This is a genomic window from Parviterribacter multiflagellatus, assembly GCF_056863265.1.
Window position 1 is genome coordinate 54,761 of sequence record NZ_JBXPIZ010000006.1, and the last position, 57,114, is coordinate 111,874.

General features: G+C 73.4%; 50 protein-coding genes (2 of these 50 only partly in view). 25 read left to right on the forward strand and 25 right to left on the reverse strand.

All coding sequences use genetic code 11. The features are described from left to right. From infA to AC1UE5_RS13905, 9 genes are all read left to right on the forward strand, one after another. Positions 1 to 9, forward strand: the 3' end of a protein-coding gene (gene infA, locus AC1UE5_RS13865; protein WP_482925044.1) for a translation initiation factor IF-1. 210 nt of this gene lie to the left of the window's left edge; only the last 9 of its 219 coding nucleotides appear in the window; its start codon lies beyond the left edge, outside the window; the stop codon is at positions 7 to 9. Between the two features lie 318 nt (positions 10 to 327). After that, complete coding sequence (locus AC1UE5_RS13870; RefSeq protein WP_482924362.1) at positions 328 to 1,608, forward strand: MlaD family protein; 1,281 nt, start codon at positions 328 to 330, stop codon at positions 1,606 to 1,608. Next, positions 1,605 to 3,104, forward strand: coding sequence for an MlaD family protein (locus tag AC1UE5_RS13875; RefSeq protein WP_482924364.1), 1,500 nt, complete (start codon positions 1,605 to 1,607; stop codon positions 3,102 to 3,104). The genes AC1UE5_RS13870 and AC1UE5_RS13875 overlap by 4 nt, the downstream gene beginning before the upstream one ends. Positions 3,105 to 3,108: 4 nt before the next feature. Then, positions 3,109 to 4,479: an MlaD family protein gene (locus tag AC1UE5_RS13880; RefSeq protein ID WP_482924366.1), complete on the forward strand. Its 1,371-nt coding sequence runs from the start codon at positions 3,109 to 3,111 to the stop codon at positions 4,477 to 4,479. Further along, positions 4,476 to 5,993, forward strand: a complete 1,518-nt coding sequence (locus AC1UE5_RS13885) for an MlaD family protein (protein WP_482924368.1) — start codon at positions 4,476 to 4,478, stop codon at positions 5,991 to 5,993. The genes AC1UE5_RS13880 and AC1UE5_RS13885 overlap by 4 nt, the downstream gene beginning before the upstream one ends. Beyond that, entirely contained in the window at positions 5,990 to 7,291 is a 1,302-nt protein-coding gene (locus tag AC1UE5_RS13890; protein WP_482924370.1) for an MCE family protein, read from the forward strand. The genes AC1UE5_RS13885 and AC1UE5_RS13890 overlap by 4 nt, the downstream gene beginning before the upstream one ends. After that, positions 7,288 to 8,694 carry an MlaD family protein gene (locus tag AC1UE5_RS13895; protein WP_482924372.1) on the forward strand — a complete coding sequence of 469 codons (1,407 nt, stop codon included), beginning with the start codon at positions 7,288 to 7,290 and terminating at the stop codon, positions 8,692 to 8,694. Before AC1UE5_RS13890 ends, AC1UE5_RS13895 begins: the two co-directional genes overlap by 4 nt. Positions 8,695 to 8,724: 30 nt before the next feature. After that, positions 8,725 to 9,804: a UDP-N-acetylmuramate dehydrogenase gene (locus AC1UE5_RS13900; protein ID WP_482924374.1), complete on the forward strand. Its 1,080-nt coding sequence runs from the start codon at positions 8,725 to 8,727 to the stop codon at positions 9,802 to 9,804. Positions 9,805 to 9,814: 10 nt separating this feature from the next. Continuing rightward, positions 9,815 to 12,445, forward strand: a complete 2,631-nt coding sequence (locus AC1UE5_RS13905; protein WP_482924376.1) for a sensor domain-containing protein — start codon at positions 9,815 to 9,817, stop codon at positions 12,443 to 12,445. Here AC1UE5_RS13905 and AC1UE5_RS13910 read toward each other — a convergent pair. The 12 genes from AC1UE5_RS13910 to AC1UE5_RS13965 form a co-directional block, all read right to left on the reverse strand. Further along, positions 12,442 to 13,017, reverse strand: coding sequence for an ATPase (locus tag AC1UE5_RS13910; RefSeq protein WP_482924378.1), 576 nt, complete (start codon positions 13,015 to 13,017; stop codon positions 12,442 to 12,444). The genes AC1UE5_RS13905 and AC1UE5_RS13910 overlap by 4 nt on opposite strands. Further along, positions 13,014 to 13,367 carry a TA system antitoxin ParD family protein gene (locus AC1UE5_RS13915; RefSeq protein ID WP_482924380.1) on the reverse strand — a complete coding sequence of 118 codons (354 nt, stop codon included), beginning with the start codon at positions 13,365 to 13,367 and terminating at the stop codon, positions 13,014 to 13,016. Before AC1UE5_RS13915 ends, AC1UE5_RS13910 begins: the two co-directional genes overlap by 4 nt. 20 nt (positions 13,368 to 13,387) lie before the next feature. Next, positions 13,388 to 14,170 (reverse strand): DeoR/GlpR family DNA-binding transcription regulator, encoded by a 783-nt coding sequence (locus tag AC1UE5_RS13920; protein WP_482924383.1) that lies wholly within the window; start codon positions 14,168 to 14,170, stop codon positions 13,388 to 13,390. 121 nt (positions 14,171 to 14,291) lie between these two features. Then, on the reverse strand, positions 14,292 to 18,050 hold the full coding sequence (locus AC1UE5_RS13925; RefSeq protein WP_482924385.1) for a PIG-L family deacetylase: 3,759 nt from the start codon (positions 18,048 to 18,050) through the stop codon (positions 14,292 to 14,294). 313 nt (positions 18,051 to 18,363) lie between these two features. Continuing rightward, positions 18,364 to 19,416: an SIS domain-containing protein gene (locus tag AC1UE5_RS13930; RefSeq protein WP_482924387.1), complete on the reverse strand. Its 1,053-nt coding sequence runs from the start codon at positions 19,414 to 19,416 to the stop codon at positions 18,364 to 18,366. After that, positions 19,413 to 20,501: an ABC transporter ATP-binding protein gene (locus tag AC1UE5_RS13935; RefSeq protein ID WP_482924390.1), complete on the reverse strand. Its 1,089-nt coding sequence runs from the start codon at positions 20,499 to 20,501 to the stop codon at positions 19,413 to 19,415. The genes AC1UE5_RS13930 and AC1UE5_RS13935 overlap by 4 nt, the downstream gene beginning before the upstream one ends. A gap of 7 nt (positions 20,502 to 20,508) precedes the next feature. Continuing rightward, positions 20,509 to 21,327, reverse strand: coding sequence for a carbohydrate ABC transporter permease (locus tag AC1UE5_RS13940; protein WP_482924392.1), 819 nt, complete (start codon positions 21,325 to 21,327; stop codon positions 20,509 to 20,511). Beyond that, on the reverse strand, positions 21,324 to 22,271 hold the full coding sequence (locus AC1UE5_RS13945; protein WP_482924394.1) for a carbohydrate ABC transporter permease: 948 nt from the start codon (positions 22,269 to 22,271) through the stop codon (positions 21,324 to 21,326). Before AC1UE5_RS13945 ends, AC1UE5_RS13940 begins: the two co-directional genes overlap by 4 nt. Continuing rightward, on the reverse strand, positions 22,272 to 23,618 hold the full coding sequence (locus AC1UE5_RS13950; protein WP_482924396.1) for an extracellular solute-binding protein: 1,347 nt from the start codon (positions 23,616 to 23,618) through the stop codon (positions 22,272 to 22,274). Next, positions 23,615 to 24,535: a carbohydrate kinase family protein gene (locus AC1UE5_RS13955; RefSeq protein WP_482924398.1), complete on the reverse strand. Its 921-nt coding sequence runs from the start codon at positions 24,533 to 24,535 to the stop codon at positions 23,615 to 23,617. The genes AC1UE5_RS13950 and AC1UE5_RS13955 overlap by 4 nt, the downstream gene beginning before the upstream one ends. Further along, entirely contained in the window at positions 24,532 to 25,875 is a 1,344-nt protein-coding gene (locus tag AC1UE5_RS13960) for a family 4 glycosyl hydrolase (protein WP_482924401.1), read from the reverse strand. The genes AC1UE5_RS13955 and AC1UE5_RS13960 overlap by 4 nt, the downstream gene beginning before the upstream one ends. Beyond that, complete coding sequence (locus AC1UE5_RS13965; RefSeq protein WP_482924403.1) at positions 25,872 to 26,639, reverse strand: DeoR/GlpR family DNA-binding transcription regulator; 768 nt, start codon at positions 26,637 to 26,639, stop codon at positions 25,872 to 25,874. Before AC1UE5_RS13965 ends, AC1UE5_RS13960 begins: the two co-directional genes overlap by 4 nt. Before the next feature lie 168 nt (positions 26,640 to 26,807). On the opposite strand from AC1UE5_RS13965, the gene AC1UE5_RS13970 reads away from it, so the two are divergent. The 8 genes from AC1UE5_RS13970 to AC1UE5_RS14005 are packed head-to-tail and all read left to right on the forward strand — an operon-like array spanning position 26,808 to position 35,107. After that, positions 26,808 to 27,698 carry a sugar phosphate isomerase/epimerase family protein gene (locus tag AC1UE5_RS13970; RefSeq protein ID WP_482924405.1) on the forward strand — a complete coding sequence of 297 codons (891 nt, stop codon included), beginning with the start codon at positions 26,808 to 26,810 and terminating at the stop codon, positions 27,696 to 27,698. Continuing rightward, the gene (gene iolG, locus AC1UE5_RS13975; RefSeq protein ID WP_482924408.1) at positions 27,695 to 28,720 is read left to right on the forward strand and encodes an inositol 2-dehydrogenase; all 1,026 of its coding nucleotides are present in this window, start codon (positions 27,695 to 27,697) and stop codon (positions 28,718 to 28,720) included. Before AC1UE5_RS13970 ends, iolG begins: the two co-directional genes overlap by 4 nt. Beyond that, positions 28,717 to 29,682: a 5-dehydro-2-deoxygluconokinase gene (gene iolC, locus AC1UE5_RS13980; protein ID WP_482924410.1), complete on the forward strand. Its 966-nt coding sequence runs from the start codon at positions 28,717 to 28,719 to the stop codon at positions 29,680 to 29,682. Before iolG ends, iolC begins: the two co-directional genes overlap by 4 nt. Then, positions 29,679 to 31,613 carry a 3D-(3,5/4)-trihydroxycyclohexane-1,2-dione acylhydrolase (decyclizing) gene (gene iolD / locus AC1UE5_RS13985; RefSeq protein ID WP_482924412.1) on the forward strand — a complete coding sequence of 645 codons (1,935 nt, stop codon included), beginning with the start codon at positions 29,679 to 29,681 and terminating at the stop codon, positions 31,611 to 31,613. Before iolC ends, iolD begins: the two co-directional genes overlap by 4 nt. Continuing rightward, entirely contained in the window at positions 31,610 to 32,464 is an 855-nt protein-coding gene (gene iolB / locus AC1UE5_RS13990; protein WP_482924414.1) for a 5-deoxy-glucuronate isomerase, read from the forward strand. The genes iolD and iolB overlap by 4 nt, the downstream gene beginning before the upstream one ends. Continuing rightward, positions 32,461 to 33,957, forward strand: coding sequence for a CoA-acylating methylmalonate-semialdehyde dehydrogenase (locus AC1UE5_RS13995; RefSeq protein WP_482924416.1), 1,497 nt, complete (start codon positions 32,461 to 32,463; stop codon positions 33,955 to 33,957). Before iolB ends, AC1UE5_RS13995 begins: the two co-directional genes overlap by 4 nt. A gap of 17 nt (positions 33,958 to 33,974) precedes the next feature. Beyond that, entirely contained in the window at positions 33,975 to 34,907 is a 933-nt protein-coding gene (locus tag AC1UE5_RS14000; RefSeq protein WP_482924418.1) for a 2-deoxy-5-keto-D-gluconate 6-phosphate aldolase domain-containing protein, read from the forward strand. Continuing rightward, positions 34,904 to 35,107, forward strand: a complete 204-nt coding sequence (locus AC1UE5_RS14005) for a hypothetical protein (protein WP_482924420.1) — start codon at positions 34,904 to 34,906, stop codon at positions 35,105 to 35,107. The genes AC1UE5_RS14000 and AC1UE5_RS14005 overlap by 4 nt, the downstream gene beginning before the upstream one ends. Before the next feature lie 20 nt (positions 35,108 to 35,127). Here the strand turns inward: AC1UE5_RS14005 and AC1UE5_RS14010 are convergent, their stop codons facing one another. Then, positions 35,128 to 35,376, reverse strand: a complete 249-nt coding sequence (locus AC1UE5_RS14010) for a hypothetical protein (protein ID WP_482924422.1) — start codon at positions 35,374 to 35,376, stop codon at positions 35,128 to 35,130. A 78-nt stretch (positions 35,377 to 35,454) separates the two neighbouring features. Between AC1UE5_RS14010 and AC1UE5_RS14015 the strand changes: the two genes are divergently transcribed. Further along, positions 35,455 to 36,396: a hypothetical protein gene (locus AC1UE5_RS14015; protein ID WP_482924424.1), complete on the forward strand. Its 942-nt coding sequence runs from the start codon at positions 35,455 to 35,457 to the stop codon at positions 36,394 to 36,396. Between the two features lie 76 nt (positions 36,397 to 36,472). Next, positions 36,473 to 36,598 carry a hypothetical protein gene (locus AC1UE5_RS14020; protein ID WP_482924426.1) on the forward strand — a complete coding sequence of 42 codons (126 nt, stop codon included), beginning with the start codon at positions 36,473 to 36,475 and terminating at the stop codon, positions 36,596 to 36,598. 278 nt (positions 36,599 to 36,876) lie between these two features. Here AC1UE5_RS14020 and AC1UE5_RS14025 read toward each other — a convergent pair whose 3' ends face one another. Further along, positions 36,877 to 37,107: a hypothetical protein gene (locus tag AC1UE5_RS14025; protein WP_482924428.1), complete on the reverse strand. Its 231-nt coding sequence runs from the start codon at positions 37,105 to 37,107 to the stop codon at positions 36,877 to 36,879. A 107-nt stretch (positions 37,108 to 37,214) separates the two neighbouring features. Here AC1UE5_RS14025 and AC1UE5_RS14030 point away from each other — a divergent pair, with 107 nt between their 5' ends. Next, a complete protein-coding gene (locus AC1UE5_RS14030) occupies positions 37,215 to 37,877 on the forward strand; it encodes a hypothetical protein (protein ID WP_482924430.1) in 663 nt (220 codons plus the stop codon). A gap of 21 nt (positions 37,878 to 37,898) precedes the next feature. Here AC1UE5_RS14030 and AC1UE5_RS14035 read toward each other — a convergent pair whose 3' ends face one another. The 8 genes from AC1UE5_RS14035 to AC1UE5_RS14070 all read right to left on the reverse strand — a co-directional run bounded on the left by AC1UE5_RS14035 (position 37,899) and on the right by AC1UE5_RS14070 (position 45,641). Beyond that, positions 37,899 to 38,501 (reverse strand): TetR/AcrR family transcriptional regulator, encoded by a 603-nt coding sequence (locus AC1UE5_RS14035; RefSeq protein WP_482924432.1) that lies wholly within the window; start codon positions 38,499 to 38,501, stop codon positions 37,899 to 37,901. 4 nt (positions 38,502 to 38,505) lie between these two features. Next, entirely contained in the window at positions 38,506 to 39,786 is a 1,281-nt protein-coding gene (locus AC1UE5_RS14040) for an ABC transporter substrate-binding protein (protein WP_482924434.1), read from the reverse strand. Positions 39,787 to 39,828: 42 nt separating this feature from the next. Further along, the gene (locus AC1UE5_RS14045) at positions 39,829 to 40,926 is read right to left on the reverse strand and encodes a branched-chain amino acid ABC transporter permease (protein WP_482924436.1); all 1,098 of its coding nucleotides are present in this window, start codon (positions 40,924 to 40,926) and stop codon (positions 39,829 to 39,831) included. Next, a complete protein-coding gene (locus tag AC1UE5_RS14050) occupies positions 40,926 to 41,822 on the reverse strand; it encodes a branched-chain amino acid ABC transporter permease (RefSeq protein WP_482924438.1) in 897 nt (298 codons plus the stop codon). The genes AC1UE5_RS14045 and AC1UE5_RS14050 overlap by 1 nt, the downstream gene beginning before the upstream one ends. Beyond that, on the reverse strand, positions 41,819 to 43,555 hold the full coding sequence (locus AC1UE5_RS14055; protein ID WP_482924440.1) for an AMP-dependent synthetase/ligase: 1,737 nt from the start codon (positions 43,553 to 43,555) through the stop codon (positions 41,819 to 41,821). Before AC1UE5_RS14055 ends, AC1UE5_RS14050 begins: the two co-directional genes overlap by 4 nt. Then, on the reverse strand, positions 43,552 to 44,319 hold the full coding sequence (locus AC1UE5_RS14060; protein WP_482924442.1) for an ABC transporter ATP-binding protein: 768 nt from the start codon (positions 44,317 to 44,319) through the stop codon (positions 43,552 to 43,554). The genes AC1UE5_RS14055 and AC1UE5_RS14060 overlap by 4 nt, the downstream gene beginning before the upstream one ends. Further along, entirely contained in the window at positions 44,307 to 45,095 is a 789-nt protein-coding gene (locus AC1UE5_RS14065) for an ABC transporter ATP-binding protein (RefSeq protein ID WP_482925046.1), read from the reverse strand. The genes AC1UE5_RS14060 and AC1UE5_RS14065 overlap by 13 nt, the downstream gene beginning before the upstream one ends. 189 nt (positions 45,096 to 45,284) lie before the next feature. After that, positions 45,285 to 45,641 (reverse strand): TraR/DksA family transcriptional regulator, encoded by a 357-nt coding sequence (locus tag AC1UE5_RS14070; protein WP_482924444.1) that lies wholly within the window; start codon positions 45,639 to 45,641, stop codon positions 45,285 to 45,287. A 114-nt stretch (positions 45,642 to 45,755) separates the two neighbouring features. Between AC1UE5_RS14070 and AC1UE5_RS14075 the strand changes: the two genes are divergently transcribed. The 3 genes from AC1UE5_RS14075 (at position 45,756) to AC1UE5_RS14085 (ending at position 52,049) form a co-directional block, all read left to right on the forward strand. Beyond that, entirely contained in the window at positions 45,756 to 48,893 is a 3,138-nt protein-coding gene (locus AC1UE5_RS14075) for a glucan 1,4-alpha-glucosidase (protein ID WP_482924446.1), read from the forward strand. Between the two features lie 104 nt (positions 48,894 to 48,997). After that, complete coding sequence (gene lon, locus AC1UE5_RS14080) at positions 48,998 to 51,277, forward strand: endopeptidase La (protein WP_482924448.1); 2,280 nt, start codon at positions 48,998 to 49,000, stop codon at positions 51,275 to 51,277. Between the two features lie 70 nt (positions 51,278 to 51,347). Beyond that, positions 51,348 to 52,049, forward strand: coding sequence for a hypothetical protein (locus tag AC1UE5_RS14085; RefSeq protein WP_482924450.1), 702 nt, complete (start codon positions 51,348 to 51,350; stop codon positions 52,047 to 52,049). On the opposite strand, the gene AC1UE5_RS14090 is transcribed toward AC1UE5_RS14085, so the two are convergent. Continuing rightward, entirely contained in the window at positions 52,046 to 52,747 is a 702-nt protein-coding gene (locus AC1UE5_RS14090) for a lysophospholipid acyltransferase family protein (RefSeq protein WP_482924452.1), read from the reverse strand. The genes AC1UE5_RS14085 and AC1UE5_RS14090 overlap by 4 nt on opposite strands. A 107-nt stretch (positions 52,748 to 52,854) precedes the next feature. Between AC1UE5_RS14090 and AC1UE5_RS14095 the strand changes: the two genes are divergently transcribed. Both AC1UE5_RS14095 and AC1UE5_RS14100 read left to right on the forward strand, forming a co-directional pair. Then, entirely contained in the window at positions 52,855 to 54,588 is a 1,734-nt protein-coding gene (locus AC1UE5_RS14095; RefSeq protein ID WP_482924454.1) for an FAD-binding oxidoreductase, read from the forward strand. A gap of 8 nt (positions 54,589 to 54,596) precedes the next feature. After that, positions 54,597 to 55,403, forward strand: coding sequence for a lysyl oxidase family protein (locus AC1UE5_RS14100; RefSeq protein ID WP_482924456.1), 807 nt, complete (start codon positions 54,597 to 54,599; stop codon positions 55,401 to 55,403). Here AC1UE5_RS14100 and AC1UE5_RS14105 read toward each other — a convergent pair. Next, complete coding sequence (locus AC1UE5_RS14105; RefSeq protein ID WP_482924458.1) at positions 55,355 to 55,846, reverse strand: DsbA family protein; 492 nt, start codon at positions 55,844 to 55,846, stop codon at positions 55,355 to 55,357. The genes AC1UE5_RS14100 and AC1UE5_RS14105 overlap by 49 nt on opposite strands. After that, positions 55,843 to 57,114 carry the 3' portion of a Na+/H+ antiporter gene (locus tag AC1UE5_RS14110; protein ID WP_482924460.1) on the reverse strand. 309 nt of this gene lie beyond the right edge of the window, so 1,272 of the gene's 1,581 nt are visible here — the last part of the coding sequence; its start codon lies beyond the right edge, outside the window — the gene reads right to left on this strand; it ends in the stop codon at positions 55,843 to 55,845. The genes AC1UE5_RS14105 and AC1UE5_RS14110 overlap by 4 nt, the downstream gene beginning before the upstream one ends.

Sequence of the window (57,114 nt, forward strand, 5' to 3'; positions counted from 1 at the left end):
CACAAGTAGGCGTCCACCCCACCCCCGATCGCGGGGGCGGCGCGGGTCTGTCCCTGAGCCGCGCCGCTAGGCCGCCGCGACCGCCGAACGTGCGGCCCGCGGCGTCAGCCGCTGCTGCGGCCCCTTGAGCGCGCCGGCGCGGCGAAGGAGTCGCGCATGTCGCCCACGCCTCGGCGACACGTCCGCCGGGTCGTTCTCCACCGGCCATCGCGCCAGAACGCACGCGTTCAGGGAACCGGCGCACGAGTGGGACACCGTCGGTACAACTCGTACCACGGAGAGCTCCTGGTGGGGGGAAGGGTCCGAGCTGTCGCGCTGTGCGCGCTCGTGGCCGCGATCGTGGCGGCGGGCTGGATGCTGCTCACGTCCGGGTCGCATCCGTACCGCATCACGGCGGTCGCGCAGGACGCCGGCCAGCTCGTGAAGGGCAACCTCGTGAAGATCGGCGGCGTCGAGGTCGGCACCGTCGAGTCGATCGAGCTGGGCGACCGCAGCGAGGCGCTCATCACGATGAAGATCGAGGAGGAGCGCTTCAAGCCGCTGCACCGCGGCACGAAGGCGACGATCCGCTCCACGTCGCTGTCCAGCGTCGCCGGCCGCACGGTCGCGCTCCAGCCCGGCCCGAACGACGCGCCGGAGATCCCGGACGGCGGCACGATCCCGCCGCAGGACGTCGAGCCGATCGTCGACCTCGACCAGGTCATCAACACGCTCGACGCGTCGACCCGCGCCGCGTTGCAGGACCTCACGCACGGCGGCGCCGAGGCGCTCGGCGGCCGCGGCAGGGAGACCCGCGCCGCGCTGAGGTCGCTCAGCCCCGCGCTGCAGGAGGCCACCGCGACCGCGGGCGAGCTGCTGCGCGACCAGCGGGCGTTCGAGCAGGCGCTCGTCACGTCGGCGGGCGTGATGGACGCGGTCGCCGGCGAGCGTGCGGCGCTCGAGCGCAGCCTGGGCAACGGCGCCGCGACGATGAACGCGCTCGCGCGCGAGCGCCGGGCGCTCGACGACACGCTGCGGCGCGCGCCCGACACGCTCCGCGCCTCGAACTCGATGCTGGCGGAGCTGCGCACGGTGCTGAAGGAGCTGCGCCCCGCGCTCCGCGAGGCGCAGCCAGTCGCCACGCGGCTCGTGCCGGTGATGCAGGACGTCCGCCCGGTCGTCCAGCAGGCCCGGCCGGTCGCGCGCGACCTGCGCGCGCTCCTCCCCGACGTCAGCGGCGTCCTGACGCGGCTCCCGCAGACCGAGAGGTCGGCCACGCCCGCGCTGAAGTCCGCCACCAGCGCGCTGAAGGCCGCCGACCCCGTCGTCGGCGCCGCGCGCGTGTACACGCCGGACCTCGTCGCCGGCCTGCTCAACGGCTTCGGCGGCACGACCGGCGGCTACTACGACGCCAACGGCCACTACGTGCGGATCGCGCTGGCGGGCAACACGGCCTCGCTGCAGGGCGTGCTGTCGAACGTGCAGCTCCCGACGCTCGACCCGGTCGTCTCCTGGCGGCGGGACCGCGTGGCGCGCTGCCCGGGCGCGGCCACGCAGGCGCGCGACGGCAAGGGCAACCCCTGGCACGCGCCCGAGGCCAAGTGCGACCCGGAGGACGACCTGAAGTGAGGCGGCTCGGCGCGCTCCTGCTCGTCCTCCTCGGCGGCGCGGCCGTGTTCCTCGCGCTGGGCGCGGGCGGCGACGACGGCCCGGGCGGCGGTGGGACGTACCGGTTCGCCGCGATCTTCGACAACGCGAGCTTCCTCATCGACGGCAACGAGGTCCGCATCGCGGGCGCGCCGGTCGGCACCGTCACGCGCGTCAGCCTCACCGAGCACCGCAAGGCGCGGATCGAGATGGAGATCGACGGGCGGTTCGGGCCGTTCCGCGCGGACGCGGACTGCACGATCCAGCCGCAGTCGCTGATCGGCGAGAAGTTCATCCAGTGCGCGCCCGGCTCGGAGCGCGCCGCGCCGCTGAAGGGCGACCCTCCGGTGCTCGGCCTGGAGGGCACGCACGCGCCGGTCGACATCGACCTCGCGTTCGCCGCGCTGCGCGAGCCCGCGCCGGAGCGGCTGCGCATCCTCATCAACGAGCTGGGCTCCGGCCTGGCCGGCCGCGGCCGCGAGCTGACCGCCGTCATCCGCCGCGCGAACCCCGCGCTGGAGCAGTCACGGCGCGTGCTCGACGTCCTGGGCGACGACCGCGACCGCCTGAAGGCGCTGGCCGACGAGGCCGACCGCGTCGTCGGCAGCCTCGCGCGCGAGCGGGACACGGTGGGCAAGGCGATCGACCGCACCGCCGAGGTGACCGGGACACTGGCGACGCACCGCGGCGACCTGGGCAAGACGCTGGACCGCCTTCCCGGGCTGCTCGCGGAGGCCAAGCCGTCGCTGCAGAAGCTCGAGACGCTCACCCGCGACGGCCGCCCGATCCTCGCCGACCTCGAGCGGGCCGCGCCCGCGATCACGCGCCTGAGCCGCGACGTCGGCCCGCTCGCCGACGCCGCCCGGCCCGCGCTCGACCGGCTCGGGAAGGCCGCGAAGACGGGCGAGCCCATCCTCCGCAAGGCCGCGCCGCTCGTCGACCAGCTCCAGGCGTTCGCGGCCCGGGCCCTGCCGACGGGCGACCTGCTCGCCCCGCTGCTGGAGAGCCTGCGCTCCACCGGCACGATCGAGGGCCTGCAGGACTTCGCGTACTACGCCGCGCAGGCGACCGCGCGGTACGACCGCTACTCGCACATCCTGCCGGCGCACCTGATGCTGAGCGAGTGCGCCCTGTACGCGGTCAAGCCGGTGCCGGAGTGCGACGCGAACTTCACCGGCCGCGGCGCGGAGCGACGGGAGGAGCGCAAGCGGAAGGACCGCGAGAAGGACCCGGCCTCCACATCAAGCGGCGGCGGGAGCTCCGAGGAGCCCGCCCCGCAGCAGCAGGCGACCGAGGAGCAGCAGGTCGACCCCGCGCCCGCGCAGCCCGCGCCGGTCCCGCAGGCCACCGAGGAGCAGCAGGCCGCGCCGCAGCAGCAGACGCCGGCGCCCGAGCAGGCCCAGCCGCAGCAGCCCGCCCAGCAGGACCCGGCCGACGAGGGCCCGGTCAAGGACCTCCTCGACTACCTCCTCGGATGACGCGATGAACCGGCGCGGCCAGCACTCGATCCAGGCGAACCCGATGCTCATCGGGGCGGCGACCGTGCTCATCGTGCTCGTCGGCGTCTTCCTCGCCTACAACGCCAACAGCGGGCTGCCGCTCGTCCCCTCGTACAAGCTCACCGTCGAGGTCCCGGACGCCGCGCGGATGAACAAGGGCAACGAGGTGCGCCTGCTCGGCCGCCGCGTCGGCGTCGTGGAGAGGATCACCGCGCGCGCCAAGCCCGACGGCTCCACCTACGCCCGCGTGGCCGTGAAGCTCGACAAGGCCGCCGGGCCGCTCGCCGCGGACACGACCGCGCGCGTGCGACCGCGCTCGACGCTCGGGGCCAAGTACCTGGAGCTGACGCCGGGCGACGCCCGGCGCACGATCCCCGACGGCGGCACGCTGCCGCTCAAGCAGTCCAAGCCGGTCGTGGAGATCGATCAGGCGCTGGCGATGTTCGACGCCGAGACGCGGCGCGGCCTGCGCGGGACGCTGATCGGCGTCAGCGACGGCCTCGCCGGGCGCGGGCAGGACTTCAACCAGGCGCTGGTGGCGCTCGAGCCGCTGCTCGGCCGGCTCTCGCCCGTCGCGCGCAACCTCGCCGACCCGGACACCGGCCTGCGCGAGGCGATCGGCGGGCTGACGTCCGCGATGCAGGCCATCGCGCCGGTCAGCGACGAGCTCAACGGCGTGCTGCGCGGGGCGGTCACGACGTTCGAGGCGGTCGACGAGGCCGAGCCCGACCTGGTCGAGGCCCTGGAGATCGCGCCCGAGACCGCGACCGCCTCGGCCCGCTCGCTGCGCGCGATCCGCCCGGTGCTGACCGACGCCGCGCAGCTCGCGGTCGACCTGCGGCCCGGCGCGAGGCTCCTGCCCGGCGCGCTCGACGGCGTCGCCGACCTGAGCCGCCAGGGCGCGCCGGTGCTCGACCGCGCCGTCGACCTCGGGCCGCAGCTGCAGGAGACGCTGGAGTCGGTCGGGCGGCTCACCGACGAGCCCGCGACGTCCGGCGCGGTGGTCGGCCTGACGAAGGTCGTCGGCTCGCTGGAGCCGACGCTGCGCGAGCTGACGCCGTTCCAGGTCCAGTGCAACTACCTGGGCCTGTGGACGCGCAACGCGTCGTCGACGATCAGCGAGGGCGACGCGCTCGGCACGTGGTTCCGGTTCACCCCGGTGCTGCGACCGGCCGAGTTCCTCCAGCGCGCCAAGCCCGCTCAGGACCTCCACGTCAACCCGTACGGGTCGTTCGACGGCGAGTGCGAGACGGGCAACGAGCCGTACCTGCCCGGCACGCGGATCGGCAGCGTGCCGGGCAAGCAGGCCAACCGCACCGAGGCCACCGCGCCCCCGAAGGCGGTGGGCCGGTGAGCGTCCGCCCGCGCCGGCGCCGCGCGTTCTCGCGCCGCTCCTATGAGGAGCGACGCCGCACCTACGTGCTGTGGGGGCTCGGGACGGTCGCGCTCGTCTCGGTCGGGCTCTTCTTCGCGTTCGGCGGCCGCCCGCCGCTGGTCGACGACGGCTACCAGGTGCAGGCCGTCATGCGCAACGCGAGCGAGCTGCGGCCCGAGGCGCCGGTGCGCATCGCCGGCGTCAACGTCGGCAAGGTCAAGCGGATCGAGCGCGGCCCCGGCACGACCGCGATCGTGCACCTGCAGATCGACGAGTCGGCGCGGCCCCTGCACGAGGACGCGTCGCTGAAGGTCCGCCCGCGGCTCTTCCTGGAGGGCAACTTCTTCGTCGACCTCAAGCCGGGCAGCCCGAGCGCGCCGGAGCTGCGCGACGACGGGACGATCCCGCTCGGGCGCACCTCCACGCCGGTGCAGCTCGACGAGGTGCTGAGCACGCTCGACGCCGACGGGCGGGGCCAGCTCCAGGTGCTCCTGCGCGAGACCGGCCGGGCGCTCGACGAGGGCGGCGCGGAGGACCTCGGGGCGGCCCTCGACGCGACCGCGCCCGCGCTCCAGCCCACCGCGGAGGTGCTCAGCGCGCTGCGCGGGCTGGAGGACCGCGACCTGTCCGAGACGGTCGTGTCGGTCGCGCAGGTGACGACGAAGCTCGACGCGCGGCGCAAGGAGCTCGCGGGCCTGATCGACGGGCTCGACCGCACGGCCGGCGCGCTCGCCGCCGAGGACGAGTCGCTGTCGGCGACGATCCGCGGGCTGTCGAGCACGCTGCGGGAGGCGCGCCCTGCCCTCCGCGCGATCCGCTCCGCGATGCCGGAGGCGCGCACGTTCACCGCCGACGTCCGGCCGCTGCTGCGCCGCGCGCCCGCGACGCTCGACCTGCTCCGCCCGCTGCTGAACGAGGCCGAGCCGCTGCTGCGGCCCGAGGCGCTGCCGACCCTGACGCGCACGCTGCGCCCGCCGGTGCAGAAGGTGTCGGCGCTCCAGCCGCAGCTGGAGACGCTGCTGGACAAGGTCACGCCGGTCACCGACTGCGTGCGCGACCAGGTCGTGCCGACGATCTCGACGCCGGTCGAGGACGGCGAGCACACGACCGGGCGCGAGCCGTACCTGGAGCTGATGAGCGCGCTCGTGGGGCTGGCCAGCGCGTCGTCGAACTTCGACGGCAACGGCCACTCCGTGCGCTACCTCGCCGGCTTCGGCGAGCAGCTGATCTCGACCGGCCGGCTGCCCGGCCTCGGCGCGCTCAGCGGCCTGTCGCCGCTTCCGCTCGAGGCCGCCCGCCCGGCGCCGCCGAAGCGCAAGCCGCCGTTCCAGACCGCGGAGGCGTGCCGCGACCAGCAGCGGATCGATCTCTCCGCGAAGACCGCGCCGGCGCCGGCCACGCGGGACGCGCCGGGGCTCTCGCGGCAGGACAAGAGCCTGCTGCGCCAGGCGCTCGACGCGACGCTCGCCCCGAAGAAGGGCGGTGGGAAGTGAGCCGCAGGCCGCTGCAGCGCCTCCTCCCCCGCTGGGAGCTGCTCGCCATCGCCGGCATCGTCACGGCGGGCCTCGTCGTCGCCGCGTACGTGCTCTCCAACCAGCGGCTGAAGTTCCCGTGGGAGGACACGTACACGATCAGCGCCGAGCTCTCGACCGCGCAGGCCGTCGCGCCGGGGCAGGGCCAGATGATCGCGGTGGCGGGCGTGCAGGTCGGCGAGGTCGGCGAGGTGCGGCTGCGCGACGGGCGCGCGCTGGTGAAGATGGACATCGACCGCGACAAGCTCCCGGCCGTCCACGCCGACGCGACCGTGCTCGTCCGTCCGAAGACGGGCCTGCAGGACATGGCGCTCCAGCTCGACCCGGGCTCGCCGCGCGCCCGCAGGCTCGACGAGGGCGCCGTGATCCCGGTCTCGCGGACGCGGCCGAACGTCAACCTCGACGAGGTGCTCGCCGCGCTCGACACCGACGCACGCGACTACCTGCGCATCATGCTGAGCGCGAGCGCGGACGGCCTCGACGGGCAGGGCGCACGGCTGCGGCGGCTGCTGTCGGCGGGCGCGCCGACCCTGAAGCAGACACGGCGGGTCACGGCCGCGATGGCCGAGCGCGACAAGGAGCTGCGACGGCTGGTCAGCAGCCTGCGCCGGCTGGGCGGGACGGCGGCGGCGCACGACGACCAGCTCGCGGCGCACGTCGAGGCGGGCGACGCGACGCTGCGGACGGTCGCCGACCACGACCGCGCGCTGCGTACGACGCTCCGCGAGCTGCCCTCGACGCTGAGCGCCGCCCGCGGTGCGCTGAGCCAGGCCACGCCGTTCGCGCAGGAGCTCGAGCCCGCGCTGCGCGAGCTCGGCCCGGCGGCCGGCCGGCTGACCGAGGCGCTCCCGCGCGTCGACCCGCTCCTGCGCGACGCCAAGCCGGCGGTCACGCAGATCCGCGGGCTGACCAAGGAGGCCATCCCGGTCGCGCGGAAGCTCGACCCGGCCGTGCGCGACCTGAGCGCGGTGACGCCGGCGCTGACCCGCTCGTTCGACGTCCTCACGCGCGTGGTCGACCAGCTCGGCTACAACCCGCCGGGCGAGGAGGAGGGCTACCTGTACTGGCTCACGTGGTTCCTCCACAACGGCGCGTCGGTGTTCTCGGTCGACGACGCGCAGGGCGCGGTGTGGCGCGGCGCGCTGATGATGTCGTGCTCGTCGTACGGCGCGCTGCAGGACGTCGCGCCGCTGCTGTCGGCGATCACCGCGCTGCCGCTCTGCCCGGACGACCCGACCGCGCAGGAGCACACCCGATGACGACGCAGGCGCCGACGCTCGGGAAGATCGCCACGATGGTCGTGTTCGCGCTGTCGTGCTTCGGCCTGCTGCTGTACCTGTGGACGTCGTTCGGCGGCTCGGTGCCGATGGGCCCGCAGGGCTACCGGTTCAGCGCGGACTTCGACGGCGCGACGCAGCTGCCCGAGCAGTCGGACGTGCGGATCTCCGGCGTCGGCGTCGGGAAGGTCGTGAAGATCACCGACAGCCCGCGCGGCGGCATCCGCGCGGTGATCGAGCTCGAGGAGAAGTACGCGCCGCTGCCGCGCAACGCGCGGGCGGTGCTGCGGCAGAAGACGCTGCTGGGCGAGACGTTCGTGGAGCTGTCGCCGGGCGACAAGCGGCGCGGGATGCTGCGCGACGGCGGCGTGCTGCCGGCGTCGCAGGTGCGCCAGACGGTCGAGCTCGACGAGGTGCTGCGGGCGTTCGACGCGCCAACCCGGCGGGATCTCAAGGTCTTCCTGACGGGGCTCGCGGACGGCCTGGATGGCCGGGGGCAGGAGCCGAGCGACGCGACCGGCTCGCTGGAGCCCGCCGTGAGCGAGGCCGACGACCTGCTGCGCGTGCTGGACGCGCAGCAGCGCGCCGTGACCTCGCTGATCCAGGACACCGGCACGACGTTCGGGGCGCTCGGGCGGCGGAGCGCCTCGGTGCAGGGGCTCGTGCGCGCGACCGACACGCTCCTGGCGACGACGTCCGCGCGCGACGAGGAGCTGAAGCGGACGCTGAAGGTGCTGCCGACGTTCCTGCGCGAGACGCGCCAGACCCTGCGTGCAGCCGAGTCGGCGAGCGCGGACGCGGCGCCGCTCCTGCGGACGCTGAAGCCGGTCGCGCCGCTCGTGCCGCCGACGCTGCGCGACACGACCGCGCTCCTGCCCGACGCGAAGGCGCTGCTGGCGGAGCTGCCTGCCGCGTTGGACGCCGCCGACCGTGGTCTGCCCGCGGCGTCGCGGACCGTCGACGCCGCACGTGAGGCGATGCCGCAGCTCCACACCGCGGCCCGCGACCTGCGGCCCGTCGCGGACTACCTGGGGAAGTACCGGGCCGAGCTGATGGGCACGTTCGCCAACGTCGCCGCGGCGACCAACGACACGTTCAAGCACCCCGGCGCGAAGGACGCGCTCCACTACCTGCGCGTGATGATCCCGATCACCACCGAGGCGTTCGTCATCAACAAGAAGCGCATGGGCACGAACCGCACCAACGCCTACCGCGCGCCCCGCGGTCTCGACCGGCTCGGCGCCCCCGGCGGCCTGGAGTCCTTCGACTGCTCGCACACCGGCAACACCCAGCTCCTCCCCGTCCTCGGCACCTCCCCGCAGGGCTGCAAGGAGCAGGCGGAGGGCTTCAGCCGGCTGGAGCGCGACCCGCCCTACGCCCGCTGACCCGCCGCGCGCGCTCGTAGCCTCTGGCGGGTGCCCGAGCCTGTCCGCCTCGCCGACCTGACCACGCTGCGCCTCGGCGGCCCGGCCGCGCGGTACGTCCGCGCCGACACGGAGGCCGCGCTGGTGGCCGCGGTGCGGGAGGCGGATGACGCGGGCGAGCCGGCGCTCGTGCTCGGGGGCGGCAGCAACGTCGTCGTCGCCGACGAGGGGTTCGACGGGACGGTGATCCACGTGCGCACGCGCGGGATCGAGCGCGACGGGGACGCGATCACCGTCGCGGCCGGGGAGCCGTGGGACGACGTCGTCGCGCACGCGGTGGCGGAGGGGCTCGCGGGGATCGAGGCGCTGTCCGGCATCCCGGGCGCGACCGGCGCGACGCCGATCCAGAACGTCGGCGCGTACGGGCAGGAGGTCGCGGACACGATCGTCGCCGTGCGCGTGCTCGACCGCACCGACCACGCGATCCGCACGCTCGCGCCCGAGGAGTGCGGGTTCGCGTACCGCTCCTCGACCTTCAAGCGCACGCCCGGCCGCTACGTGGTGCTGGCGGTGACGTTCGCGCTGACGGCGGACGGCGGCGCGTCGCGGCCGGTCAGGTACGCCGAGCTGGCGCGCGCGCTGGGCGTCGAGGTCGGCGCCACAGCCGCGCTGGAGCGCGTGCGCGAGGAGGTCCTGGAGCTCCGCCGCGGCAAGGGCATGGTGCTCGACGCGCAGGACCCCGACAGCGTCTCGGCCGGCTCGTTCTTCACGAACCCGATCCTCACGCCCGCGGAGTTCGACGCGCTCGCCGAGCGCGTGCACGCGATCCAGGGCCCGAGCGTCCGCCCGCCGAGCTGGCCCGAGACCGACGGCCGCGTCAAGACGTCGGCGGCGTGGCTGATCGAGCGGGCCGGCTTCGCGAAGGGCCACGGCGACCCCGCCACGGTGGCGATCTCCAGCAAGCACACGCTGGCGTTGACCAACCGCGGTGGGGGCACGACGGGGCAGCTCGTGGCCCTTGCGCGTGAGGTCGCTGATGGCGTGTACACGACCTTCGGTGTACATCTCCACCCAGAGCCCGTCTTCGTCGGCGTTGGTTGGATTCAAGCCGGGACCGCTCAAGGTCGATGACGCGGGAAGCGTGTCCGCGCTTCCCCCACACCTGGATCCTGCCGCGCTCCTGAGCCTGGAAGCCGGCACGGGTCTCGACGAGATCGCCCGCGCGCTGATGCGACCGTTGCCGGGTGTCGGCGTCGCGGTGTTCGACCGGGAGCTGCGCACGCTGCTGGCTGAGGGCCCGCTGCTCACCTCCGGCGGCTACAGCTCCCAGCTCGTCCGCGGCCGCACCTTCGAGGACTTCATCCCGGCGCCGGTCGCGTCCCAGATCGTCCCGCACCTGCGCGACGTCATCGCCACGGGCGAGCGCCGCACGTTCGAGCTCGCGAGCGTCGCCGGGCGCCACGACGGCCGGGGCGGGCGCACGTACGCGCTCGTCGCCGGGCCCGTGCTCGACGAAGAAGGCCGCGTCACCGGCGGCGTCACGCTCGCGTTCGACGTCACCGATCGCGCCCGCGCCGGGCGCACGCTCGCGGAGGCCGAGGCGCACTACCGGCTGCTCGCCGAGACGGCCACCGACGTCGTGAGCCTCCACAGCCTCGACGGCAGCTACCACTACGTCTCGCCGTCGGTCGAGACCGTCCTCGGCTTCACCCCGCAGGACATGCTCGGCCGCCGCGCCCGCGACTTCGTGCACCCGGACGACCTGGAGGGGCTCGGCCGCTTCACCAGACGCCTCGCCGAACGCGGGGCCGCGGGGAGCTGGACCTACCGCCACCTCACGGGGGAGGGCACGTACGTGTGGATGGAGAGCTCGCTGAACGTGATCCGCGAGCCGGTCAGCGGCCGCGTGCGCGAGCTGCGCGTCTCCTCCCGCGACGTCTCCGCCCGCGTCGAGCAGGAGGAGCGCGTCGCCGCCGCCACCGAGGAGCTGCGCCGCCGCCTCGCCCAGACCAGCGCGCTCGCGCGGCTCGGCGAGCAAGCGCTCGAGGATCCCGACCTCACCACCCTGCTGGAGGCGTCCGTCGTCGCCGTCGCCGAGACGCTCGAGGTGCCGCTGACCGCCGCGACCGAGATCCGCGGCCCCGGCGAGCTGCCGCTCGTGCGCGCCGGCGTGGGCTGGGACGCGGGCGTCGTCGGCAACCTCGTCGAGGTCGCCGACCGCAACGACGACGTCGCCCTGGGCCTGCTCGCGGACGGGCCGGTCGAGGAGGTCTCGCCGCACCTGCGCTCGACGCAGATGGAGGCACACGGCGTCCGCGCGTCGGTCTTCGTCCTGGTGGGCGAGCACGACGCGCCGTGGGGCGTGCTCAGCGCGCACGACCGGACCGACCGCGCGTTCGACGACCACGACCGCGACTTCCTCCAGGCCGTCGGCCACATCATCGGCGACGCCGTGCGGCGCCGCCGCTCGGAGGAGGCCGCGCGCCACGACGCGCTGCACGACCGGCTCACCGGCCTCCCCAACCGCACGCTGCTCGTCGACCGCATGCGCCACGGGCTGCGCCGGCGCAGCGAGGGCCGCATCGCGGTGCTGCTGCTCGACCTCGACGACCTGAAGATGATCAACGAGTCGCTCGGCCACGGCGCGGGCGACCAGGTGCTGTGCGAGGTCGGCCCGCGGCTGACGTCGGCGCTGCGGCCGGGCGACACGATCGCGCGGTTCGCGGGCGACACGTTCGCGGTCGTCTGCGAGGACATCGTCGACGAGACGCACGCGCAGCGGCTGGCCGAGCGGGTCGCTGGCGCCTTCGGGCGGCCGTTCGTGATCGGCGAGGAGCAGCTCTTCGTCACCGCGCGCGTCGGCGTCGTGCTGTCGTCGGGCACCGAGGCGCCCGAGGACCTGCTCCGGGACGCGGACGCCGCGCTGTACCGCGCGAAGGAGTCCGGGCACCGCTACGAGCTGTTCGACCCGCGCCTGCGCGAGCGCGCGATCGCCCGCCTGCGCACCGAGTCCGACCTGCGCCGCGCCCTCGGCCGCGACGAGCTTCTGCTCCAGTACCAGCCGTACTGGAGCCTCCCCGGCCGCACGCTCGCCGGTGTCGAGGCGCTCGTGCGCTGGCAGCACCCCGAGCGCGGCCTGATCCCGCCCGGCGAGTTCATCCCGATCGCCGAGGAGAGCGGGCTGGTCGTGCCGCTTGGGACGTGGGTCCTGCGCGAGGCGTGCCGCCAGCTGGCGGTGTGGCGGCGCGACCATCCGGAGGCGGCGGCCGGGCTGCGCCTGCGCGTGAACCTCTCCGCCCGTCAGGTGTCGCAGCCGGGCCTCGTCGACCTCGTCGCGCGGGCGCTGGTCGACCACGGCATCCCGGCGGACGCACTCGGGTTGGAGATCACCGAGGGGCTGCTGATGCAGGACTCCGAGGCGGTCGCCGCCACGCTGCGCGGGCTGAAGGAGCTGGGCGTGCGCCTGGTGCTCGACGACTTCGGCACCGGCTACTCGTCTCTGAGCTACCTGCAGCGCTTCCCGATCGACCAGCTCAAGATCGACCGCTCGTTCGTCTTCGCGCTGGAGGAGCGCGAGGAGAGCCGCGCCATCGTCCGCGCGATCGTCGGGATGGCGCACGCGCTCGGCCTCGGCGTCGTGCCCGAGGGCGTGGAGACCGAGGCGCAGCTCACCACGCTCGTCGAGCTGGGCTGCGAGTTCGCCCAGGGCTTCCTGCTCGCGCGGCCGCTCGACCCGGCCGACGTCGCCGCGCTGCTCGCGCCGGCGCGCTAGAGGGCGGCGACCAGCTCCGGCGGGGTCCAGACGGGCCACGACGGAGCGACGACGGGTCGCCCGCGCTGGTAGACGGCCACCGGCCGGAACGGCGTGGTCCGCGTGTTGTCGTAGAACGTCGTCCGGTGCGCCACCCGCTGCGCCTCGCCGACGAGCCCCCACAGGCGCCGGTAGCGCTCGCGGATCTTCTGCTCGGGCACCGCATGCCCACCATGCTCGACGCGGTAGACCACACGGTGGACCGCCAGCTCCTCCGGCACGAGCATCACGTGCAGCTCCACGAGGTACCCGGCGCCGACGGCACGGCCGATCAGCTCGACCTTGCTGCGGTGGCTGAAGACCGTCTCGGTGATGAACGAGGCGCGGGCCGCGATCGCGGAATCGCGGCGTGCCGCGGCGGCCTCCGCGGCCTCGTACGCGTGGCCGAGCTCGTCGCCTGGCCACCGCTCCGCAGCGATCTCGTCCGCGTTGATGAACGGCAGGTGCGTGACCGGCTCGAGCACCTCCGCGACGAACGTCGACCTCCCCGAACCGTTCGGTCCGGCGAGGACGTGCAGGACGGGGGTCTTCACTCGGCGGGATCGCGGACGACGAGGGCGCCGTCGTCATCCGCCTCTGCCCAGCGTGAGCCTGCCTGGCGCAGGCGCTCTTCGAAGTCCAGCCCGGAGATCCGCGCGGCGATCCGGTCGTCCCACTCGACGCGTGCCAGCGCCTGCTCGGCGCCGTTGAGCGCGTCGTACGGGACCTCGCCGGACAGGACGCGCTCGATCGCGTCGTGCGTGACCGCCGGCGACGCCTCGAGCGCTCTGCCCAGGCGCGCCCAGTGGTCCAGCTGCTGCGCCGCGCTGCGGCTGTGCAGCTCGCCCGCCGACCGTGCCGCGTCGAACAGGCCCCGGTCGATCCGCGTCGGCATCGTCGCCATGCCGCGACTGTAGCAGTCTGCTACACGGTGCTGCTACCCGCGACGATGACGTCGATCGCGTGGTCGTCGACCGCGGGCCGGCACGCCTCGGGCAGCGGCTCGTCGGTGACGATCTGGTCGATCGCGTCGGCGTCGCAGACCTTGATGAAGCCGGCCATGGAGAGCTTGTCGGCGTCGGCGAGCAGCGTGACGCTCTCGGCCGACTCGATCATCGCGCGCTTGATCGGGACCTCGACCATCGTGGAGTCCCACACCCCGAGCTGCGCGTCGACCGCGCTCGTGCCGAGGAAGAGCACGTTCGCGTTGAGCTGCCGCAGCGAGCCCTCCGCCAGCATCCCGACGAGCGAGCGGTAGTTCCGCCGCACGACGCCGCCGGGGAGGATCAGCTCGATCGCCTCGTCGTCCCGCAGCTCCTCGTACACCGCGAGGCTCGTCGTCACGACCGTGATCGGCCGCCCGCGCAGGTGGCGCGCCGCCTGCAACGTCGTGGTGCCGATGTCGATCATCACCGTCTGGCCGTCCTCGACCAGCGCGGCGGCCGCGGCGCCGATGCGGTCCTTGGCGTCGAAGCGCTCCACCGCGATCTCGTCGAACGGCCGCTCGCTGGAGGCGTTGACGGCGCCGCCGCGGACGCGCTCGAGCTTGCCGTCCCGGGCCAGCTCGCGCAGGTCGCGCCGGACGGTCATCTCGGAGACGCCGAAGCGGCGTGCGAGGTCGGCGACGTGCGTCGACCCGGTCCGCACCGCGCGGAGGATCTCCTGCCGTCGTTGGGCCGGGATGGTGTGCCGCGGCCTCGCGCTCACCTGGGCATCCTGCCCGCGCGCACGAGCTCGATCATCTTCGATCATTCGTATCAAAGACGGAGGACCCGACCGGGGGGAGATCGGGTCCTCCGCCTGTCTGCTCGGTGTGGGAGGAGGGGACCTACCGAGTCAGCTTCTTGCGGCCGTCATCGGCCTTGAGCGTGATCCGCTTGGTCGTCTTGCCGCTCGTGACGGTCACGACGACCTTCTGGGACGCCTTCAGGCGCTTGCCGGCCCGCACCGTCACCGCGAGCGTGCCCTTGCCGCTGCGCGACACGGACTTGCGCGCGCCCTGCAGCCGCACCGACATGCGGTACGCCTTGCGGCTCGACGCCTTCGCGTTGTCACTGCTGGTGCAGCGGACGGCCCGCGACTTCGACACCAGCTCGCAGCGGAGCAGGAGCACCGTCGCGGCGTCCTTGCCCGGGCGGCCCGCCGGACCCTGCGGCCCCGTCGGACCGGTCGGGCCTGCCGGACCCGCCGGGCCACCCGGACCCTGCGGCCCCGCGGGACCCTGCGGCCCGGCCGGGCCGGGCTCGGCCGGCGCGCTCACGGTCACCGTGCGCGGCTGGTAGTCGCCGTCGCCGGAGTAGACCGCCGTGACGCGCTTGCCCTCGACCCCGCTCACCGCGGTGGTCGTGAGCGAGGCGCGGCCGGCGCGGAGCTCGACCGGCCCGCCGACGTCCTGGCCGTCGACCTGGAACCGCACCTCGCCCGTCGGCGTGCCGGGCCACGGGTCGGTGCCCTCGACGCGCGCGGTCAGCAGGGCGGCGCCGCCGTCGGCGTCGTCCTGGGCGTCGCCGGCGATCGCCACACGGGCGAGCGGCAGGTCGAGCGCCTGCACGGCGCCGCCCGCGGTCTCGTACGCGACGAGCGCCGAGCCGTCGCGGGCGAGCCGCTCACGCTGCTGCGGCGTCAGCGGGATCGTCACCGTGTGGGTGCCCGGCGTGACCGCGACCTCGCGCTTCTCCACGACGCGGCCGCTCATGTCGGTCCCCCACGCCGGGACGGTCCCGTCGGTCGGGGCGCACGCCGTCAGGCCGTAGCTCGGCGGCGGGTCGTCCTTGGGCGAGCACGTCGTGTTCCACACCGGGATGTAGCCCTCGACGCCCGACCACAGGAACACCTGCGCGGTGCCGCTGCCGTTCGCGGTGAGCTGGAGCTCGGCTCCGGTCGCCGTCAGCGTCGACTTCGTGACCGTGACCCGGTTGCCCGCCGGAGCCGGCTCACGCCCGGCGATCGGCACCCCGTCGTAGGCGGACTGCGCGATCGTCTGCGGCGAGAGGACGCCGTTGAGGTTCGGGTTGGACACGTTCGGCGGGGGCGCCGTGGTCGGGCGGCCCACCGGCGGCGTGTAGCCCGGCAGCGTGGCCTTCCCCCACCGGTACGGGTCGGACTGGACGCTGCCGAACGTCGACCACCCGAGCCGGCTCTGGCCCTGGTCGATGTGCCGCAGGGTGTCGCCCGCGCCCGAGTTGTCGTCGTTGTCGTACGGGGTGATGTTGAGCCCCATGCGGTCGGGGTCGACCGCCGCCGGCAGCACCGACATGGGGATCTTCACCTCGAGGTTGTAGCCGCCACCCGCGTACGCGTGGCCGACCGTCGTCTCGTTGGAGCCGACCCACGTCGCGCTCGACGCGACCTGCACGCCGGGGGCGTTCGGGGCGCTGTCGACCGTGTCCTTGAGCGGACCGGTCGAGTAGCCCTGGTGGTTGTCGGCGTCACGCGACCAGCACGGGCCGTTGGCGCCGTTGCCGTTCGTGTTCTGCGGGTCGTTGGTGAACGGGAAGACGCCGAGCTTGAACGTCGACGCGGTGTCCTTGTTCTTCTCGGCGCTGTCGCCGCGCGGGTCGATCAGGATCTCGACCGAGTCGGCGAGCCAGTGCGCGACGCACTCCGACGGCTTCACCGCGTAGGACTGGAAGTCGTCCCGGACGCGGATGAAGAAGTACAGGTCGTCGCCGTGGCGGGCGACCTTGGCGTAGGTGCTGGTCGGGTCGCCCGGCGTGCCGGTCGAGCCGCAGTCGGTGCCGTTCGGGTCACACGCGGTGCCCTCCCAGACGCGACCGAGGTCGAGCGCGGGGCCGGTGTACTCGCCGGCGCCCTCCTGGGCGTTCAGCGTCGGCGCGGCGCTCTCCGCGGCGATGCTCGTCTTCGGGAGCAGCGACAGGCCGAGCGTCTCGGTGCCCGAGCCGCCGCTGTACGTGGTCTCGATCGTCGCGTTGGACGATTGGTTCGCGGGCAGCGTCGTGTGGTCGCTGGTGAGGGTGAAGGTGACCTTCGTGCTCTCGCCCGGGTCCACCGGGCCGTACGGCTTCGTCGCCTGGTCGACCGAGTAGCCGGAGGGGACCGTGAGCGTCACGTTCCCCGACTGCGCGGTCGTCGACCAGTTCTTGACGTCGACCGGGACCTGCACCGACTCACCCATCGGGATGGGCTTGAGCGCCGACGACAGGCCGACCTTCAGCGCGCGCGGCGCCGTGTTCGTGAGCCAGTCGTCGTACTCCTTCCACTTGCCCCAGCGCTCGAAGCGGCCCTCGACCGGCGAGACGACGCGGACGACCGTGTCGCTGTAGCCGGTGGCGCTGCCGGTGAGGAAGCGCGCGGCGATGCGGTAGTTCGTGTTGACCGTCGCGTTCGCGGCCGGCGTGACGGTGAACGTGACCGACGTCGTGCTGTCAGGGGCGACCGCGCCGATGTTCTTCGTGGTCTGGTCCGCCGTCCAGCCGGCAGGCAGCGTGAGCTGCACGCGGTTGTTGCTGTTGAGCGTGCCGACACCCGACTTGAGCTTCACCGTCACGTCGAACGGCGCGCCCGGCGCGTGGAAGAACCCGTCGTCGAGCTCGACGTACTGCAGCGTGCCGAGCGGCAGGCCGCCCGGGTCGGGGAGCGTCGCGCCGTAGAGGATCGCGTCGTCCGCGCCGGCGTCCTGGTTCGGCGTGCCGTCCGCGTTGAGGTTCGGCTGGAACGGGACGTACGCGTCGGTCTGGCCGAAGCGCGAGCAACCGCGCGGGGCCACGTCCTGGTACATGACGCGGCTCTGCGTCGGGTAGGCGCGCGTGCCCTCGAGGGCGACCTGCGCCCACGTCTTCTTCGAGCCCGCGGGCTGGCCCTGGACGTTGCCCTGCGGCCACGTGTACGGCGACTCGTAGCCGGTCCACACGCCGGCGACCGTGCTGAGGTTGTCAGCGGCGGGGGTGAACCCGGTCGTGCAGTGCGCGCGCTGCGTGGTGCCGCCGGCGCCGGTGGTCGAGCCCCCGGAGAAGACCTTCTTGACCTGCCACGTGCTCAGGGCGTTCGGGCCCGTGAGCTGCTCGGGGAACATCGTCGGGTCGGCCGCCGCCTTGACGCCCTCCCAGATGTAGCGGCCGGCCTGCTGGTGGTTGCCGTGGCCGGCGTTGAGCGACGGCGTGAAGCCGACGTAGACGTCGGGCTGCGTCATGCGGATGATCCGCGTGATGCGGCGCAGCGTCTCGTCCTGGCCCCAGAAGTCCTGGGTCAGCGGCGCGCTCGTGTTGTAGAAGAAGTCGACCCGGTCGAGGTTGAAGATGTCGACCGTCCCGGACCGGTAGTGCGCGACCCGGTCCTCGTTCTCGCGCCGCAGGCCGAGCTGCGGGCCGATCTCGCTGCCGACGGCGTTCCCGCCGCCCTCGCCGCGCGTGACCATGATGATCCCGCACTTGACGCCGTAGCGGTGATGCCACACACCGCACGGCCCGATGATGCTCGTGTCGTCGTCGGGATGGGCCCACTCGCCCATCACGTTGATCTTCACGGCCTTCGAGGCCTTGTACGGCGTCGCGGGCGCCGCCTGCGCGGGCCCTGCCGTCAACAGCGCTGCGACCACCGCGGCCGCCAGCACCACAACCAACCGTCTCACGCCTACTCCCCTCTCCCGAAGACCCGCGAACACTCGCGAACACCTTCGAACAGTTCCGGACAGGACCGGCACGCTAGGACGCGGTCAACACCGTGTCAAGCGGGAACCTGCGTCTCACATCTCCGAACACACGCGCGTGGCAGCCCCCACAACGCTCCCACCGTCCCGGCCGTCACGACGGCGGGAGGGAAACCGGCGTCCTACGCGCTCAACCCTCCCCTCGTTCCGCGCCCGGCACGTTGGGAGGGTCAGCGGGGCTACGCCGGGCAGGCGTGGTGCACGCCCACGCCCGGCGGCCCGCTGCGGGGCGCCGCTACGCGGCGGAGGTGACCTTGCGGAGGTGGCGCGGGGCGCCGGGGTCGAGGCCCTTGGCGAGCGCCAGGGAGACCGCGAAGAGCTGGCCCGGGAGGACCGAGAGGAGCGGGGCGAGGAGGGGGTCGGGGGCCGCGGGGGTCGGGACGCGGAAGGTCGCGTCGCCGAGGGCCTGCGCGGCCGCGCCGCTGGCCACGAGCGGGGCGCCGGCGTCGCGGGCGCGGGTAGCGGCCTCCTGCACCGCGGGGAGCGCCGCGTCGTCGGCCGCGACCGCCCACACGGGCAGCCGGGCGTCGAGCGCCGCGACCGGCCCGTGGGCCATCGCGGTGGCGCTCATCGCCTTCGCGCCGAGGTAGCAGACCTCGGTCAGCTTCAGCGCGATCTCGTCGGCCGTCGCGAGCTCGACGCCGCGGGCGACGACGTACATCCGCTCGAACGCCGCGAACGCCTCGGCGATGGGCTCCACCGCGGCGGCGAGCCCGTCGAGCGCGCCCTCCGCGGCCTCCGCCGTGGCGTGCAGGGCGGAGGCGAACGAGGGGCCGCGGGCGGCCGCGAAGGCGCCCAGCAGCGCGAGCGACGCCACCGTCGCGGTGTACGTCTTCGTCGCCGCGATCGACCGCTCGACCCCGGCCCCGACCAGCACGACGTGCTCGGCGGCCTCCGCGAGCGACGATCCCTCGCCGTTCGTCACCGCGACCGTCCGCGCGCCGGCCTCGCGCGCCCGCCGCAGCCAGGCGACCACGTCAGGCGTCTCACCGCTCTGCGAGATGCCGATCGCGAGCTCGCCCGGCGCCGCGGCCGGCGCGCCGTAGTACAGCGGCAGCGCCATCGAGTCGCGCAGCACCGTCCACCCGCACAGCAGCCGCAGCACGTACGACGCGTACGCGGCGGCGTGGTCGGACGTGCCGTGGGCGGCGATCCGCACCAGCGACGGCGGCGTCGCCGCGAGCAGCTCACCGAGCGACGCGAGCCCGTCCGGGGGCGACGCCGCGAGCGAGCGCCAGACGGCGGGCTGCTCGGCGATCTCCCCGCGCAGGACCTCGGCCGCGCTCACGCGACCCGCTCCGCGGCCGGCCGCGCCAGCGCGTCGCCGGTCTCGGCGTCGAAGAACCGCAGCGCCGACGCCTGCACGCCGAACGTCAGCTCGTCCCCGGGCAGCATCCGCGCCCGCCCGTCGTAGTGCACGACGAGCTGCGCGCTCCCCACGTCGACGCCGACGAACGTCTCGCGGCCGAGCGCCTCGACGAACGCCACGCGCCCGGACACCGGCCCGAGCAGCCCGGCATCCGGGTCCCACGGCCGCGCGCACTCCGGCCGCACGCCGACGGTCACGGAGGACGGCAGCGAGAGATCCGCCGGGAGGTCCAGCTCGATCTCGCCCGCGACCAGGCGCGAACCGTCCACCGACGCGTCGAAGAAGCTCATCGCCGGCGACCCGATGAACCCGCCGACGAACACGTTCGCCGGGTGCTCGTAGAGCTCCTCAGGCGTCCCGACCTGCACGAGCACGCCCTCGTTCATCACCGCGATCCGGTCGCCCATCGTCATCGCCTCGACCTGGTCGTGCGTGACGTAGACCGTCGTCGTGCGGACCTCCTGCTGGAGCCGCTTGATCTCGCCGCGCGTCTGCGTCCGCAGCTTCGCGTCGAGGTTCGACAGCGGCTCGTCCATCAGGAAGACCTGCGGATCGCGCACCAGCGCGCGACCCAGCGCCACGCGCTGCGCCTGGCCGCCGGAGAGCTGGCCCGGCTTGCGCGCGAGGTACTTGGTCAGGTCGAGCGCGGCCGCGGCCCGCTCCACCCGCGTCGTGACCTCGTCCTTCGGCGTCTTGCGCCGCCGCAGGCCGAACGCGAGGTTGTCGAACACCGTCATCTGCGGGTACAGCGCGTAGTCCTGGAAGACCATCGCGATGTCGCGCTCGCGCGGCGCCATCCGGTTGACGACCCGGTCGCCGATCCGCACCTCGCCCTCGGTGATCGACTCGAGCCCGGCGAGCATCCGCAGGGCGGTCGTCTTGCCCGAGCCGGACGGCCCGACGAGCACCATGAACTCGCCGTCGTCGATCGAGAGCGACAGGTCGCGCACGGCGGTCACGCCGCCGAAGCGCTTGTGGACACCGGTGAAGCTGACTGCAGCCATTTTCGAGCTACCCCTTGACGGCACCGGAGACCATGCCCCGGATGAAGTGGCGCTGGAGGAACACGTAGAGGACGACGATCGGCAGCGCGACGATGACCGCGCCGGCTGACAGGAGCGTGAGGTCGGCCTGGTTGCGGCCGAGGAAGAAGCTCAGGCCCAGCGGCGCCGTGCGCAGGCCCTCGTCGCTGACCATCACGAGCGCCAGCAGGAACTCGTTCCAGGTCCACATCGACAGCAGCACCGCCATCGTCAGGACGGCCGGGCGCGCGAGCGGCAGCAGCACGCGCCACAGCACGAACCACGAGGACGCGCCGTCGATCCGCGCGGCCTCCACGAGCGAGCGCGGGACCGAGCGGAAGAACGCCCGCATCCAGAACGTCCCGAACGCGATCGACGTCCCGAGCTGGGGCAGGATGAGCGCCCAGTAGGTGTCGGTCAGCTGCAGGTCGCGCAGGTCGTAGTAGAGCGGCACGATCGTCGCCTCCTGCGGGACCACGAGGCCCAGCAGGAAGAGGTAGAAGAGCACCTCCGAGCCGCGGAACCGCATCAGCCCGAACGCGTAGCCGGCGAGCACCGACAGCGCGATCGCGACCACGACGACCACGACCGTGACGAGCAGGCTCGACTGCAGGTAGTCGCCGAAGTTCGCCTGCTCCCACGCGCGGGAGAAGTTGGAGAAGCTCAGGCCGTCGGGCGTGCCGAAGTTCGCCGACGTGCCCTGCCGCTGCAGCGCGGTGACGACGATGCCGACGATCGGCAGGAGCGCGAAGAGCGAGAAGACGCCCAGCACCGCGTAGGTGAGGGCCTGGTCGCGGCGGCTGGTCACGACGCGGTCCCCCGCTCCCCGAGCTTGTTGATGCCGACGGTGATCGCGAAGATCAGCGCGGCGATCACGATGCCGACCGCGGCGGCCGAGCCGACCTGGCCGGTCTCGAACGCGCGCCGGTAGACCTGGAAGGCCGGGACCGACGTCGCGTCGCCCGGGCCGCCCTTCGTCGTGATGTAGACGAGGTCGAAGTTGCGCAGCGCCTGGATCGTCGTCAGCGTCGACGCGACCGCGATCTCGCCGCGCAGCCCCGGCAGCGTGACCGCGAAGAACTCGCGCACGGGCCCGGCGCCGTCGACGCGCGCGGCGTCGTAGAGCGAGGTCGGGATCTTCTGCACGCCGGCGGTGAGCAGCACCATCGTCAGGCCGAACATCACCCACGTGCCGATGAAGCCGACCGACGGCAGCGCGAGGTCGAAGTCGCCGAGCCACGACTTGGCCAGGCCGTCGAGGCCGACCGCGCGCAGCGTCTCGTTCAGCGGCCCCACGCCGGGGTCGTAGATCATCCGCCACATCACGGCGACGACGACGAGCGCCACCACCTGCGGCAGGAACAGGACGGTGCGGAAGAGCGCCAGGCCGCGGATGTGCGTCCGCGCGATCAGCCCCGCCAGCATCAGCCCGATGCAGACCGGGATGACCGCGTAGAAGACGACGAGGACGAGCGCATGGCCGAACGCCGCGCGGAGCCCCTCGTCGGCGAGGACGTCGCCGTAGTTGTCGAGCCCCACCCACTTGCCTGCCGTGACGCCGTCCCACTCGAACAGCGACAGGAAGAACGCATGTCCCAGCGGGAAGAGGACGAACGCCGCGAAGACGAGCAGCGCCGGGAGCAGGTACAGGTACCCGATCCGGCGCGGCTCGCCCGGTGGGCGCTCGTCGTCACGCCCACCGCGGATCGCACGGGCGACCGCGGAGGGCGTGACGATGGAGCGCGATGCCATCTAGCCCGCCGAGCTCGCGGACGCGACGGCGGACTGCATGCCCGACGTGAACTTCTGCGGGTCCTGCTTTCCGGCCAGCAGCTCCTGGATGCCCGCGGACACGTCGTCGTAGAACGTCGTGGTCGTGTAGTCCAGGTACGGCAGCAGGCCGTCCGCGTCGCCCAGCGACTTCCACGCGGCGAACACCTCGCCGAGCAGGGTGCCCTCGGGCTCCGGCGTCGGCAGGTTCATCGCCGGCAGGTTGTCCGTCGTCGTCAGGACCTGCGCCGCGTTCTCGTCGGTGAGGAAGTCGATGTACGCGGCAGCGACGTCCGGGTTCTTCGACTTCGACGTGATCGTGAACGGCAGGCCCTCGCCGCCCAGGGCTACCGGGTCGGCGCCGGCCTCGGTGCCGGGCAGGAGGAAGAAGCCGACGTCCTCGCCCATGCGGTCGGCCAGGTCGGCGACGAGCCACGTGCCCGCGATCAGGAACCGGCCCTTGCCGGACGCGAAGCGCTTCCACGCGGGGTCGTAGCCGACGCCGTTGAAGTCGGGCGTGAACATGTCGTCCTTCGCCCAGGTCTGCAGCTTCTCCGCCGCGGCCTGGAACTCGGGCGTGTCGAACGACGCGCCGTCGGCCTGGAAGACGAAGTCGCGGACGGCCTGCTTGTCGGCCTGCGTGCCGAGCACGGTCTCGTACTCGTGGATGCCCGGCCACTTGTCGAGGTTGCCGAACTGGATCGGCACGTCGCCCTCGGCCTTGGCCTCCTGCAGCTGCGCCTCGAACTCCTCGAGCGTCTCCGGGACCTTCGACACCTTCTTCTTGTTGTAGAAGACGCCGACGATCTCACCGACCTGGGAGAGGCCGTAGAGCTTGCCGGAGCCGAACTTCGCCCCGCCGTCCTCGAACTTGTTGAGGTTGGTCAGCAGCTCGGGGTAGCGCTCCTCCCAGCCGTAGACCTTCGCGTAGTCGTCGACCGGGCGGATGAGCTTGCCCTTGACGAGCTGGCCCATGACGCCGAGGCCCTGGTTGGCCTGCACGACGTCCGGCGCCTTGGGGCCGGAGACGGCGAGCTTCAGGGTCGTGTTGAGGTCCTCGAAGGACTTCGCGACACGCTCGATCTTGACGTTCGGGTACTTGGCCTCGAACTGCTTGTTGAGCTCCTTGATCTGCTTCGCCTGCCCGCCGCGGACCTCCTGGTCCCACACGGTGAGCGTGACGTCGCCGGCCTTGCTGATGTCCGGCTTGGCGGTCGCCTGCGCGGCGGGCTCGGCGCTCGAGTCCTCGTCGTCGCCGGGGCCGCAGCCGATCGCGAGCGCCATGACCCCGACGGCGATGGCGGTGCCGATCCTGCTTGGGAATCTCACCTGGACTCCTCCTCCTGGTGGTGCTGCTGTGTCGTGTGCCAGGCCGGGCGAACCAGGCCTCGATCGACGCCGGCCTGGATGAGCGCGGCGGCGGTGTGTGCGCCCGCGGCAGCGGTGCGGACGCGAACGGAGAGCGCGGCGTAGAGGACCGCCCAGGTCAGCCGCTCCTCCAGAGGAGCGCCGCCCAGGTCGGCCCACAGGTAGGCCGCGGCGAAGAGGTCGCCGGCGCCGGTCGTGTCGACCGCGTCGACCCGGACCCCGGGGACGCGCACGAGCCGGCCGTCCTCGACGGCGAGCGCGCCGTCGGGGCCGAGCGTGACGACGACGGTGCCGACGTGCGCGGCGAGCGCCTGCGCGGCCGCCTCGGTGTCGTCGACCCCGGCGAGGACGCGCGCCTCGCGCGCGTTGACGAGCAGCGCCCGCGCGCCGTCGAGTGCGGCGGGCGGCTTCCCGGCGAACGTGCGCGCGTCCTCGTCGCCGGCGGTCGCGTAGACCGTCGCGCCGGCGGGGGCGAGCGCCAGGTCGGTGATCGCGAGCACCACCGACGCCGGCGCGTGCTCGGCCAGGTCGGTGGCGCGCACGTCGCCCGCGGGAAGGTAGGAGGCCATCGCGCGCTCGCCGCCGACCGGCATCACCGCGGTCACCGCGGTGCGCTCGATCGTGCGCGACGGGTAGCGGACGCCCTCGGCGTCGAGCACCTCGCGGAGGAACGCGCCGTCGGCGTCGCGCCCGAGGGGGAACGCCATCGCCGCGCGCAGCCCGAGACGGGCCGCGCCGATGGCGACCGTGGCGCTCCCGCCAGGGGTGCGCAGGAGGTCCTCCGCGAACCGCTCCGCGCCGGGCTCGGGCACCGCCTCGAGCCCGACGAAGGTCAGGTCGAGGTACGCCGCGCCGCCCAGCGCGACGTCGACGCTCACGCTCCGAACGCCTCCCGGAGCTGCGGCAGCCGCTCCGCGTAGCCCTCGAAGATCTCGCGCGCGGTGGTGACCGACGGGACCAGCGGATGCAGCGCGAGCGCGCGGATCGCCAGGTCCTTCGACCGCGTCGTCGCGGCCTCGATCGTCGTGCGCTCGACGTCCTTCATCGTCTCCACGAGCGCGCGCGCGTGCGCGGGGACCTCGCCGACGGCGATCGGGACCGGGCCCGAGCGGCCGACGATGCACGGCACCTCGACCACGGCCTTCTCGTCGAGGAACGAGAGCGCGGAGCGGTTGGCCGTGTTGAGCGTGAGGACCTGGCGGCTGTTCAACGCGATCGCCTCGAGCACGGCCATGGCCTCGCTCTCGTAGCCGGCGTTCTCGTCGAGCTCGTGCTCGCACTGCACGCCGGCGGCCTGGCGGGCCTCGGCCATGTACGTGCGCTCGCGGTCGTGGCGCGTCGCGCGCCAGCGCTCGAGCGCGACGTCCGGCGCCTGCTTGCCCTCCGCGTAGAACGCGCGCTGCTGCTCGAGCAGGAAGGCGCCCCGGGACGTGGGGCTCTCGCGGATCGCGTTGACGGTGTCGGCACCGTAGTAGAAGTAGTAGAGGTACTCGTTCGGCACCATCCCGATGGCGCGCAGCCATTCACCGCCGAACAGCCGGCCCTCCTCGAACGTGCCGAGGCGCTCGTCGCTGGCGAGCAGCTCGCCCATCAGGTCGCCCTCGCTGTCGCGGACCCCCTGCAGCCAGCCGAGGTGGTTGAGGCCGAAGTACTCGAACCACAGGTCCTTGGCGTCGCGGTCGAGCGCGCGGGCCACGCGGCGGTAGAGGCCCGCCGGCGAGTCGCAGATGCCGACCGCGCGGTCGCCCATGACCTGCTGGACGGCCTCGGTCACCATGCCGGCCGGGTTCGTGAAGTTGATGAGCCAGGCGCCCGGCGCGCGGTCGCGGACGACCTCGGCCAGCTGCGTCATGACGGGGATCGTGCGGAGCGCGAAGCAGATGCCGCCCGGCCCCGTGGTCTCCTGGCCCAGCACGCCGAGGCCGAGCGGGACCTGCTCGTCGACCACGCGGCCCTCGAGCTGGCCGACGCGGATCGCGCAGAACACGAAGTCCGCGCCCTCGACGGCGTCGCCGAGGTCGGTCGTGGTGCGGAACGGGAGGCGCTCACCGTGCTCCTGCGCAAGGCCGTCGAGCACAGGTCCGATGCGGTCGAGCCGCTCCTGCTCCACGTCGTGCAGCACGACCTCCTCGAGCCCGAGCTTCGGGCCCGACGACAGGAGCGCCGTGTAGACGAGCGGCACCCTGAAGCCGCCCCCGCCGACGATTGCCAGCTTCATGCGATGGTCACCTCGACCCCGGCGTCTTCGATGTCCGCCCGCCGCGACGCCGGGGTGGCCGCGTCGGTGATCAGCTGATCGAGCTCCGGGAGGCCGCACACGCGGACCACCCCGGTCATGGAGAACTTGGCGGCGTCCGCCACCAGCACCGTCCGCCGCGCGGACGCGAGCATCGCCCGCTTGATCGGCACCTCGATCATGGTGGTGTCCCACAACGCGAGGGCCGGATCGACGGCGCTGGTGCCGAGGAACGCGACGTCCGCGCGGAGCTGACGCAGCGCGTCCTCGGCGAGGACGCCGACGAAGGAGCGGTAGTTGCGGCGCACGAGCCCGCCCGCGAGGACGATCTCGATGTCCTCGTCGCCGAGGAGCTCCTCGTAGACCGCCAGGTTGGTGGTGATGACGGTCACCCGGCGCCCGCGCAGGTGGCGGGCGACCTGGAGCGTCGTGGTGCCGATGTCGAGCATCACGGTCTGGCCGTCCTCGACGAGCGCCGCCGCGGCGGCGCCGATGCGGTCCTTGGCCGCGAGCCGGTCGACCGCGACCTCGTCGAACGCGCGCTCGCGCGTCGTGTCGAGCGCCCCGCCGTGGACGCGCTCGAGCTTGCCGTCCCGCGCCAGCAGGCGCAGGTCGCGGCGCACGGTCATCTCGGAGACGCCCAGGTCGCGGGCCAGGTCGGCGACGTGCACCGGCCCCGTCCGGACCGCACGGAGGATCCGCGTCCGGCGCGCGCCGGGCGCGGCAGGACCCTCGGGCGCAGCCATCAGCGCCGTCACGCCTTCCGTTCCAGGTGTTCGGTTCTGTTCACCAGCGTCTCCCCCGGCGGCATCGGCCGTTCGTGGCCTCCGTCCGCAGCGGCGGGCTGGACAATACAGCAACTTCGGACATCATGATGTGCGAATCTGTTCGGAACGGTGCGAAGGAAGGCGTTGATGGAGAGAGACCACACGACTGGCGGCCTGGCGGGCGCCCCGATCTCGTGGGGCGTCTGCGAGGTCCCCGGCTGGGGCGCGATGCTGCCGCCGGAGCGCGTGTTCGGCGAGATGGCGCAGCTCGGGCTGCGCGCGACCGAGCTCGGCCCCGTCGACGACTACCTGCCGCTGGATCCGGCCGGCATCCGCGCCGCGCTGGAGCCGCACGGGCTGCGGCTGCTGGGCGGCTTCGTGCCGCTCGTGCTGCACGAGGCGTCGGTGGCGCCGGCGCTGGAGCAGGCGCGCCCGATCGCCGAGGCGATGGCCGCGGCCGGCGCCGACACGTTCGTGCTGGCGATCGTCGGCGAGGGCTGGTCCGTGCCGGAGCTCGACCCGGCCGGCTGGCGGCGCGTCGCAGCCCACACCGAGGCGGTCGCGGAGCTGACCGCGGGCCTCGGGCTGACGACCGTGATCCACCCGCACCAGGGGACGCTGATCGAGCAGGCCGACGACATCGAGCGGCTCGCGACGTCGACCGACGTGGCGTGGTGCCTCGACCCGGGCCACCTCGGCCTCGGCGGCTACGACGCCCGGGACTTCCTGCGCAACCACGGCGACCGTGTCGGCCACGTCCACCTCAAGGACGTCGACCTGGAGATCGCCGGGCGCCTGAACGCCGGCGAGCTGACGCTGATGGCCGCCGTCCAGCAGGGCCTCTTCCGCCCGCTCGGCCAGGGCGACGCGCACATCGGCGAGGTCGTCGGGCTGCTGCAGGAGCAGGGCTACGACGGCTGGCTCGTGCTCGAGCAGGACTGCGCGATCACGGGCGCCGAGCCCGCGCCGGGCGAGGGCCCGTACCGCGACGCCGAGGCGAGCCTCGACTTCCTCGCGACGTTGGGGGTGACGCCGTGAGCGCCTCGCTGGGCATCGGGGTCCTCGGCCTCGGCCGCATCGGGCGCCTGCACGCCGACCTCCTCCAGCGTCGCGTCGCCGGCGCGCACGTCGCCGCGGTCTACGACCCGCGCGCCGACGCCGCCCAGACGGCGGCCGACGAGCTCGGCGTCCCGCTCGCCGCGTCGGCCGAGGAGCTGCTCACGCGGCCGGGCGTCGACGCGATCGCGATCTGCACGAGCACCGACACGCACGTCGACCTGATCCTCGCCGCTGCCGCCGCGGGCAAGCCGATCTTCTGCGAGAAGCCGGTGTCGCTCGACCTCGCCGCGGTCGACCGCGTGGAGGCCGCCGTCGCGGCCGCGGGCGTGCCGTTCCACATCGGCTTCAACCGCCGCTTCGACCCGTCGCACGCCGCCGTCCGCGCGGCCGTCGACAGCGGGACGGTCGGCGAGCCCGAGCTGGTCCGCATCACCAGCCGCGACCCCGAGCCGCCGCCGCTCGACTACATCCCCGGCTCCGGGGGGCTGTTCCTCGACATGACCGTCCACGACTTCGACATGGCGCGCTTCATCGCGGGCAGCGAGGTCGTGTCGGTGTCCGCGCACGGCAAGCGGCTCGTGCTGCCGGAGGTCGACGACGTCGACACCGCGGTCGTGACGCTCGAGCACGCCAGCGGCTGCCTGACCGCGATCGACAACAGCCGCCGCGCGACGTACGGCTACGACCAGCGCGTCGAGGTCCACGGCTCGCGCGGGATGGCGGCGTCCGAGGACCCGCACACGCACACCGGCCTCGTCCGGACCGCCACCGGCACGGTGACCGCGCCGCTGCCGTTCTTCTTCCTGGAGCGGTACGTGCCGAGCTACGCGGCGCAGTGGGACGCGTTCGTCGTCGCGGTCCGCACCGCGACGGCGCCGCCCGCGGGCGTGGCCGACGCGCGCGCCGCGCTCGTCGCGGGGCTCGCCGCGCAGCGCTCGCTGCAGGAGCGGCGCCCGGTCGCCGTCGCCGAGCTGGACCCGGCCGCGGGGGCGGCGGCATGACCGAGCCCGCGTTCGACCTCCTCACGATGGGCCGCGTCGGCGTCGACCTGTACCCGCAGCAGTCGGGTGTCGGGCTCGCCGACGTGGCGACGTTCGCCAAGTCGCTCGGCGGCAGCCCGACGAACGTCGCGGTCGCCGCGGCGCGTCTCGGGCGGCGCAGCGCGGTCATCACCAAGGTCGGCGACGACGCGTTCGGCGGCTACGTCCGCGCGGCGCTGGCCGGCTTCGGCGTCGACCCGCGCTACGTCGGCACCGACCCGGAGCTGCGCACGCCGATCACGTTCTGCGAGCTGCACCCGCCGGACCACTTCCCGCTCCTCTTCTACCGCGAGCCGAGCGCGCCCGACCTGCAGCTGCGCTCCGACGAGCTGCCGCTCGACGCGATCGAGGACGCGCGCATCCTCTGGACGACCGGCACCGGCCTGTCCGAGGAGCCGAGCCGCGCCGCGACGCTGCTGGCGCTCGCGCACCGGCAGACGGCGAACCCCGAGGGGATCACGATCCACGACCTCGACCACCGGCCGATGTTCTGGGCCGACGCGGACGAGGCCGGCCGCTGGGCCCGCGCGGCGCTGCGCTACGCGACCGTCGCGGTGGGCAACCGCGAGGAGGTCGAGGTGGCCGTCGGCACGCGCGACCCCGAGGAGGCGGCGAGCGCGCTGCTGGCGCTGGGCGTCAAGGTGGCGATCGTCAAGCGCGGCCCTGAGGGCGTGCTCGTGGCGACGGAAGACGGCCGGTGGGACGTCGAGCCGGTCCCGGTCGACGTGGTCAACGGGCTGGGCGCGGGCGACGCGTTCGGCGGCGCGCTGTGCCACGGCCTGCTCGCCGGCTGGTCCCCGGACCGCGCGGTGCGGCTCGCCAACGCCGCGGGCGCGTACGTCGCCGGCCAGCTCGCCTGCGCCGACGCGATGCCGACGCCGGAGCAGCTCGGCGCCCTCGCGGGCGTGGAGGTGACGGCATGAGCGGCGGCACGGTCCGGCTGACGGTCGCGCAGGCGCTCGTCCGCTTCCTCGCCAACCAGCACGTCGAGCGCGACGGCGTCCGCGAGCGGTTCTTCGCGGGCTGCCTGGGCATCTTCGGCCACGGCAACGTCGCCGGCCTGGGCGAGGCGCTGCTCGCCACCCGCGACGCCTTCCCCTACGTGTCCGGGCGCAACGAGCAGGCGCTCGTGCACGTCGCGGCCGGGTACGCGCGCCAGCGCGACCGGCTCGGCGCGTACGCGGTGACGACCTCGATCGGCCCGGGCGCGACGAACCTCGTGACCGGCGCGGCGCTGGCGACGATCAACCGCCTGCCCGTGCTGCTGCTGCCCGGCGACACGTTCGCCACGCGCGCGCCGCACCCGGTCCTGCAGCAGCTCGAGGCGGTCGGCGACGGGACGGTGTCGGTCAACGACGCGCTGCGCCCGGTGTCGCGCTACTTCGACCGGATCGAGCGGCCCGAGCAGCTCGTGTCGGCGGCGCTGGAGGCGATGCGCGTCCTCACCGACCCGGCCGAGACCGGCGCGGTGACGCTCGCCCTGCCGCAGGACGTGCAGGCCGAGGCGTTCGACTGGGACCCGGCCTTCCTGGCCGAGCGGACGTGGCTCGTCCAGCGTCAGCCGCCCGCGCCCGAGGGCCTCGCGCGCGCGGTGGAACTGATCCGCGGCGCCGAGCGCCCGCTGATCGTGGCCGGCGGCGGGGTGATCTACGCGCATGCGACGGACGCGCTGCGCGCCTTCGTGGAGCAGACCGGCATCCCGGTCGGCGAGACGCACGCGGGCCGCGGCGCGCTCACCTCCGACCACCCCGGCGCGCTCGGCGCGATCGGCGCGACGGGCACCGCGGCGGCCAACCGGCTCGCCCGCGAGGCCGACGTCGTGATCGGCATCGGCACGCGGTGGAGCGACTTCACGACCGCGTCGAAGTCCGCGTTCCAGGACCCGGACGTGCGGTTCGTCAACGTCAACGTCTGCGCGATGGACGCGGCGAAGCACAGCGGCGTCCAGCTGCTGGCCGACGCGCGCGTGGCGCTCGAGGCGCTGTCGAACGCGCTCGCTGGGCACCGCGCGCCGGCGGCGTGGGTCGCCCGGGCGGCGGACGAGCAGGCGCAGTGGGCCGTCGAGGTCGCGCGCCTCGTCGCCCCGGACGCCGCCACGCCCCTGCGCCAGGCGACGGTCATCGGCGCCGTCAACGACGCGGCGGGCGAGACCGGCGTCGTCGTCCAGGCGGCGGGCTCGATGCCGGGCGACCTGCACAAGCTGTGGCGCGCCCGCGACCCGCAGGGCAAGAGCTACCACGTCGAGTACGGCTACTCGTGCATGGGCTACGAGATCCCGGGCGGGATGGGCGTCAAGCTCGCCGCGCCCGAGCGGCCCGTGTTCGTGCTCGTCGGCGACGGCTCGTACCTCATGCAGCCGGGCGAGCTGGCGACCGCGGTCGCCGAGCGCATCCCGATCGTCCTCGTCGTCGTCGAGAACCACGGCTACGCGTCGATCGGGTCGCTGTCGCGGTCGGTCGGCGCCGACGGGTTCGGCACCCACCACCGGGCGGACGGCACCGGCGCCGCGGACGTCCTCGACGGGCCGGGCGGCGACGCGCTCGCCGCGCCCGCCACCGCGCTCCCGGTCGACCTCGCCGCCAACGTCGCGAGCTTCGGCATCCCGGTCGCGCGCGTGCGCACGCACGAGGAGCTGACCGCGGCCCTCGCCGACGCGACGGCGACGACCGCCGGCGGAGGCGGGCCGGTCGCGATCCACGTCGAGGTCGACCGCTACGCGGGCGTCCCGTCGTACGAGAGCTGGTGGGACGTGCCGGTCGCCGAGGAGTCCGAGCGCCAGTCCGTGCGCGACGCGCGCGCCACGTACGAGACCGACCGCCGGCGTCAGCGGGCGTACCTGGGAGGCCAGGCGTGAGCGAGATCCTCGTCCGTCCCAGCGGCGACGTCGCCGCCGACGGCACGATCGTCACCGTCACCCCGGAGTCCGCGGGCTGGCGGTACGTCGGGTTCGAGGCGCTCGCGCTCCGTCCCGGCCAGGCCGCCGCGCGCGACCTGGCCGGCCGCGAGTGCTGCGTCGTCGTGCTGTCGGGCCGCGTCGACGTCCGCTCGCCCCACGGCGACTGGCGCGCGCTCGGCGGCCGCGACGACGTCTTCGACGGCCCGCCCGAGGCGGCGTACCTGCCGCCCGGCGGCGAGCTCGTCGTCACCGGCTGCGGGCAGCGCCCCGCCGAGGTCGGCCTGTGCTTCGCGCCGGCCGAGAAGGGCGCCGAGGCCCGCGTGCTCCCGCGCGACGGCGTCAAGGTCGCCCGCCGCGGCTACGACGTGCACGAGCGGATCGTCCACGACGTGCTGATGGGCGGCCAGGCCGCCGAGCGACTGCTGGTGACCGAGGTCGTCACGCCGTCGGGCCACTGGTCGAGCTACCCGCCGCACAAGCACGACCGCGACGTGCTCCCCGAGGAGTCGTACCTCGAGGAGACCTACTACCACCGCGTCACGCCGCCCGACGGGTTCGGGCTGCAGCGGGTCTACACCGACGACCGCTCGCTCGACGAGACGGTCGCGGTGCAGGACCGCGACGTGGTGCTCGTGCCGCGCGGCTACCACGCGGTCGCGGCGCCGCCCGGCGTCGCGCTCCACTACCTGAACGTCATGGCCGGCCCGAGCCGCGCGTGGGCGTTCACCGACGACCCGGCGCTCGCGTGGACCCGCGCGGAGGGCGCCACCACCGACCTCCCGATCCCGAAGGAGCACCCCCGGCCGTGACCGCGACCGCCCCCGCCCGCACGCTCGACAACTACGTCGGCGGCGCCTGGACCCCGGCGACCGCCGCCGGGCGCCTCGCCGTCGAGAACCCCGCGACCGGCGCGGTGATCGCCCAGGTCCCGCTGTCCGGCGCGGCCGACGTGGACGCCGCCGTCGCCGCGGCCCGCGCGGCGCTGCCGGCCTGGCGCGACGTCAACGTGATCGAGCGCGCGCGGCGGCTGTTCGCCCTGCGCGAGGCGCTGTCGGCGCGCCGCGAGGATCTCGCCCGCTCGGTCACCCGCGAGATGGGCAAGACGATCGGCGACGCGCGCGCCGAGGTCGGCCGCGCCATCGAGATGGTCGAGGCCGCGTGCGCGATCCCGACCACGATGCAGGGCCGCATCCTGGAGGACGTCTCGCGCGGCATCGACGCCGCGACGATCCGCCAGCCGGTCGGCGTCTGCGCGGCGATCGCGCCGTTCAACTTCCCGATGATGGTGCCGTTCTGGTTCCTGCCCTTCGCGATCGGGTGCGGCAACACGTTCGTGCTCAAGCCGTCCGAGCAGGTGCCCATGACGCAGGAGCTCGTGTTCGAGATCCTCGACGGGCTCGACCTGCCGCCCGGCGTGGTCAACCTCGTCAACGGCGGCCGCGAGGTCGTCGAGTCGCTGCTCGACCACCCGGGCATCGACGCGATCTCGTTCGTCGGGTCGGCGCCGGTCGCCAAGCTCGTGTACGAGCGCGCGGCCAAGAGCGGCAAGCGCGTCCAGGCGCTCGGCGGCGCGAAGAACCACATGGTCGTCATGCCGGACGCGGTCATCGACAAGACCGTCGCGGGGCTCGTCGCTTCGGGCTTCGGCGCCGCCGGCCAGCGGTGCATGGCGGGGTCGGTCGTCGTCACGGTGGGCGACGCGCACGAGCGCCTGGTCGGGCCGCTGGTCGAGGCGACCCGCGCGCTGGCCGTCGGCGACGGCGCCGACGAGGGCACGGACGTCGGCCCGGTCGTCTCGTGCGCGGCGCGCGACCGCATCGCGGCGTGGATCGACCGCGCCGAGGCCGCGGGCGCGACGGTCGCCGTCGACGGCCGCGCGGCCGCGACGGGTGAGGGCGCGTTCCTCGGCCCGACGATCCTCACCGACGTCACCCCGGACATGGAGATCGCGCAGGAGGAGGTCTTCGGGCCGGTCCTCGCGATCGTCCGCGCGGACACGCTCGACGACGCGATCGCGATCGTCAACGCGAGCCGGTTCGGCAACGGGACGTCGATCTTCACCGAGTCCGGCGCGGCCGTCCGCCGCTACCAGCACGACGTCGAGGCCGGCATGGTCGGCGTGAACATCGGCGTCGCCGCGCCGGTGGCGTTCTTCCCGTTCTCGGGCTGGAAGGACTCGTTCCTGGGCGACCTGCACGCGCACGGCCCGGACGCCGTCGAGTTCTTCACCCGCAAGAAGACCGTGACCAGCCGCTTCTTCTCAGACGGCCAGGGCACCGGCACCTACTTCGTCGAGCACTGACCCCAAGGACCCGCCCCATGCCCCTCGGTCACACCCATCCCGTCTTCTTCCTGGCCTTCGACCACCGCGGCGTCTTCGCGCGCTCGGTGCTCGACGTCGAGGGCGAGCCCACGCCCGAGCAGGAGGCGGTCATCCGCGCGTGCAAGTCGCTGATCTTCAGCGGCGTCCAGCGCGCGGCGGAGATCGGCGGCGTCACGCCCGGGCAGCTCGGCGTGCTCGTCGACGAGCTGTACGGCGCCGACGTCGCGCGCGGCGCGCTCGACGCGGGGATCGTCGTGACGATGCCGGTCGAGAAGCCCGACCAGGCGGTCTTCGACTTCGCGTACGGCGACGCGTGGCGCGAGCACGTCGAGGCGTTCGAGCCCGACTTCGCGAAGGTGCTCGTCCGCTACAACGTCGACGGCGATCGGGCCGGCAACCTCGTCCAGGCCGAGCGCCTGCGCGAGCTGTCGCAGTGGCTGCGCCGCTCCGGCCGCCGGTTCCTGTTCGAGCTCCTCATCCCCCCGACCGAGGCGCAGCTCGCGGCGGCCGGCGGCGACACCGTGCGGTTCGAGCTCCAGCAGCGGCCCGACCTCATCACCCGTGCGATCGCCGAGCTGCAGGAGGCCGACGTCGAGCCCGACATCTGGAAGCTCGAGGGCATCGACGCGGTGAGCGACGCGCGCGCGATCGTCGAGCAGGCCCGCACCGGCGAGGGCCGGGACGACGTCGGCCTCACCATCCTCGGCGCCGGCGCCGGACAGGAGCGCGTCGACCACTGGCTGCGCACCGCGGCCGGCGTCGACGGGTTCGTCGGCTTCGCGATCGGCCGCTCGATCTGGCGCGACGCGCTGCGCGACCGGCTCGCGGGGAAGATCAGCGGGGAGGAGGCGGCGGACCACATCGCACGCGCCTACCTGCGGTTCGTCGAGGTGTACCGGGAGGCCGCGCGGGTAGCCCCGCCCGCATGACCCACCACGACCGCGGCGCGGACCGCGTCGGCCACGGCGAGGCCTCGCTGGGCGACGCGCAGGCCGCGAACCCGCCTGACGACCCCGAGATGCTCACGCCCGATGCGGGCGAGCTCGACACGGACGTCGAGTACCAGGGGGAAGGGACGCCGCCACCCGCAGAGCGCGGCAACGAGGACCCGGCGCCCAACGCGCCCTGACCCGCCGCCCCGGCTGCCGATCAGTCGGGTGCGGCGCGGACCAGCCGGACCTCGCGGTGGCCGCCCGCCAGCGGACGCCGCCAGGGGCCCTCGCCCTCCGGCTCGTCCGCGAAGTCGAGCAGCAGCGCGGCCAACCGCCGCGCGTCGCGCTCGGACTGCGGTGGCGACGCGTAGCTCGTCCCGCCGCGACGCGCCAGGCTCGCGGCCAGCCGATCCTCGACCTCCACGACGTACTGGGGTCCGAGCGTCAGTTCGAGCTGCCTGTCCACGGCGCACATGATGTCAGTCACCTGACCGCCGACCGCAGCACCGCGTGCAGCGGCCGGTTGCCACAGGAGATGAATTTGATGAAGAAGAGCACGATCCTGCTCGTCATCGCCGCTTTGGCGGCGATCCTGGCCCTCCCCGCGGGCGCGAGCGCGAAGACGAACGTCCGCGTCGGCATCGGCGATCAGCAGGCCGGGATGTTCGATCAACCCAACTTCCAGGCGCTGAAGGTCAAGCGCGTCCGGTACTTCATCCGCTGGGACGCGATCACCAAGCCGGGTGACCTTGCCGCCGCCGACCACTACGTCGCGTCCGCGCGTCGCCGCGGCGTGTCGGTGCTGATGCACATCTCGAGCGACAACCTGGTGCGCAAGAAGGCGAAGCTGCCGAACCTCAGCACGTACCGGTCGCGCGTCACGAAGCTCATCAAGCGCTACCGCGCCAAGGGCGTGAAGGAGTGGGGTGCCCGCAACGAGGCCAACCACGACTCGCAGGCGACGTACCGGTCGCCCAAGCGCGCCGCCGACGAGTTCAAGATCGTCCGCCGCGCGTGCAAGGGCTGCACCATCGTCGCGCTCGACATCCTCGACCAGGACGGGGCCGAGAGCTACGTCCGCCGCTTCTACAAGGCGCTCGGCTCGTACGCGCGCTACGCGAAGATCGTCGGCATCCACAACTACTCCGACGTCAACCGCCGCCGCACGAGCGGCACGCGGTCGATCATCCGCGAGGTCAAGAAGCGCGATCGCGTCCGGACGCAGTTCTGGCTGACCGAGACCGGCGGCGTCGTGAACTTCGGGCGCTCGTTCCCCTACAACCAGTCGCGCGCCGCGTCGCGCCTGAAGTACCTGTTCTCGACGGTGAAGGGCTCCCTGCGCCGGGACGTCAAGCGCCTCTACGTCTACAACTGGACCGGCGCCGAGCGCGGCGCGCGGTTCGACGCCGGCCTGACGAACCCCGACGGCACGCCGCGCCCGGCGTACGCGGTGTTCAAGTCGCAGATCCGCGGCTTCCTGCGCTAGCCGTCACGCACGTCCGCGGCGCGCGGCGGGGCGACAGCGCCTTGCCGCCCGTCCGCGGATCGTGCGCAGGTCCGGGGTGAACGCCGTGCCGCGGCTGCGCGCCGCCCTGCCCGCCCTGGTGGCCCTCGTGGCCGCCTTCGCCCTCGCGCTCCCGCCGCCGGTGACGACCTCGCTCGGGCCCGCGGAGGCGCCGTCGTGCTGAGCTACGTCCCGCGCGACAACGTCGACCTGTCGCCGTGGGGCAAGCCCGCCGACGCGCGCGTGCTCGACGGGCACATCGAGGAGATCACGCCGGCCGGCGCGGTGGTGTGGAGCTGGAGCTCGGCCGACCACCTCGCGCTCGCCGAGTCCGCGGCGTGGATCCCGAACCTCCAGCCGGGGCCGACCGCCGACGGCGGCACCGCCTACCGCGCCGACCCCGTCGTCGGCGCGCTCAGCGCAGCGGACCTCCGCGCGGCGATGGACGTCCGCTTTCCCGCGCTAGCGCGTCCCGGCGTCGGGCCCGGCGGCGATGCCGCCGCGCGCCTCCTCGACCGCACGCCCGTCCCCACCCGAGCCGTCCCCACCACCCGCCTCGTACGGGATCGTCGTCCCGGGAGCGGTCACGGCGGGCGCGTCGGAGCCGCTGATCGGGTCGACGTCGTCGCCGCACCCGGCGGCTCCGGCGGCGAGGGCGATGGCGGCGAGCGCGACAGGGACAGGGAGGCGCATGCGGCGCACCCTACCCGCCGGTCGCACCGCGCGCCCGCGCCCGCCCGCGCGTGGACGTTCGGTGAAGATCCGGCGGCCGTAACTCACGCGCGCGTCATGGTGCGCAGGTGACGCTGCGCTTGCGGTTCACGTCCCTCCTCCTGGCGGCCGGTCCGCTCGCGCTGCTCCTCGTGTTCGTGGTGCTGCGCGACGCGCCGCCCTCGTGGGGCTGCGGTGAGGGCGAGACGGATCCGGCCCTCATCGACCGCTACACCGCGGGCCTGCCGTGGGTCGCGGCGTTCGCCGCCGCGACCGCGCTTGCCGTCCTCGTCGAGGCGCTTCGGCAGACCGAGGATCCGGCCGCCTGGCGGGTCCGCGTCGCCACCGCGGTCGTCGCCGTGGCCGCCGGCCTGGCCGCCGGCGTGGGCGCGAACCGCCTCGTCGGGCACGCCGCGACGTTCGTCGTCGCCGGCCTCCTCGTCGCGGTCGGCACACGGGCGCTCCTCGCGCGGCTGTCAGGCCGCCGCGTCACGCCGGTGGCCGTCGCCGCCTTCGCGCCGATCGCCGCCGCGCTCGCGCTTCCCGTCGCCGCGGTGGTCGTCGCCGCCTCCGTGCTCACGCTGCCCGTGTGGCCGGCCCTGCTCGTCGCCGGCGCCGTCCTGCTCTGGCCGTGGGTCGACCAGGCCCGCCCGGCGGACGTCGCCGGCATCGCCGCGCTGCACGGCGCCGTGCTCCTCCCCGCCGCGATCCTCGCGGTCGACTGGCAGGGCCATGGCCCGCTCATGTGCTGAGCGTCGGTCCTGCTCCACGCGCTAGAGCGGCGCGCTCGTCCCGAGGATCCACAGGCCGGTGAGTGTCTTCACCAGCCGCTCGAACCGCTCGCCCTCCGCGGGGCGGTCGCGGACGACGAACTCCAGGCACGCCATCCACTCGATCATCGCCGCGAGCGCCTCGGCGGTCACCGGGACGTCGACGTCCTGGCGGACCTCGCCGCGCCGGCGCCAGCGCTCGAGGTCGCGGCCGATGCGCTCGATGAACTCCTCGCGGAGCTTGAGCCAGTGCTGCTCCACGTCGCGGTGGCCACCGAACGCCTCCAGCTCCGCCCGCCACATCCCCCTGCGACGCGAGAACGCCTCCAGGTACCGCCGCGTCGCCAGCTCCACCAGGTCCGCCCGCGAGTCGGGCAGGATCGGCGGCCGCGCCTCCCGCCGGAGGACCTCCCCGAGCTCGACCATCAGCTCGTGGAAGACCTCCTCCTTGTTGCGGAAGTAGAGGTAGAACGTCCCCCGCGCCGTCCCGGCCCGCTCGACGATGTCCGCCACCGTCGTCGCGCGGTACCCGCGGTCGGAGAAGGCCGCGCGGGCCGCGTCCAGCAGCAGCTGCCGCGTGTCCGCTGCCCGCGCGCTAGCCGTCATGGCACTACAGCTCCGCCTTCTCGAACTGGAACTCCTTGGCGAACTCCGACTCGTACTGGTACTCGAGCCGGCCGAGCCCGAACGGCTTCTCCGGGTCCACCTCGAAGATGGTGGACTTGCGCGGCGGGTTGCGCTCCTCCGCGCTGTTGCCGTACTGGTAGTCGTCGGTCAGGCCCTCGAACGAGACCGTCCCCAGCTGGGCGGCGGCCTTCGAGATGCCCTCGTGCGACAGGTCGCCCATCTCGACGGCCTTCTCCAGCACCGCCTCCATCGCGCGGCCCTGGTTGTAGCCGAACGCGAAGTAGTAGTCGGGCTGCTGCTTCGGGCGCAGCTCCTGGACGTTCTTGACCATCTCGGCCATGCCGGGGACGGACTCGTCGCCCCACTCGGTGCCCTCGGCGCTGATCCACGTCGTCTGCTTGAGGTACTCGGCGAGCGGCGACTTGCCGAGCTCGTCGATCCACGCCGGCGACTGACCGATCCAGCGCGGCGCGAACTTCAGCTGCGCGGCGGTGCCCCAGATGGTGCCCGCGTCGGTCGGGGTCGCGACGAGGAAGACCGCGTCGCACTGCGCCTTCTTGAGCCGCTGCACCTGGCCGGCGACGTCCTTCGTGCCGACGCGGAACTTCTGCGTCTCCGTCACCTGGAAGCCGAGCTTCTCGGCCGCGAAGTCGACGCCCTGCTGGCCCGCCTCGCCGTACACGTCGTCCTGGATGAAGGAGCAGATCTTCTTGCCCTTGCCGTCCGCCTTGTTGACGTAGTAGTCGAGCGCGTTGATCGCCTGGATCTGGTACGGCCCGCCGACCGGCAGCAGCTGCGGCTCACGCACCCAGAACGCGTCCAGCGACGCGGGCGCCGCGAGGATCTTGTCCCGGTTGAGCTGCGGCAGGAGCGCGAGCGTCGGCGCCGTGCCCAGCACCTGCGTGAACGCCGCGACGTCGCTCTTGAGCCGGTTGTACTGCTGGACCGTGCGGTCCGGCTCGTACTGCGTGTCGGCCTGCTCGATCTCGACCTTGTACTTGCCGGCGATGCCGCCCTTCTTGTTGACCGCCTCGAAGTAGACCTCGTTGCCGGCGGTCAGCGGCTCGCCGATCACCGCGACCGGCCCGGTCAGCGGCGTCAGGACGCCCAGCTTGATCGTCGTCCCGTCGAACCCGACGGTCTTCTTCGGCTCGCCCCCGCCGGCGCTGTCACCGCCGCCGGAATCCTCTTCCTGTCCACACGCCGCACCCGTCAAAGCGAGTGCCGCAGCCGCCGCAGCGGCGACCAGACCCTTCCTCCGCATGACCCCTCCTCAGAGATCGCTTTACCTGCTCCCAGCTCTTCGTCAGTACGAGAACGGCCACGCCTTGAAGTACGCCTTCACGCGCAGCCAGATCGCCGCGAGCCCGCGGGGCTCGAGGATCAGGAAGAGCACGATCAGGACGCCGAACACGGCCTCGTTGAACGACGCGACGGAGATGAAGCCGCTGTCCGAGGCGCTCGACTGCACGCCCGGGATCGACTCCGAGTACTCCTCGATGATCGCCGGCAGCCCGCCCAGGAACAGCGCCCCGAGGATCGAGCCGAACACCGTGCCGATCCCGCCCACGATGATGATCGCGATGTACTGGATCGACAGGAACAGCGTGAACTGCTCCGGGCTCACGAACTGCTGGTACGAGCCGTACAGCGCGCCGCCCATCGCCGCCAGCGCGCTCGAGAGCGCGAACGCCCACACCTTGTAGGTCCCGAGCCGCACCCCGATCACCTCGGCCGCCACGTCGCGGTCGCGCACCGCCTGCAGCGCCCGGCCAGGGCGCGTGCGCACGATGTTCTTGACGAGCAGCGCGACGAGCGCCACCAGCGCCCAGATCACCCAGAACCACGCCTGGTTGGGCGACCAGATCGTCCCCATGATCTCCGCGTCGGCGATGTCGTAGATGCCGACGTTGGTGGGCGCGTTGATCGACGTGCCGGAGTTGCCGCCGGTGACACTCGTCATGTTGCGGAACAGGTGCTCCCCGAGGAACACCAGCCCGAGCGTCACGATCGCCAGGTAGTTCCCGCGCAGGCGCAGCGCGAACGGCCCGATCAGCGCCCCGACCACCCCGCCGAAGATCGCCGCCGCGAGCAGCCACAGCGGCAGCGGCAACTCCAGCTCACCGCCGACCTTGGCCGCGACGTACGCGCCGCAGCCGAGGAAGAACGCCTGCCCGAGCGAGACCTGGCCGGTGTAGCCCGTCAGCAGGTTGAGCCCGATCGCGCCGATCGCGGCGATGCCCGCGTAGTTGAGGATCGACAGCCAGAAGTCGCCGGAGATCATCTGCGGCAGCAGGAGCCAGGCGACGACGAGCAGCAGCAGCCCGACCTTCGCCGAGCGCGAGCCGAACAGCCGCAGCTCGTCCTCGTACTTGCGCGTCATCGCGTGGTGCGGCTTGGCCATCAGACGCGCCTCACTTCGGGAGTGCCGAACAGGCCGTAGGGCCTGACGAGCAGGATCAGGATCATCACGACGTACGGCGCCACGCCGGAGAAGCCGTCGCCCAGCCACGGCGCGACGTCGTCCTGGTAGCCCGCCACGAGCGCCTGCGTCAGCCCGATGATCAGGCCGCCGAGCACCGCGCCAAGCGGCGAGTCCAGCCCGCCGACGATCATCGCCGGGAACGCGAGCAGCGCCACCGTGCCGATGCCCGGCGTCACCGCCGCCGCGCCCGCCGCGAGCGTCACGCCCGCCAGCGCCGCGAGCGCGCCCGCGATCGCCCAGGACATCGCGAACACCTTCCGCGCGCTGATGCCCTGTGCCAGCGCCGCCTCCTGGTCGAACGCGGTCGCGCGCATCGCCACGCCCCAGTCGGTGAAGCGGAAGAACGCGAAGAACCCCGCGAGGACGAAGCCCGCGATGCCCAGCGTCCACAGGTCGCGGACCGACATCGTCACGCCGCTGACGTCGACCGTCTCGACGCCCCACGGGTCGTTGAGGTTCAGCGCGTCGAAGCCCCAGATGGCCGTGATGACCTGGTCGATGATGAACAGCAGGCCGATCGTGATCATGATCACCGCGAACACGGGCTGGCCGACCATCCGGCGCAGCACGAGCGCCTCGATCGCGGCGCCCACCAGCGCGGTCCCGACCGCGCCGCCGATGACCGCGATCCAGAACGGCAGCTCGGCGCTGTTGACGAGCGCGTAGGTCAGGTACGTGCCGAGCGCCAGCAGCGCGCCCTGCGCGAAGTTGATGACCCCGGTCGCCTTGTAGATGATCACGAAGCCGAGCGCGACGAGCGCGTAGCGCGCGCCCAGCGCCAGCCCCGCGAACGCGATCTGGAGGAACTCGGTCATGCGTAGAGCGCCTCGATCTCGTCCGCGAACTGCCGCTCGATGGCCGAGCGTTTGACCTTCAGCGTCGCGGTCAGCTCGCCGTCCTCGTGGTCGAGCTCCTTCTCCAGCAGCGCGAACCGCTTGATCGTCTCCACCTGCGCCAGCTCCCGGTTGGCCTCGTCGACCACGCCCGCGATCAGCTCCCGCACCTCGGGCTTGGAGCTGAGGTCGCCGTAGGTCGTGAACGGGATCGAGCGCCGCGTCGCCCAATCGCCGACGGTGTCGGCCTCGATGCCGATCAGCGCGACGAGGTGCTTGCGGCGATCGCCGACGACGATCGCCTCGCGCACGTAGGGCGAGACCTTCAGGCGGTTCTCGATCTCCGACGGCGAGACGTTCTTGCCGCCGGCGGTGATGATGATGTCCTTCTTGCGGTCGGTGATCGTGAGGAACCCGTCCGCGTCGAGCACGCCGATGTCGCCGGTGTGCAGCCACCCGTCGGCGTCGACCGTCTCGGCCGTCGCCTCGGGGTTCTTGAAGTAGCCCTTGAAGACGCCGCCGGAGCGCGTGAGGATCTCGCCGTCCTCGGCGATCCGCAGCTCGACGCCCGGGCACGCGCGCCCGACCGTCCCGATCCGCACGTCGTCGGGCGGGGTGAACGTGCACACCGCGGTGTTCTCCGTCTGGCCGTACCCCTCGCGGACCGGCACGCCGAGCGCCGCGAAGTACTCGAGCACCTGCGGGGCGATCGGCGCCGCTCCCGACACCGCGTTGCGGCACCGGCTCAGCCCGAGCTTGTCGCGCAGCGGCCGCAGGATCAGCGACGCGAGCGGGTTGCGCTTGCCCAGCGCCCACCGGTACGCCGCCCGCTTGGCCCGCGACGCGTCGGCCATCCGGATCTCGACGCCGGCCATCATCTTCTCCCACACGCGCGGGACGCCGAGGAAGAACGTCGGCTGCACGTCGCGCAGGTCCTGCACGAACGACTCGCCGCCCTCGCCGAAGTTCACGACGTAGCCGACCGCGGTGGCGTCGATGACGCTGAACAGCCGCTCGGCGATGTGGCAGAGCGGCAGGTACGAGAGCACCTCGTCGTCGGGGCCGACGTCGTAGATCTGCACGAAGGCCTCGCCCGCCGCGACGAGGTTGGCGTGGGTGATCATCGCGCCCTTCGGCGGACCGGTCGTGCCCGACGTGTAGACGATGATCGCGGTCGCCTGGGGGTCGAGCTGCGCGACGCGCTCGTCCCACTCGCGCCGCTCGCGCTTCGCGCCCAGCTCCTCCAGCTCGGCGAACGTCATGATCGACGGGTCGCTGCCCAGGCCGCGCACGTTGCGCGGGTCGACGACGACGATGCGCTTCAGGTTCGGCAGCTGCGCCCGCACCTCCAGCGCCTTGTCGAGCTGCTCCTCGTCCTCGGCGATCAGCACGACCGCCTCGGAGTGGCCGAGCAGGTACTCGACCTCCGCCGCGGGGCTGGTCGGGTAGATGCCGGTGACGACCGCGCCGATGCCCTGCGCGCCGAGGTCGGCGAGCACCCACTCGGGCCGGTTCTCGGAGTGGATCGCGATCGTGTCGCCGCTGCTCACCCCGAGCTCCAGCAGGCCGAGCCCGACGCGCGCGGCGCGATCCGCGTACTCGCCCCAGGTCGTCTCGCGCCAGACGCCGCGGTGCTTCTCGCGCAGCGCGGTGGCGTTCGGCCGCGCGCCCGCGTGGTGCAGGAGCTGGGCGGGGAGCGTTCCCGTGGCCGTCATGCCGGGGTGCCTCCCAGGTACGCCTCGATGACCTTCGGGTTGGCCTGGATCTCCGCGGGCGTCCCGGTCGCGATGGGCTTGCCGAAGTCGAGCGCCATGACGCGGTCGGCGAGGTCCATCACGAGGTGCATCTCGTGCTCGACGAGGATCATCGCGATGCCCAGCTGCTCCTGCGCCTCGAGGATGTAGCGGGCCATGTCCTCGGTCTCCTCGAGGTTCATGCCGGCGACCGGCTCGTCGAGCAGCAGCACCTTCGGCTCCATCGCCAGCGCGCGCCCCAGCTCCAGCCGCTTCTGGATGCCGTAGGGGAGCAGGCCCGCGTGGGTGTGGCGGTGCGCCTCCAGCTCCAGCAGCTCGATGACCTCCTCGACCTTCGCGCGGTGCTCGATCTCCTCGCGCTTGGCCCGGCCCCACCAGACGGCGCCGGACAGGAAGCCCGTCTTCATCAGGTGGTGGCGGCCGAGCATGAGGTTGTCGACGACGCTGAGGTTCGTGAAGAGCCCCAGGTTCTGGAACGTCCGCGCGATGCCGAGCTGCGCGATCTTCGACGGTGAGTGCTGGGCGAGGTCCTCGCCGTCGAGCGTGATGCGGCCCTGCTGCGGGCGGTAGACGCCGTTCAGGCAGTTGAAGATCGACGTCTTGCCCGCGCCGTTGGGGCCGATGACCGCGAAGAGCTCGCGCTCGCGCACCTCGAAGCTGACGCCGTCCAGCGCCCGCACGCCGCCGAAGCGGAGCGTCACGTCCTCGACCGTCAGGAGGCCCACTTCTTGCGCCTCCGGTAGGACTTGACGTCGCGGAACGAGCGGCGCTCCTCGCCACCTCCGCCGAGGTAGAACTCCTGGATGTCCTGGTCGGCGAGCAGGTCGGCCGCCGCGCCCTCCTTGACGACCCGGCCGGTCTCCATCACGTAGCCGCGCTGGGCGATCGAGAGCGCCATCGTCGCGTTCTGCTCGACGAGCAGCACGCTCGTGCCCTGGGCGTTGATGTCGACGACGAGGTCGCGGATCTGCTCGACCAGCCGCGGGGCGAGGCCCAGCGACGGCTCGTCGAGCAGCAGCAGCCGCGGCGAGGCCATCATCGCCCGGCCCATCGCGAGCATCTGCTGCTCGCCGCCGGACAGGTAGCCGGCGATCGACCGCCGCCGCTCCTTCAGCACCGGGAACAGGTCGAGCACCCGATCGTGCGTCTCCTTCGCGTCGCTGCTGCGCCGGCGCGTGAACCCGCCGGCGCGCAGGTTCTCGTCGACGGTCAGCTCCTGGAAGATCCGGCGACCCTCCATGACCTGCGCGATGCCCCGGCGCACGACGGTCGCGGCGTCGAGGCCGCTGACCTTGCCGCCCTCGAACTCGACGCGCCCCTTCGTGACCTTGCCGCGGTGGACGCTCAGCAGGCCGGTGATGGCGCGCAGCAGCGTCGTCTTGCCGGCGCCGTTGGCACCGAGCAGCGCGACCACCTGGCCCTGCGGCACCTCCATGGAGACGCCACGAAGCACCAGGGCGATGTCGTTGTAGACCACCTCGACGTTGCGGACAGCCAGGATCGCCCCAGCCGTCCGCTCGGTCGGGACAGACCGAACGGCTTCCAAACCCTCTCCCTCCTCCTCGTGCCGGACGTTACACGACAACTGACACAAGTGTCAGTCAGCCGCGCAACACATCGGCGATGCGTTGCGCGCGCCCGCGTAAGGGAGGCCCTCGGGGGCTCGCTGTTCCGCGTTGGCGCGTTTCCGCTAGCGGCGGGGAAGCGGGCAGCTCGCGCAGACCGTGCTCTCCGGGTAGCGCGCGAGCCGGCGCGGATCGATGGCACCGCCGCAGGCGTCGCACGTGCCGTAGGTGCCCTCGTCGAGCTTGGCCAGCGCACGGTCGACCTTCTCGAGGCGGGCCTCGAGCTGCGTGCCGACGCCGATCGTGTTGAGCCGGTCTATGGCCTCGCTCGTCCCGTCGCCGATGCGCTTGCCGAACGAGAGGTTCGCGCCGCGCTCCGGGCGCGCGGTGAAGCGGCCCAGGCGGCGCTCGATCTCCTCCTTGTGGGCACGGAGCGCGCGCTCCGCCGCGGCGAGGTCGACGGGGTCGGGCGAGGACGTCATCCCGCCGTCCTACCCACCGGACCACTTTGTTTTGTTGCGAACGAAGTCGGGCGCTGGTAGCCCTTGCGCCAGTCGGCCGCGGCGGGACGCGGCCACGGGTCAGGGGGAGAGCGCATGAGGCGTGCAGGTCTGGTCGCCGTGCTCGCGGCGGTCGCGACAGCCATCTCGAGCGGGGCCGCGCAGGCCGCCACCGCACCCGGCGCGCCGGGCGCGCCGTCGACGTGGACGACCGGCGCCAAGCAGGGGTTCGGGACGTCGGCGAACACGCGCTCGCACGTCTGGCACACGCTCGCCGAGGGCGTCATGACCGAGGCGTACTTCCCGCAGGTCGACGTCGCCAACGTGCGCGACCTGCGGCTGCTCGTGACCGACGGGCGCACGTTCGTCGACGACGAGCGCACCGCGACGACGCACGCGATCGAGCTGCTCGACGACCGCGCGCTCGTCTACCGCCAGGTCAACACCGCGAAGTCCAAGCGGTACCGGATCGAGAAGACCTACGTCACCGACCCCTCCCGCCACACGATCCTCATGCGCGTCCGGCTCCGGTCGCTCGACGGCCGCAGGTACCGCGTGTTCGCCCGCTTCGACCCGTCGCTCGCCAACACCGGCACGAACGACACGGGCGCCAGCGCGGGCGGCGGCTTCACCGTCCGCGAAGGCGAGATCGCGGCGGCGCTGCGCGCGAGCGAGGGCTTCGCGCGCCGCTCGACCGGGTACGCGGGCAGCGCCAGCGACGGCCTGGAGGACCTCCGCGACGACTTCGACCTCGACGGCGCCTGGACCGACGCGCCCGACGGCAACGTCGTGCAGACCGGCGAGCTGGAGCTCGGCCGCGACGGCACGACGACGCTCGCGCTCGGCTTCGGCGAGACGACCGCCGCGGCGGACCGCACCGCGCGCGACTCCCTGCGGCTCCCGTTCGCCGCCCGTGCCGTGCTGTACGCCGCCGGCTGGCACGGCTACCTGCGCACGCTCGACCGCTCGCGCCACCTGCGCGGCCAGCTCGCGACGCAGTGGAACGTCGCGCTGATGACGCTCCGCGCCCACGAGGACAAGATCGCCCGCGGCGCCAACGTCGCGTCGCTGACTGTGCCGTGGGGCGAGGCGCAGAACGCCGACAACCCCGGCGTCGGCGGCTACCACCTCGTCTGGTCGCGCGATCTCTACCAGGTCGCCACCGCGCTGATCGCGGCCGGCGACGAGGCGGGCGCCGAGCGCGCGCTCGACTACCTCTTCGACGTCCAGCAGCGACCCGACGGCTCGTTCCCGCAGAACTCGTACCTGGACGGCCGCCCGTACTGGCCGAGCCTCCAGCTCGACGAGGTCGCGTTCCCGATCGTGCTCGCGTGGCAGCTCGGCCGCGACGACGCCGAGACGTGGCGCGACCACGTCAAGAAGGCCGCCGACTTCCTCGTCGCGCGCGGCCCGTCCACGCCGCAGGAGCGGTGGGAGGAGGAGGGCGGCTTCTCGCCGTCCACCATCGCCGCCGAGATCGCCGGCCTCGTGACGGCCGCGGACATCGCGCGCGCCAACGGCGACACCGCGTCGGCGGTGCTGTACGAGGGCGTCGCCGACGACTGGCAGCGGCGGGTCGAGTCGTGGACGTTCACGACGACCGGCCCCCTCGGCGACGGCCGCTACTTCGAGCGCATCGACGGCAGCGGCAACCCGGACGACGACGCGCGCCTGGACATCAACAACGGCGGCGGGAACTGGGCCGAGCGCGAGATCGTCGACGCCGGCTTCCTCGAGCTCGTGCGCCTGGGCGTCAAGCGGTTCGACGACCCGGAGGTGCTCGCGTCGCTGCCGGAGATCGACAGCACGATCGCGGTCGACACGCCGAACGGGCGCATGTTCTACCGCTACAACCACGACGGCTACGGCGAGAAGGCCGACGGCGCCCCGTACGACGGGACCGGCGTCGGGCGGCTGTGGCCGCTGCTGACCGGCGAGCGCGGCGAGTACGAGCTGGCCGCGGGCCGGGCCGCCGACGAGCACCTGCGCACGATGGCCCGGAGCGCCAACGCGGGCTACCTGATCCCCGAGCAGGTGTGGGACCGCGCCGACACGCTCGGCGGGCGGTTCGCGTTCGGCGAGGGCACCGGCAGCGCGACGCCGCTGGCGTGGTCGATGGCGCAGTACGCGCGGCTCGCGGCGGGCATCCAGGCCCGGCGGGTCGTCGAGCAGCCCGCCGTCGTCGCGCAGCGGTACGCGGCGGGCGACCTGCCGGCCGCGCCGTCGCTGACGGTCACCGGACCGGCCGACGGCTCCACCACCGACGCGGGGACCGTGGACGTGACGGGCACGACCGACGGCACGCGCGTCGTGGTGAACGCGGGCGGGCGGAGCGTGGAGGCCACGCCCGGACCGGGCGGCGCGTTCTCCGTCCCGGTCGAGCTGACCCTCGGGCCCAACCAGATCACGGTCGTGGCGGTCGGCGCCGACGGCGGCACCGCGGCCGAGCAGCTGACGGTCACCTCGACCGACTTCGGCACGCCGGTCGGCGCGATCGACGACCCGGCGGGCGACGACCACGGGCCCGGCAGCTACGTGTATCCCGCGTCCGACGCGTTCAACCCGGGCGCGTTCGACCTGACCCGGTTCGCGGTCTACGAGGACGGCGATCGGCTCAACCTCGTCACGACCATCGCAGGCGAGGTCCGCAACCCGTGGGGCGGCAACCAGATCGCGGTGCAGCGCCTCAACGTCTACGTCACGCCGGGCGGCGCGTCCGGGCCGCCGCGCGCGGCGCTCCCGGGCGTGAACGCGCAGCTCGAGGCGCCGTGGTCGCACGTCGTCGTCGGCGACGGGTTCGAAGGCTCCGGCGTCTTCACGGAGGCCGGCGGTGCGTCGACCGGGAGCGTGTCCCTCCTCGCGCTCCCGGTCACGCGCCAGATCGCGATGTCGATCCCACGCAGCGCGCTCGGCAGCACCGATCCGGCGACCGCGCGGTACGCCGTGACGATGCTCTCGCACGCCGCCGGCGACGAGGGCGTGGGGCTCGTACGGCCGGTCTACTCGCGGGCGTACTGGGACTCGACGGCCGGGACCGGCATGAGCTGGATCCACGACTTCCGCTTCGGCGGCGGGGCGGGCGAGTACGACGGCGCGCTCGCGTCGCGCGACACCGACACACGCGACCCGAACGCGATCGACGTGACGCTCCCGCCGGGCGCGTCCCAGGCCGCCGTCCTGGATTGGACGGCCGGGGCGCCGGTCACGATCCCGTTCGCGCTTCTGCAACACTGACGTCAAGCAAACCTCAGTCGGCCGCGCTGAGATTCGTGGTGGCGGCCGACTGAGATGTGCGCTACTCTTGCACGCGCAACCTTCTACCCCCTCAAAGGTTCCGCATGCATCAGACGCTTCTGCTCGTACCCCTCGACGACACCGTCGTCTTCCCCACGATGGACGTGACCCTTCCCGTGGACGTCGCGGGCGAGGAGCGTGTCCTCCTCGTCCCCCGCCACGAGAACGAGTTCGCCGCCGTCGGCACCATCGCCGACGTCACCGACACGGTCCGCCTCCCCGGCGGCGCGCGCGGCGCGCAGCTGGAGGGCGTGGCGCGCGGCGTCATCGTCGGCGCCGCCCAGACCGATCCGCGCGGGCGCCTGCGCGTCACGGTCGAGGAGATCGCGGACGAGGTGCCGGCCAACGGCCGCACCCGCGAGCTCGAGACCGACTACCGCGCCGTCATCGAGGAGATCCTCGAGCTGCGCGGCGACGACGGCCGCGTCGCGCAGTTCCTCCGCGCGATCACCGACCCGGGCCCGCTCGCGGACAGCTCCGGCTACTCCCCCGACCTGACGTTCGAGCAGAAGGTGCGCCTGCTCGAGACGACCGACGTGACCGAGCGCCTCGCGCTGGCCGTCGAGTACCAGCGCGAGCGCCTGACGCAGATGCAGGTGCGGCGCAAGATCCGCGACGACGTCGAGTCCGGCGCCCAGAAGCAGCAGCGCGAGTACTTCCTGCGCAAGCAGATGGAGTCGATCCGCCGCGAGCTGGGCGAGGACGAGGGCTCGGCCTCCGACGAGTACCGCCGCAAGATCGCCGAGTCCGGCATGCCGGAGCACGTGCGCGAGCAGGCCGAGCGCGAGGTCGCCCGGCTGGAGCGCAGCGGCGACGGCAACGAGGGCCAGATGATCCGGACGTACCTCGACTGGCTCGTGGCCGTGCCGTGGTCGGAGCGCTCCGAGGAGGTGCTGGACCCGGTCAAGGCGCGCGAGGTGCTCGACGCCGACCACGCGGGCCTCGACGACGTCAAGGAGCGGATCGTCGAGTACATCGCGATCAAGAAGCTCCGGGAGGAGCGCGGGATCGAGGCCGACAAGAAGGCCGGCGCGATCCTCACGCTGATCGGCCCGCCCGGCACCGGCAAGACGTCCATCGGCGAGTCGATCGCCCGCGCGACCGGCCGCGAGTTCGTGCGCATGTCGCTCGGCGGCGTCCGCGACGAGGCGGAGATCCGCGGCCACCGGCGCACGTACATCGGCGCGCTCCCGGGCCGCCTGATCCGCGCGCTGCGCGACGCGAAGACGATGAACCCGGTGATCATGCTCGACGAGGTCGACAAGGTCGGCGCCGACTGGCGCGGCGACCCGTCGTCGGCCCTGCTCGAGGTGCTCGACCCGGCGCAGAACCACAGCTTCCGCGACCACTACCTCGACGTCGAGATCGACCTGTCCGAGGTGATGTTCATCGCCACTGCGAACATGGCCGAGACGATCCCCGGGCCGCTGCTGGACCGCATGGAGGTCATCCGCTTCGACGGCTACACGGTGCAGGAGAAGACCGCCATCGCGCGGGACTACCTGCTCCCCCGCCAGCGCGAGCGCAACGGCCTGCTTGAGAGCGAGGTGTCCGTCGACGACGCGACGCTGAGCACGCTCATCAGCGAGTACACGCGCGAGGCCGGCGTCCGCAACCTCGAGCGCGAGATCGGCAAGGTGCTCCGCAAGGTGGCGACGAAGGTCGCGTCCGCGACGGTGACGCCGCCGGTGACGGTGGACGTCGACACGCTGCGCGAGGCGCTCGGCCGCCAGAAGTTCTTCCAGGAGGCCGCCATCCGCACCGCGGTGCCGGGCGTCGCGACGGGCCTGGCGTACACGCCGGTCGGCGGCGACGTGCTCTTCATCGAGGCCAACCGCGCGAAGGGCAAGGGCGGCCTGGTGCTGACCGGCCAGCTCGGCGACGTGATGAAGGAGTCCGCGCGCATCGCCCTCACCTACGTGCGGGCACACGCGGGTGAGCTGGGCATCGACGAGGACGCGTTCGAGGACCGCGAGTTCCACGTGCACGTCCCCGCAGGCGCGATCCCGAAGGACGGCCCGAGCGCCGGCGTGACGATGACGACCGCGATGGCGTCGCTGCTGTCCGGCCGCCCGGTCAAGCACACCGTGGGCATGACCGGCGAGGTCACGCTGCAGGGCCGCGTGCTCCCGATCGGCGGGCTCAAGCAGAAGGTCCTGGCCGCGCACGCCGCCGGCCTGACGGACGTGATCATCCCCGAGCGCAACCGCGGTGACCTGGACGACGTCCCGGCCGAGGTGCGCGAGCAGATGACGTTCCACCCCGTCATGACCGTCGGCGAGGTGCTCGACATCGCGCTCGAGCCCGCCGCCGTCAAGGTCTGACGCAGGCTCCCGCCGGGTCGCGGACGACACAAAGTCCGCGACCCGGCACCGCGCCACGGGTTGCAGGGGCATGCCCCGCACCGCCGCTGTCTCCCTCGCCGCCGCCGCGGCGCTCCTCGCGGCGCTCATCGCGGCGCCCGCCGCGTCCGCCGACGGCCCGTGTCCCCGCGTGGCCCCAGCGCCGCCGCCGGTGGCCGGCGTGGAGGGGTACGTGTTCATCGCCCAGCACTGCCCCGACGGCGTCGACCCCAACGACCCGGCCCGCTTCACCGTCACGATCGACTACGGCGACGGCACGACCGGCCCCGGCCTACTCCACGCCACGACGATGATCGTCGGAGGTCAGCACCGCTACGCCAAGCCGGGGACCTACGCCGTGACGGCGGTCGTCCGCGACCAGCGGACGGGTGCGGAGACGCGGTACCCGCGCGAGCTGGTGATCGACGCGCCGTACACCCAGCTGGAGCGGCCGCCGCTGCGCTTCACCGTCGACCACCTGGGCTTCAACCAGACGCTGGTGGCGTTCGAGAGCTCCCGCCCGTACGCGGCGGCCGAGCTGCGCGCGACGGTCACGTGGGGCGACGGCACCCGCTCGCGCGGCACCGTGCGCAAGAGCGGCCGGACGTACACCGTCGTGGGCAAGCACCGCTACCGGAGTATGCGCAACCGCACCATCCGCATCACGGTCACCCACAAGAGCGGCGCGAAGGCCGTCTTGACGGCGCAGGCGCTGGTCGGGCGCGTCTTCGACGCCCCGCGCACGCAGCGCTAGCCGCGGACGAGCTCCTGCGCGTCGAAGAAGGCGCGCACCTCGTCGATCGCCTCCCGCCGCGCCTCAGGTGCAGCGGGCCGCACCGGCCGCCCGAACGCGATGCGGATCGGGTGGCGACGCTGCCAGAGCTTGCGCTTCGGCCACACCTGGCCGCGCGGCATCGCGTCGGCGGTGCCGGTGAGGTGGACCGGGACGAGCGGCACGTCGTGCTGCGCGGCGAGCACCGCCGCGCCCGTCCGCAGCCGCGAGTCCTTGGCGCGCGTCCCCTCCGGGTAGACGAGCACGCTCCAGCCGTCGCGCAGGAGCGCGTGTACGTGGTCGAGCTCGCTGGAGCCGCCACCCTCGCGCAGCACCGGCACGGTGGCGAAGAGCGTGGAGACGATCACGGCCTTGTGACGGTCCTTGTAGAAGTAGTCGGCCGCCGCGGCGACGACCGTCCGCCGGCGGCGCTCGTACGGCAGCGCGCAGAGCAGGACGGGCGTGTCGATGTGGCTGTGGTGGTTGGCGACGAAGACCGCCGGGCCCCGCACCGTGCTCAGCCGCTCGAGGCCCTCGACCCGCCGCTCGACGTACCAGGGCAGCAGGATCCGGTGGAAGAGCCCGCCCAGCAGGACACGGCGGGCCAGCCGGCCGAGGGGCGCGCGGGACCAGGTCTCGTCCAGGTCCGCACAGCGCCGTTGATCGTGTTCTCCTCCCACTACGGGGTCAGCAACACCACCGGAGGCGCGCGGTTTCACACGTGGTTGACTTGCTGGCGTGCAAGGCTGGGCCGCGTGACGTGCGACGACGTGAGGGAGACCGCCCGATGCAGGCGATGAAGTGGTGGGGATGGGGCCGCGACGACGTCGCGTTCACCCACGAGGACAAGCCGGAGCTGCGCGGCTTCATCAAGGAGAAGCTCGATCTGGACGTGGCGCACCGGGCCTCCTCGCCGCCCGCGTTCGCCGACATCGACGTCCCGGCGTCGCGCCTGCCCGCCGCGCTGCACGAGGCGCTCACGCAGGCCGTCGGCGCCGAGCAGGTGTCGATCGACGCGCACGACCGCGTCGTCCACGCGCGCGGCAAGTCGCTGCGGGACCTGGTCCGCAGCCGCGCCGCCGACCTCGGCCGCGTGCCGGACGTCGTCGTCCGCCCCGCCGACGAGGCGCAGGTCCGCGCGGTGCTCGACGCCGTGCTGGAGGCCGACGCGGTCCTCATCCCGTTCGGCGGCGGCTCGAACATCTCCGGCTCGCTCGAGGCACCGGAGAGCGAGGAGCGGCCGGTCGTCTCGCTCGACGTCACGCGGCTGGACCGCGTGCTGGAGATCGACCCCACCGCACGGACCGCCCGCGTCCAGGCCGGCGTCTACGGCCCGCACCTGGAGGAGCAGCTCAACGCCCGCGGCTGGACGGCCGGCCACTTCCCCGACTCGTTCACGCACTCGACGCTCGGCGGCTGGATCGCGACGCGGTCGAGCGGCATGCAGTCCGACAAGTACGGCGACATCGCCGACCTCACGCGTGCCGTGCGGGTCGTCTCGCCGGTCGGCACGGTTGCCACGCGCAACGTGCCGTCGACGTCGACCGGCCCGTCGATCCGCGAGATGGTGCTGGGCAGCGAGGGCCGGCTCGGCGTCATCACCGAGGCGACGATCCACGTGCACCGCCTCCCCGAGGAGCGCGTGATCCTCGGCTACCTGCTGCCGGACTGGGCGCGCTCGCTGGCGTGCATGCGCGCGATCGCCGAGAGCGAGGCCGCGCCGTCGGTGACGCGCGTGTCGGACGCGCCGGAGACGCAGTTCTCGTTCGCGACGCAGAAGAAGAAGTCGCCGCTCGACAAGGTCAAGCAGCGCGCGCTGCAGGCGATCCTCGCGCGCAAGGGGATCGACCCGGCGCAGATGTGCCTGTCGTTCATCGGCTACGAGGGCTCGGCCAAGCACGTCGCCGCGCAGAGGAAGGCCGTCGGCAAGATCGTCGCCGCGCACGGCGGGCTGTGCATCGGCGCGTCGCCGGGCGAGCTGTACGACCAGAAGAAGTTCGACACCCCCTACATCCGCGACTTCCTCCTCGACCGCGGCGCGCTTGCCGACGTGTCGGAGACCTCGGCGCCGTGGAGCGCGCTGCCGACCGTCTACGACCGCGTGGTCGCGGCGGGCCAGGGCGCGTTCGCCGAGCTCGGCGTCCGCGGCTACCTGATGTGCCACCTGTCGCACTCGTACCACTCGGGCGCCTGCCTGTACTTCACGTTCGCGGTCGTCGCGAGCGGGACGCGGCCGGAGCTGGAGGAGTACGACACGGTCAAGCGCGCGATCCAGCAGGCGTTCGTCGACCATGGCGCGACGCTCTCGCACCACCACGCGGTCGGCACCGAGCACGCCGCGTGGCTGGAGGAGGACGTGTCCGCGGGCGGCGTGGCGCTGATCGGCGCGCTCTTCGACGGCGTCGACCCGGGCGGCAACCTCAACCCGGGCAAGATCGTGGCGCGCGAGGCCGGGCAGGCGGGAGCGGGTTCCCGTAGGGTCGGCCAGTGGGTCGATCGCGCGGGGTCTACGCCGGGCTGACCGCTGCGATGAGCGCCGCGGCGATCGGTGCCGCGGCGCAGGCCGGTGCGCCGGACCCGGCGCTCCGGCTCCCCGACCTCGTCCAGGAGGCGCCCGCCGACGTGACGGTGTCGGCCGAGGAGGACGGCCGCATCCTGCTCGGCTTCCGCAGCGCCGCGCGCAACGAGGGCGACGGCGCGCTGATGCTCGAGTCGCACCGCGCGTCGCGCAAGGCGGCGGCGATGGTGGCCGACCAGCTCGTCGAGCGCCGGGCGGTGGGCCGCAGGCCGCTGCGTCGCGCCGGTATCGGCGTCACGCGCTTCATCCGCGACGAGGACCACCGCCACTGGCACGTCGAGGGCTTCGAGCGCTACGAGCTCAAGACGCCGGACGGGACGCTCGTCGCGCGCGACCGCAAGACGGGCTTCTGCCTCGGCGACCGGTACGCGATCGCGGCCCGGTTCCAGACGCCCCGCTACGAGCGCGACTGCGGACTCGGCCGGCCGGACCTGCTGCGGGTCCGCGAGGGCATCTCGCCCGGCTTCGGCGACGCGTACGCGGCCTTCCTGGAAGGGCAGTCGATCGACATCACCGGCGTGGCGCCCGGGTCGTACGTGCTCGTGCACACCGTCAACCCGGACGGCCGCCTGCTGGAGGCGCGCCACGACAACAACACCGCCTGTGTCGGCGTGGCGCTGGGGCCGCCGGAGGACCGCGCGTGGGCGGCGCTCCCCGCGCTCAGCACGTTCCCGGCGCCGTGTCCGGGCCCGCCGCCGTCGGCTCAGGCTCAGGCGCCGGCGTCGAGCAGCTCGTCCACGAGCGACTCGACGTCGTAGAAGCCCGCGTACGGCCGGCCGTCGATGAAGAACGCGGGCGTCCCGGTGATGCCCGCGGCCTCGCCAGCGGCGCGGTCCTCGGCGACGCGGGCGGCGATCTCGGGGGAGTCGAGGTCGGCGCGGAAGCGGTCGACGTCGAGGCCCAGCTCGCGCGCGAAGCCGACCAGATGCTCGTCGTCGAGCTCCTTCTGGTGCGCGAACAGGACGTCGTGCATCTCCCAGAACCGTCCCTGCTCCGCCGCCGCCTCGGCCGCGGCGGCGGCGCGCTCGGCGTCGGGGTGGCGCGACGCGATCGGGAAGTGGCGGAAGCGGAGCCGCACGCGGCCGTCGAGCCGCTGCAGGACGCGCGCGACGGCGGGCGCGGCGTCGCGGCAGTACGGGCACTGGAAGTCGCCGAACTCGGTCAGCTCGACGCCGCCGGCGCCGCGGACGTGGTCGGTCATGCCGGCTGCATCCTCCTCTGCAGGCGCGTGACCTCGAGGTCGAGGTCCCGCTGCACCGCGTTCATGAGCGGGGTCGTGATCGCGCCCGCGTTGCGCATCGACACGAGCTGCTCGCTCTCGATCCGCAGCAGCTCCAGTCGCAGCCGCAGCCAGGCGTCGGTGTCGGAGTCGACGTCGGGGACGCCGTCGTGGCACTCGCCCGCGAGCTGGTTCGCGCGCATGGCGTAGAGCGAGCGCGCCCGCTCCAGCGTCGGGGCGTCCACCGTCGCGCTCGGGTCGAACGAGAGCTGGCCGATCCGCTCCAGCGCCGCCTCGATCGTCCGGAAGCGCGCCATCGCCTGGCGGCGCGCGTCTGGCTCGTCCTGCGCGAACTTCATGCGCCGGATCAGCGGCGCGAGCGTGAGGCCCTGGGTGAGCAGCGTGACGCCGATGACGACGATCGTGATGAAGATGATCTCGTCGCGGAACGGGAACGCCTCGCCCGCGTCGGTCGTGAGCGGGATCGAGAGCGCGACCGCGAGCGAGATCGCGCCGCGCATCCCGGCCCAGCCGACGACGAGCCGCTCCTTGCGCGGCAGCGGCGTGCCGCCCGCGACGAGCTCGTCCACCTCCAGGACCGTGAAGTGGTGCACGAGGCGGACGGCCATGACGACGAGCGCGATCAGCACGCCGTCGAGCAGCAGCTGGCCGGCGGGCTCGTCGATCGCGTCGAGGACCTGCGGGAACTGGAGGCCGACGAGCACGAAGAGGAGCGACTCGAGGATGAACGTCAGCACCTCCCAGAAGCCGTAGGCCTGGATGCGCGTGGACGCGTCGGTGATGCCCGGGTCGCGGACGCCGAGGAAGACGCCGCTGACGACGGCGGCGAGGATGCCCGACATCCCGAGCTCCTCCGCCAGGACGTACGCGACGTACGGCGTGAGGAGCGTGACCGTGATCTCGATCAGGGTGTCGTCCAGGCGGCGGCGCAGCTGCGCGACGACCCAGCCGATGGCGAAGCCGAGCAGCGTGCCGGCGCCGGCGACGAGGAGGAGCTCTCCGGCCGCGTCGCCGAACGTGAGCGCGCCGGTCGCGACGGCCGCGATGGCGAGGCGCCACGCGGTGAGCGCGGTGCCGTCGTTGACGAGGTTCTCGCCCTCGATCAGGTTGACCACGCGCTCGGGCGCGCCGAGGCGGCGGAAGATCGCGGTTGCGGCGACGAGGTCGGTCGGCGCGAGCACGGTCGCCAGGACGAACGCGGCACCCCAGCTCATCCCGTCGATCAGCGT

Bases quoted from the DNA above. Each gene is read 5' to 3' on its own strand.
- AC1UE5_RS13880 (WP_482924366.1), top strand. From the start codon at position 3,109: ATGAACCGGCGCGGCCAGCACTCGATCCAGGCGAACCCGATGCTCATC.
- AC1UE5_RS13895 (WP_482924372.1), top strand. From the start codon at position 7,288: ATGACGACGCAGGCGCCGACGCTCGGGAAGATCGCCACGATGGTCGTG.
- AC1UE5_RS13915 (WP_482924380.1), bottom strand. From the start codon at position 13,367: ATGGCGACGATGCCGACGCGGATCGACCGGGGCCTGTTCGACGCGGCA.
- AC1UE5_RS13935 (WP_482924390.1), bottom strand. From the start codon at position 20,501: ATGGCTGCAGTCAGCTTCACCGGTGTCCACAAGCGCTTCGGCGGCGTG.
- AC1UE5_RS13945 (WP_482924394.1), bottom strand. From the start codon at position 22,271: ATGGCATCGCGCTCCATCGTCACGCCCTCCGCGGTCGCCCGTGCGATC.
- AC1UE5_RS13960 (WP_482924401.1), bottom strand. From the start codon at position 25,875: ATGAAGCTGGCAATCGTCGGCGGGGGCGGCTTCAGGGTGCCGCTCGTC.
- AC1UE5_RS13965 (WP_482924403.1), bottom strand. From the start codon at position 26,639: ATGGCTGCGCCCGAGGGTCCTGCCGCGCCCGGCGCGCGCCGGACGCGG.
- AC1UE5_RS13970 (WP_482924405.1), top strand. From the start codon at position 26,808: ATGGAGAGAGACCACACGACTGGCGGCCTGGCGGGCGCCCCGATCTCG.
- iolC (WP_482924410.1), top strand. From the start codon at position 28,717: ATGACCGAGCCCGCGTTCGACCTCCTCACGATGGGCCGCGTCGGCGTC.
- iolD (WP_482924412.1), top strand. From the start codon at position 29,679: ATGAGCGGCGGCACGGTCCGGCTGACGGTCGCGCAGGCGCTCGTCCGC.
- AC1UE5_RS14000 (WP_482924418.1), top strand. From the start codon at position 33,975: ATGCCCCTCGGTCACACCCATCCCGTCTTCTTCCTGGCCTTCGACCAC.
- AC1UE5_RS14005 (WP_482924420.1), top strand. From the start codon at position 34,904: ATGACCCACCACGACCGCGGCGCGGACCGCGTCGGCCACGGCGAGGCC.
- AC1UE5_RS14015 (WP_482924424.1), top strand. From the start codon at position 35,455: ATGAAGAAGAGCACGATCCTGCTCGTCATCGCCGCTTTGGCGGCGATC.
- AC1UE5_RS14025 (WP_482924428.1), bottom strand. From the start codon at position 37,107: ATGCGCCTCCCTGTCCCTGTCGCGCTCGCCGCCATCGCCCTCGCCGCC.
- AC1UE5_RS14035 (WP_482924432.1), bottom strand. From the start codon at position 38,501: ATGACGGCTAGCGCGCGGGCAGCGGACACGCGGCAGCTGCTGCTGGAC.
- AC1UE5_RS14040 (WP_482924434.1), bottom strand. From the start codon at position 39,786: ATGCGGAGGAAGGGTCTGGTCGCCGCTGCGGCGGCTGCGGCACTCGCT.
- AC1UE5_RS14045 (WP_482924436.1), bottom strand. From the start codon at position 40,926: ATGGCCAAGCCGCACCACGCGATGACGCGCAAGTACGAGGACGAGCTG.
- AC1UE5_RS14050 (WP_482924438.1), bottom strand. From the start codon at position 41,822: ATGACCGAGTTCCTCCAGATCGCGTTCGCGGGGCTGGCGCTGGGCGCG.
- AC1UE5_RS14055 (WP_482924440.1), bottom strand. From the start codon at position 43,555: ATGACGGCCACGGGAACGCTCCCCGCCCAGCTCCTGCACCACGCGGGC.
- AC1UE5_RS14070 (WP_482924444.1), bottom strand. From the start codon at position 45,641: ATGACGTCCTCGCCCGACCCCGTCGACCTCGCCGCGGCGGAGCGCGCG.
- AC1UE5_RS14075 (WP_482924446.1), top strand. From the start codon at position 45,756: ATGAGGCGTGCAGGTCTGGTCGCCGTGCTCGCGGCGGTCGCGACAGCC.
- lon (WP_482924448.1), top strand. From the start codon at position 48,998: ATGCATCAGACGCTTCTGCTCGTACCCCTCGACGACACCGTCGTCTTC.
- AC1UE5_RS14085 (WP_482924450.1), top strand. From the start codon at position 51,348: ATGCCCCGCACCGCCGCTGTCTCCCTCGCCGCCGCCGCGGCGCTCCTC.
- AC1UE5_RS14095 (WP_482924454.1), top strand. From the start codon at position 52,855: ATGCAGGCGATGAAGTGGTGGGGATGGGGCCGCGACGACGTCGCGTTC.
- AC1UE5_RS14100 (WP_482924456.1), top strand. From the start codon at position 54,597: ATGAGCGCCGCGGCGATCGGTGCCGCGGCGCAGGCCGGTGCGCCGGAC.
- AC1UE5_RS14105 (WP_482924458.1), bottom strand. From the start codon at position 55,846: ATGACCGACCACGTCCGCGGCGCCGGCGGCGTCGAGCTGACCGAGTTC.